Source organism: Cohaesibacter marisflavi (genome assembly GCF_900115225.1).
Classification (GTDB): Bacteria; Pseudomonadota; Alphaproteobacteria; order Rhizobiales; family Cohaesibacteraceae; genus Cohaesibacter; species Cohaesibacter marisflavi.
Genome location: NZ_FOVR01000007.1, coordinates 115,344 through 173,014, shown reverse-complemented (window position 1 = coordinate 173,014; position 57,671 = coordinate 115,344). Strand labels below are relative to the sequence as shown.

Genomic DNA, 57,671 nt, shown 5'->3' with positions numbered 1-57,671 from the left:
TTCAGCGCATAGGCCCGGAGGCCACGCCACATCTGGTTCTGTTTGGAGGCATTGCTGCCTTTGCGATCCTCTTTGTCACCGGTTGGGTTTGGCAGAAATTCGATCTCAATGTCGCCCAGCCCATCGAGCATATCTCCAAGGATGTACGCTCCCTCGTCCATGCTGGCGCCTCTCGTGGGATGGATCAGGAAACCGGCAAATATCTCGGCCTGCTCAATCCGGCCATCAGAGAAATCACCAACGCGCTGACCGAGGCCCGAGACGAGACAGAAAAGCAGATCGCAGACGCCACAGAGGAAACCCACAAGCAGACAGCACGGCTTGAAAGCGTCATCAGCAATCTTGAGCAGGGTGTGCTGATCTGCTCGCTGGATCACAAGATCACACTCTATAACAAGCGCGCCCTGAAGATCCTGCATGTATCAGGCGAAATCGGCCTTGGGCGCTCGTTATTTTCCATTGTCTCGGCGGCCCCTTTTCGCCATGCTCTGGAACGGCTGGGCCACCGCTTACAGGAAGGCCGCCACAAGCATCACAGGGAAGGGCTCAGCCAGCTTGTCATCTGCGCTACGGCCGATGGCAAACACACGCTGCAAGGCCGTGTCACGCTGTTACTTGACGATGCACAACAAAGCCCCACCGGCTTCATTGTGACCTTTGATGACATGACCCGCCAGCTTGCAGACAATGTCGAGCGCGACAGCCTTTTACAATCAGCCCTCAGTGATCTGCGTCATCCGGCCGCCAACCTTCTGGCCTCAGCCGAGATACTGGCCGGTGACTATGCGCTTGCGCCGGAAGCGCGTCTTACCCTTGAAAAAATGCTGGCAGAAGAAGCCAATAGCCTCTCAACGCGCCTTGAGCAATATGACAAGCGCTCCCATGACATGCTGACCAGCGCGTGGCCCATGAGTGATGTCTATTCCTCATCCCTGTTCAACTCGGTCCTGCGACGCAACAGTTCGGAAGACCTGCACCTGACTTGCGAGTTCATCGGCGATCCTGTCTGGCTGCATTGTGATTCCATCACCATTGTCGAACTCATCGAATATGCCCTGCGCAAGGTGGCCGAGATCACCGGACAAAGAGCCTTCCTGCTGCGGGCCAGCGAACAGGATCACAAGATCTATATCGATCTGCATTGGCATGGAGCACCGCTCAGCGTTGCCGCTATCAATGGCTGGCTCGATGATCCGCTTGATCCCGATCTGGGGGGCATCACCAGCCGCGACGTGCTCCAACGCCACAAATCCGATTTCTGGAGTGCACCGGCTCCCGATGGCACGGCCCATCTGCGCCTGCCGCTCAGTCTTCCCCGCGACCATCACACGAACCAGCCACAGGACGAGCAGATGCTTCTGCTGCCTGAGCGGTTGGAATTTTATGATTTTGAGCTGATGGAGCGCAAATATCTCGGCGCCCTCGAAGACCGCCCCTTGCGGGAGCTGGATTTCGTGGTCTTCGACACCGAGACAACCGGCCTTGATCCATCCGGTGGCGATGAGATCATTTCCATTGCGGGCGTACGCATCGTCAACGGGCGCATCATGCATGGCGAGATTTTTGACCAGTATGTTCATCCGGGCCGAAGCATTCCGCCCGCCTCAACCAAAATCCACCATATCAGCAACGAGATGGTGGCCGATGCACCACCAATTCAAACCATACTGCCTCGCTTTCATTCCTTTGTCAGCGATGCCGTACTCGTGGCGCATAATGCCGCCTTTGACATGAAGTTCCTGTCGCTGAAACAGGATGAAACCGGCATCCGCTTCACCAATCCGGTTCTGGATACCGTGCTGCTCGCCGCCCATCTCCAAGGCCAGACAGGCAGCCTGACGCTGGATGCGCTGGCCGAGCAATTCGACATCGAGATCCCTGCCCAAATGCGCCATACGGCGCTGGGCGACTCGCTGGCAACGGCCCAGCTCCTGCTCCGCCTGATCGATCTGTTGGAAGCATCCGGTGTCCAAACCCTGCGCGATGCAGTAGCTGCGGAGAAAAAAGCCGAGGCTATCCGCCGCCAACAGGCCCGCTATTAACTCAGTTTGGCCCGATCGCACGAAACTCTATTGATCTGGAGCGCCGAATCTGAAAAGTTCGCCGCCGATCTTTCTTTTTCCTCACAGGATAATTGTATCACGATGACCGTCAGCATTGATCTGGGGACCATGAAACTGGGCCAGCCGGCCCAAATGGATCTGGAAGAACTGCTGGCCACCCGCCTTCTGGTGCAGGGCAACTCCGGATCGGGTAAATCCCATCTGTTGCGCCGCATCCTCGAGCAGAGCGCCAAATGGGTTCAGCAGATCATCATTGACCCGGAAGGGGATTTCGTCACGCTGGCCGAGAAATACGGCCATGCGGTGGTGGATGCTGTCGGCACAGAAGCCGACCTGACCATGATCGCCGCCCGCGTGCGCCAACATCGCATTTCCGCCGTGCTCAATCTGGAAGGCCTTGATGCCGACCGCCAGATGCGCGCCGCTTCGGCCTTCCTCAATGGCCTGTTCGATATCGACCGGCAATATTGGTATCCGGCCATTGTCATCGTCGATGAAGCCCAGCTTTTTGCCCCCGCAGCTGGCGGTGAAGTCAGCGAAGAGGCCCGCCGGTCCTCTCTTGGTGCCATGACCAACCTCATGTGCCGTGGCCGAAAACGCGGTCTTGCCGGTATCATCGCCACGCAGCGTCTTGCCAAGCTGGCAAAGAACGTCGCCGCCGAAGCCTCCAACTTCCTGATGGGTCGAACCTTCCTTGATATCGACATGGCCCGCGCAGCCGATCTGCTTGGCCTTGAGCGCCGTCAGGCTGAGACCTTCCGCAATCTGGATCGCGGTCAATTCGTTGCCTTGGGCCCTGCGCTTTACCGCCGCTCGGAAACGGTCACCATCGGCGCAGTGGAAACCTCGGCACGCTCCTCAAGCCCCAAGCTAATGCCGCTGCCCGATGTGCCGCATGACAATATCGATGAGCTCCTGTTCAAGCCCGGTTCAGATGAAGACCCAAGACCCGCCATGGCTCCTCCGCCCCCGACCACGGCAGAGGTCATGCAGCAATTGGCCAATCTGAGGCTGGATCGCGAATTCGGTGGCGAAACCGAGCCGCAGCTTGATCTCGACCCGGGCCTTAGTGCCGAAGAGCGCGAAGCAATTCTGCATCAGATCCTTACCGATCTGCTGGATGATCCGGACGCAGCCTATCAGCCGGTATCCGTGCTCTATCAGGATTTTCAGGTGCGCTGCCGCATCGAAAAGACCCTCAAGACAACGCCAGACCTGCAGGAATTCCGCCAGCTTCTGGCCGTTGCCCGCGCTGGCGTTGACGCAAAGGAAGAGACACTCGACGAAGACCAGTGGAAACAGGCAGGCATCATAGCCGACCAGTTGCCCGAAGACATGCGCGGAGTGTATCTGCTGCTCGCCAAGGCTGCCCTTGGCAAGAAGCCCTGCCCCACCAATCTGGAACTGGCAACTGCCTATGGAACCCGCTCTCCCTCTCGCGCCCGCTTCCTGCTGACCTATATGGAAGAACGCGGCTATCTGGTCTGCGCCAACGATCTGCGCGGCAACCGTATCGTTACGCTCAAGGATCTGGGCGTCCAGACCGAGCCGGGAAATCCGGACTGATCTCTCCGGTTCCGTGGCACCGGGCACGGGACGCTCAAGGCTAGAGGATCACACCGGCCGTCTTCAAGCGCCCGATCTCGGTAGCCACCACCTCCGCAAAGGCCAGACCGATGCCGCTCAAGGGGCGATCCTTGGGCACGAATTGTGCGATATCCCAACGGATGGATGGCAGCAACGGACAATCAACGACCTTGTCCTCATCAAGCAGCAGACAGGCAACAGGGTCAACAATGGCCAACCCCCCCCCCATCTCCACCAAACGCACGACCCCGTGCAAGGTGCGCGTTTCGGCAACAATCGCCCGCTCCACTTCGATGGACTGCATCATATAGTCGATACGCGTGCGCAGTGGGCTGCCAGGCGCCAGATCCACAAAGGTTTCCCTTTTCAGATTCTGCAGGGACACTTCCGACAGATGCTGCAGCTTGTGCCCCTTGGGCATGAGACAGCGCGCTTCACAGATCGCCAGCGATGTCACATCAGCACCATAGGGGTCGGCATCCAGCGTGATTCCGAGAGCGAAATCGCAGCTGCGCTCAGCCACCATGCGCATGATTTCGCTCATGCCGGTATCACGCAGTCTGACGCTCACATGTGGATGTGTCTTCTGAAACTCGGCAATGGCATCAATGAGAAATGTGTCACAGAAAATGGGCTGCGCGGCGATGACCAGATGCCCGCGCTGGTTGTTGGCGATGGCGCTGGCTTCTTCGGAAAGGGCACTGATGCTTTCCAGCCCCCGAACCACCGTCTGATGAAACTGGAAAGCCTCCGGCGTAGGGATCAACTTGTTCCGCTTGCGCAAAAACAGGGCAAATCCCACCCGCGTTTCAAGCGCCATCAACAACCGGCTGATCATCGGCTGGCTCAACCCTAGCTCGTCTGCAGCACTGCGCATGCCGCCCAGTCGGATATAAGCATCAAACGCCTGCAATTCGCGGATTTTCATCATTTTGATCTGCCTCAGTATTACAAATATGCATACTGTCTTATTTTCTTGCAAAAAAGGGAATACTGTGAAAGAAAGTTTTTGTGGATTATCCAACACCTTCCAAAGGTCTTTTTCGGACCGCAGTCTAAGAGGTTCATTAAAACATGAAAAAAATTGTTTCCGCCCTCGCGATGGCGACCGCTCTTTTCACTGGCGCAGCTATGGCCGAAGACAGCTACCCGACCCAGGCTGTTACCCTCACCATTCCTTATGGCCCGGGTGGCGCATCCGACCTTGCCGGTCGCGCTCTTGCTGAAACCGCCAAAACCTATCTCGGACAGCCGATCACCGTGGTCAACAAACCCGGCGCAGGCGGCATGAACGGGGCCCGTTCTGTTTCAGAAGCAGAGCCAGATGGCTACACCCTGCTGCTGGCTCGCGTTGGCATGGCACTGACCCCAGCTGTCAACCCGCAGGCTTCTGTCAACTGGGACGCCTACACCTTCCTTGGTGCGCTTGAAGCAACCCCGATGATTCTCGCAGTGAAGGGCGATTCCCCTTACAACAGCGTTGAAGAGCTTCTCAAAGCCGTCAAAGACAGCAATGGTGCGATGACCTATGCCGCTTCCGGCGCGACGGCTATCGACGGTTTCACCTCTCAGGCCCTGTTGTCTGATGCTGGTATGGACCCACTGACCGCAGCCACTCTGGTGCCTTACAAAGGTGGCGGCGCACTGGCAACCGCCCTGCTCGGTGGCCATGTTGACTTCCTTGCCGTTTCTGCCGGGTCCCTCATCCCGCATATCGAAAGCGGCGACATGAAAGCCCTGATGGTCTTTGCTCCGGAGCGCATGGCAAAACTGCCAGATACTCCGACTGCAGCAGAGCTGGGCTATGAGCAGGCTGGTCAGGTCACCGGCTGGAGTGCTCTTTATGCGCCGAAGGGTCTGCCAGAAAACGTCATCGCCAAATGGGACGAAGTTCTTGGCAAAGTGGCTACCGATGAAACCTGGTTGAAGCTGGCTGGCCGTCGTGGCTCCATCTCCACCGTGGGCAAAATTGACATGACCAAATATGCCAAAGAACAGTATGACCTGTTCCATGGCCTTGCCAAGAAATTCGGCTACCTGCCGGAATAAGAAACGCTCTATCTGCTGAACAAGAAGAGTAAAAACTCTACATCATCTGACAGCAAGCGTGGCCCTTTCCATTAGGGCCACGCCCTTTGTTGGGGACTTCCCGCCATGCACACTTCCTTTCTTCGTAGCCCATGGTTCTGCGGGCTGCTGATTGCGGCCTTCTTCGCCTTTGTCATTTTTGCCCTCATCCCGGTGTACGTACCGCGCCCGGCCTTCATTCCAGGCTTTGCGCCACCGCCGGATATGTGGCCCCGCACCGTCTCCATAATCGGCTGTGCCCTTGGTCTGCTTCTCTTCGTTCTGGCTCTTCTCGGGCGTGCGGTAGAGAGCGAGGCACTTGAAACCGACCATGCCCCGAAAAGCGTTCTGATCACCCGCTTCATTGGCGCAATGGTCGTCTTTATCGCCTATGTTCTGCTGTTGCCCTATGTCGGTTTCCTGATTGCCTCGATGGCCCTGACCGGTGCGATGATCCTTCTGACCGGCGAAAAGAACTATCGCTATTGGGCCATTGGCCTGACGCTACTGGGGCCGATTGTGCTTCAGTTGGTGTTCCACTCGGCGCTCGGCACACAATTCCCTGTTGGCATTCTGACCAAACAATTTGGCTTCTGATCGGAGACACTCATGGCACACGACATTCTCTATGCCTTGCAGGCTGTAGCTACCTGGCAGAATCTCCTGATCATGGCCGCAGGCATCTGGGGCGGCGTGATCATTGGCGCCATTCCAGGCATGACCGGCACAATGGCAGTTACTCTCGCCTTGCCCTTTACCTTCTATATGGAACCGGTTCCCTCCATCCTGCTGCTGGTCGCCCTCTACAAGGGTTCGACCTATGGCGGCTCGGTATCCGCTATCCTGATCAAGACCCCCGGCACCGCTTCAGCTGCCTGCACCGCCCTTGATGGCTATCCCCTTGCCCGTCAGGGCAAGGCGGGCAAGGCGCTCAATATGGCGCTCTATTCCTCGGTTATCGGCGACTTCATCTCCAACCTGTCGCTGATCTTTCTGGCAGCCCCACTGGCCATTCTGGCTCTGCGCGTCGGACCGCCGGAATATTTCATGCTGATGCTGTTTGCCCTCACCACAGTTGCTGGCGTTTCGGGCAATTCTCTGCTGCTCGGCCTCATCTCGGCAACCTTCGGCCTGTTGCTCGCAACCGCAGGCGAAGACCTTTATGGCTCCTTCCGCTTTGCCTTCACGGATGACATGCAGGCTGGCCTCTCGGTTGCACCGGTTCTGATCGGCCTGTTTGCCCTGCCAGAACTGCTCAAACTCATCGTCTTCCGCGCCGCGCACAAGAATGAGGCCGCCAAGCTGGGCGACCAGAAAGTGAGCCGGAGCGAGTTCATCGGCTCGGTCAAATCCATTTTGCGCGGCTCCGTCATCGGTGCTGTACTGGGCGCAATCCCCGGCATCGGGCCTTCAGCTGCGGCTTTCTTCTCCTATGGCGAAGCGCAGCGTACCTCCAAGAATGGTGACAATTTCGGCAAGGGCGAGCTGGAAGGCATCGCCGCCTCCGAATCCGCCAACAATGGGGCTTGCGGTGCAACCATGATCCCGCTGCTTGCCTTGGGTGTGCCCGGCGATGTCATCACCGGCGTCATGCTCGGCGCCTTCATGATCCAGGGCCTCACTCCCGGGCCGCTGCTGTTCCAGACCAACATCCACGAAGTCTATATGCTGTTCATCGGCATGCTCTTCTCCTCGGTACTGTTGTTCTTTGCCGGGAAGGTCATCATGCGCGGCTTCTCCCATGTTGCCCGCGTTCCACAATCCCTGCTGGCTCCGGTGGTCCTGCTGCTCTGCCTGTTTGGCATCTACTCCATCGCCTCCAGCATGTTCGATGTTGCCATTCTGCTCATCATGGGCGTAACCGGCTTCATCATGTTCCTATTGAACATCCCTGCAGCACCCTTCCTCATCGCCTTCATCATCGGGCCGATGATCGAGGAAAACCTGCGCCGTGCACTGGCAATTTCCCGTGGAGATCCATCTGTCCTGATTTCCTCTCCGATCACGATGATTTTCGCCGCACTGATTATCCTCGTCGTCGGGCTCACTGTCCGACGTGAATTCCTTAAATCCCGAAATAGAAAGGCTTGAGACCAATGAGCCTCACCATCGAAGCCCCCGCGCTCCAGCATCCTGCCCTTGAACAGGCCAAGGCGCATCTGGGGGCTTTGATTGGATATGATTCCGTATCCAGTCGTTCAAACAGAGCGCTTATCGACTACGCAGCCGAAACTCTCGAGAAATTGGGCGCAGAGGTTACGATCCTGCCCAATGAAGAAGGAACCAAGGCCAATTTGGTTGCCCGGTTTGGCCCGGCCGATGTGCCCGGTGTGGTGCTGTCAGGCCATACAGATGTGGTTCCGGCCACAGAAGACAGCTGGGTGACCCCCCCCTTCTCAGCCGATGAGAGAGAAGGTCGCATCTATGGACGCGGCGCCTGCGACATGAAAGGCTTTGGCGCTTGCGTGCTGGCGGCGGCGGCTTCCTTTGCCACGGCTGACCTCAAACGCCCGATCTATATCTGCTTCTCCTATGATGAAGAAGTAGGGTGTCTGGGAGCCCCTGCCATCGCGCGCTGGTTGGCCGATCTGGATGTGCCTCCCGAGCTAGCCATCATCGGTGAGCCATCCGAAATGAAGCTCATCACCGGCCAGAAAGGCAAAATCGCCATGCGCGCCCATGTGAAGGGCACGTCGGGGCATTCTTCTTTCGCACCAGAACATGTGAATGCGGTGGAATATGCCTCACGTATGATCAGCACCATCGCAGAACGCGCAGACCGCTATCAGGTCGAAGGTCCGTTTGACAAGGATTTCACAGTGCCTCATGCCACCATGTTGACCACCATGATCACGGGGGGCGTGGCAACCAACGTGACGCCGAGCGACTGTAGCTTCACCTTCGAGCTGCGTTCGATCAGTGGTATGGATGCTGAAGGCGACATGAAGGCGCTGCTTGAAGGCATTGAAGCCGACATCGCGACCAAGATGACCTCCAAAGCGGCCAATAGCGGCGTGACGTGGGAAAGGATCTTTGCCTATCCCGCCATGGGCGATGCACGAGGCACCGATGCCTTTGAACGCCACGCTCATCTTATGCCCGAATGGGGCGGCAAGGTGTCGTATGGCTCCGAAGGCGGTGTGTTCGAGACCATTGGCAAGATCCCGTCGGTCATCGTTGGTCCAGGCTCCATCAAGCAGGCACACAAGCCGAATGAATTCGTTGATATCGATCAGCTGGATCTCTGCCTCGGCTTTCTTGACGAGCTGACACACGAGCTTGAAAAGCCTCATAAAGGCTGAACAACACAGTATGACACGACAAAAAGGCCGGTTTCCCGGCCTTTTTCTTTGGTCTGCTCCGATACCATTGATCGGTTTGACAGACGGGCAACGCATTGGTCTATCCTCCACGCTGCCCATCCAACTCATGGCGACCATCTCTTGCCGAATAGAGCTATGTGAAGAAGCTCCTCATCATGGCTGTCCAGCAGCCGGATACCGGCTTCATTTATAAGACGCCGCTGCCTCTGGTCCATGATCAGGGACTGTTCAAACAGCGCAAGGATCAACTCACAGCAATCATCAGCCGCTATGCGGTTGATATTCACCGTGCCACAGCCGGTGCACAGGTGAACGATCATGATATCGCCTCCCCGCTCCCGGCCATATTTGTCAAAGCCATTATGCTTGCAGGTCAAGCCAACCGGTTCCATGCGTGCCCGACATAAGGAGGCACGGTTGCCCGGTTTGGTGTCGACATGCAGGGAATGCAAACAATGGGGGCAATGGTTGCGATGAACCGTGCCCATGTCAGAGGTCAGAAAAACCATCTGCTTGCAGTGCGCGCATCGAAATTCCCTGTCCGAGTTCTGCCACCGTTTGGTCTTGTGTTGTCTTTTCTTGCGATAGGGGGTGTCATCGGTGCGGAAGCTGCTCCGCCCGTGGTTTTTTTTGTCGTAAAACATGAGGTCTTGCCAAACATCTTGGAATAGATGATTGGGCAGGACAAAATCTCGACCGAATGTTTGGAAGTTGGAGATTTTGCTGCCAGCCAGATCGACCTGGTATGACAGCAGCAAGCTTTAGGAGCGGCTGATCAACGCACAGGACGACCGTTCCGCATCTGCTTGATGAAAGCCGATGCGGCGCTGGTTACATTCTCTGATGCGGAATAGCGCGACAAAAAACACCCCTTTTTGGTTGGTTTCGCGGCTTCATACAGCCGGAGAGAGAAAAGAGCAACCATCCGCACTACCATGCCTGCCAGATCTTGTGGCTTGTTGCAAAAAAGGCGCATGCGAAATACCTCTATCAACACCCTACCCTCAGTGGACGCCTCATGGCAGGATGGCTCGCCGCGAAAACAGAACGCCCATCAGACCACCTATTGAAACCGGCCATACAGTGAATACCTTATGGAAGAAGTAAGGTTTCCCGTTGCCCTTTTCCTCCCGCAACGCCTTTCAAACCCCACAGACAGTTATGATACGATGACAGATATTGATACAAGCAGCCTGTTTCGCCCCTTCTCTATGGGCTCCCTCAATCTCAAAAACCGCATCGTCATGGCCCCCATGACCCGCAATTTTGCCCCAGAGGGCGTCCCCAACGAGAAGAATGCGGAATATTATCGCCGCCGAGCTGAAGGAGAAGTGGGCCTCATCCTTTCCGAAGGCACCGTGATCGACCGCCCGGCCTCTCGCAATCAGCCTCATATTCCTTTTTTCCACGGCAAAGACGCCCTGGCCGGTTGGCAGAAGGTGATAGACGCTGTTCATGATGCTGGCGGCGCGATGGGCCCGCAGATCTGGCACACGGGCTCTACCCGCAGTGGTGATTGGGATCCCGGTGCACCGGTGGAAAGCCCTTCAGGGCTGGTTGGCCCGGGAGATCCGCGCGGCAACACCATGAGCGATGCCGATATCGCCGACACCATTGCCGCTTATGCTGCCTCAGCCAAAAGTGCCAAGGATCTTGGCTTCGACGTGGCAGAGCTACACGGCGCCCACGGCTATCTCATTGACCAGTTCTTCTGGGAAGGCACCAACAAGCGCACCGATGCATGGGGTGGCGATAGCCTCTTGGATCGCTCCCGCTTCGCGCTAGAAGTCGTCAAAGCTTGTCGCGCGGCGATTGGCCCTGCTTTCCCGCTGATACTGCGTATCAGCCAGTGGAAGCAACAGGATTATACAGCCAAGCTGGCCAAAAGTCCGGCAGAGATGGAAAGCTGGCTGACCGCTTTGGCTGACGCTGGTGTCGACATATTCCATTGCTCTCAGCGCCGTTTCTGGGAACCGGAATTCCCCGATGCGGATGGCGAAGACGGTCTCAACTTTGCTGGCTGGGCCAAGAAGCTTACCGGAAAGCCAACCATCAGCGTCGGCTCAGTCGGCCTCAGCACTGACTTCCTGTCGTCCTTTGGCGGGGAAGATGCCACCATGACGGGCCTTGAAAAGCTGATCGGGCGCATGGAACGCGACGAATTCGACCTCATTGCCGTTGGACGGGCGCTCATCAGCGATGCCGCTTGGGCGGCGAAAGTGCGCACCAATCGCATCGACGCAATCAGCTCCTTCGAGCGCGCCCATCTGGCAACGTTGGCCTGAGGCAGGCACATTCCAAAGCAAGCAAACAAAAAGGCCGGTCCCATCAGGACCGGCCTTTTTTGATTTCAGATACCCAAAGCCCTACTCGGCGGCAGAAACGCCAATCGTTTCAGGAATGGCCAGCTCGGTTACGGTGCGATCAATCCAGCCGCCGCCCCAAAGCTGAGCTTCCTTGGCAAGGCCTTCATAGAAGACGCATGCCTGCCCCGGCGCAACCCCTTCTTCGCCATCGAGCAGTTCAACTTCGAACTCACCGTTGGGCAGAGCATAGAGCAAAGCTTCCTTGGGCGGACGGGTTGAGCGCACCTTGGCATAGATTTCAAGCCCGCTTTCGGGGAATTCGGCAAAGGTCTGTAGACCGAGCCAGTTGACATCGCGCAGCTTCAGCCGACGGGTAACCAGCGCTTCGCGCGGTCCGACAAGCACATGCTTCTGCTCCGGATCAAGCTTGACCACATAGAGCGGTCCGCCCCCATAGGAAACCCCAAGGCCGCGACGCTGACCGACGGTGTAATGAATGATCCCCTTGTGATCACCCAGCACCGTGCCATCGATATGCACGATCTTGCCTGGCTCGGCCGCCCCCGGATGCAGGCGTTCGATAATGTCGGTATATTTGCCCGTTGGCACGAAACAGATATCCTGACTGTCCTTCTTGTCCGCAACCACAAGCCCCAGCTCATGAGCGAGCTGGCGGGCTTCCGGCTTGGACATGCCGCCCAGCGGAAAGCGCAGGAAGTCGATCTGTTCCTGAGTGGTGGCAAACAGGAAATAGGTCTGGTCACGATCCTCATCGGAAGGGCGGAACAGCACCCGGCGGTTGCCCACCATCTTGGACGAAATATAGTGGCCGGTCGCCATGCAGTCGGCCCCGAACTCTTTGGCTGCTTCCAGAAGATCCTCGAATTTGACCGTCTGGTTGCAGGTCACGCACGGAACAGGCGTTTCGCCCGCCAGATAGCTTTCTGCAAAGCGATCAATCACCGCTTCCTTGAAGCGGCTTTCATAATCGAGCACATAATGGGGAATACCCAGATGTTCAGCCACGCGGCGCGCGTCCTGAATATCGGTTCCAGCGCAGCAGGCGCCAACACGGTGCATGGCCTTGCCATGATCATATAGCTGCATGGTCACGCCGATGACATCATAGCCCTGATGTTTCAAGAGCGCTGCAGTGACGGACGAGTCAACGCCGCCAGACATGGCAACAACAACACGGGTGTCTTCGGGGCGACCAGGCAAATCGAGACTGTTTAGCATCAATCGATCTTTCTCTTTTCCATTCGGCAGCAAGCTCTGGTCCTGCTTGTTGAGCTGCCGACACTAGTTTTAGCCCTTATATAGCGTCTTTTGGTCTGTTGAAAAGTATAAACTGGAAAAGACTGCAGATGCCACCCGGCATTTTTTGCCATAACCCGGCAAGTTTAGCCCCGATCTGTTGGGACACCCCCATCCAAAAAACCTTTCAGAATCGCACAAACAAGCCATTTTGGGCTCATTTCACCCCAGAAACAATTTGGCACAATTCTTGAATACATAGTTTCGTCAGTGTGTAGTGAGGTTGGTAATGGCTTCCCAGTATTCTTCAATTATGAACATGATTCCCGCTCCCAACGCCAAAAGTGCGTTCGGATCGCAAAGCAATTCGGGAAGCAAATCCAGCAGCACCTCAATCAGCTCTTCGGATGGCCTGTCTTCTTTTCAGAAACAGTTGAACGCAGAAAGAGCCAGAGGCGAGACCAGTACCCGACAAACGAACGATGCAGGCCAGAATGCCGCCTCCAAGGCTCCCGCCGCGACCGAGGCTCAAAACAAATCCAGTCAAAAAGCCGCTGCCAAGGCAGCTGCTGAAGAGAGCGCGGTTGCCAGCGCACAGCAAAAAGCCAACGGCAAGACAGCCAGCGATGATCGCACAGCTGCTGTAGATGAAACAGCCAGTGGCGGCAAAAGCTCAGACAAAAAGCCCGAAGCATCAGGCGATAGCAGCGCCGCTGCAAACTATGAGGTTCAATCTCCGCAGGACATCCTGCTGGCTGCCTCGGGCGCCCCTGCCGCAGCAGCTGGCGCGAGCAGCTCTGCTTCTGGGAATAGCACGGATGGAGTGGATGCCCTATCACGCCCCGCCGGTCCTTCAGCCACCCCGATGACGGGCGAAGCAGCTTCTGCCCAGCAGAATGTCGCGCAATCTGGCGGCCAAACGGCAAGCCAGTCGACAGGTCAGATGGCAGGTCAGATAGCCGGTCAGATGGCAGGTCAGGCAGCCGTATCAAATCAGACGCAAGGCGTAGCGGGATTGGCAGCAACCCCTGAAGCAGCAGGAACGACCGGACAGACGGCCGCGTCTGTGGCTGGCGAGACAGCATCGACAAGCAACAGCGCGGTCTCCAATGGAACACAAGCCGCTCGGACACCGTTGCTTGAGGGTGTGGAAGCAGGCGCGGCAAAGCCTGTAGATGGCCATGGCGCAAGCCCTGCAACGCAAACCACTTCCGGCTATGAAAGGGCCGTGAATGGCAATGGGCAGGTAGCCCAAACCAACTCTCAGTCTCAGGCAAATGCTCAAGCAGGACAGACCAACGCCGAGGCCAGTGCTGCGCAACAGGCCAGCGCTACAGCCTCTCAAGCTTCAGTGGCAGGAGGCATCCAAGGCTCTAACGCAGAAGATGCCGCCCAAAAGCCTGTATCACCCCAGCCTTCCGCTCAGTCCCAATCGACTGAAGCGCCAGATTCCGCTCGTCCAAATGCAAGTACCGGTCGCTCTGACGCAGCGACGCTGTCAGCACAGACAGTGAGCGGTAACGCCGCCGAAAGCCAGGCTGTGGCGAACAACGATAATCTTGCAACCTCAGGCGCAGCCAAAGACGCAGCCAACCAGTCAGCGAGCACCGCAGCAAATTCGGTAGCCGCCAAAGCCGATGGCACAAACGCAGCCAATCAGGCAGTGATCGATGGTACCCGAAGCAGCCAAGCCGCCGCATCGTCCCCTCAAACGGATGCCGAGCAGACATTGCCCGAGGTCGCTACGGCGATAAAGTCAGCGGATGGCAAGATCGTCACGGAAAAAGCCTCGCAAGACTCCCAGACAGCCCAGAATGCTTCTGGAGTACCCACCGAGACATTCAATGCTGATGGTAAAGACGCAAAAGCCGTCAACGCCCAATCTGCCGATCAGACCAAGGCAACCGCCAAGACTGCAGAAGCCGCAGCCCTTGCTGCAGAAGCCGCAGCCCTTGCTGCAGCAGCCAAGTCCGATGATGGGGCGCAGGACACGCAACAGAGCGCAAAACAAGCCGTTGCCGATCCGGCCAACACTCAGCAGCCCCAGATGGCAGCCACCTCTGAAGCTGGCCAGCAGGTCAACAAGGTTCAGGGCCGCGTTGAAGGAGCTCCACAACCAGCCAACGCCAATGCTGCTGCACCTGCCGCCAACCAGCCCAACAGTGTGGCAAGCACAGCCGACGCTCAGAACCAGACGGCCAATCAGGATGGCAACACATCTGAGGCCGATGCCAGCGCATCAAAATCCGAAGAGTCCAAGAATGCAGCCCGCAACGCGCCAAAGGGTGATGCCTTCTCAAAGATGATGGCTATGGCGGATGACAACTCCGTGCTGGCCAGCAACACGACCAACTCGTCAGATGTGGCCGGTTCATCAATCGCCGCAGCCAGTGCTTCGGTGCGCCTTACCGGCATGCACGGCATGATGACGGCAGGTCACACGCCGCAACAGATGAGCCTCGCCAACGCCAATGCGCTTGCCGTGGAAATCTCCAAATTCGTCAAGAAGGGAGAGACCCGCTTTGAAATCCGCCTCGATCCGGCAGATCTGGGCAAGATCGATGTGCGCATGACAATCGGCAATGATGGCAAAACCCATGCCCATCTGATCGTCGAACGGCCTGAGACACTGGACATGCTGTCCCGCGACCAGCGCTTTCTGGAACGCAGCCTGCAACAGAGCGGCCTGAACCTTCAGGATAAGGGTGGTCTGGAATATTCCCTGATGGATCAGGGCAATCAGGGGCAACAGGGCGGCCAGATGGCCGGGCAGGACCAGTCGGGGCAGGAGCCGAACTACTATTCCGACAGAGCCTCCTCGTCCGACCCTGTAGCGGACGGCGCTGCCTCTTCGCTTCAACAAGCCCAGCAACGCGCCGCACAGAATTATGCCGCGACGAGCGGCCTCAATTTGGTAATCTGACCCCGGTTTTGGAGTTTAGACGATGACCTCGATTGGATCGATCACATCGCAAGCCGTCACAAGCGCATCAGCGGACAGCTCGAGTCTCATTCAGAATTATGAGACTTTCCTGACTGTCCTGACGACGCAAATACAGCATCAAGACCCCATGGATCCGATGGATTCCAGCCAGTTCACCCAGCAGCTCGTGCAGTTTTCCGGCGTGGAACAGCAGATCAAGTCCAACGAACAGTTGGAAAATCTCGCCTCCATGATGACGTCGTCCAATGCGCTTGGTGTGCTCAATTTCGTCGGCACCACAGTCAAGGTCGATGGCTCCCAGAGCTATCTCAATGATTTTGGCAGCACGAGCTACAGCTTCAGCTCGGATGCAGCCGGAACGGCAGACATTTCCATCCGTACATTGGATGGCAACACCGTTTATACTACCAATGATGTGAACATTACCGAGGGCGAGCAAACCTTCACCTGGAACGGCACCGACAATTCCGGAAACCGTCTTCCCAAAGGCACCTATGTCATCCACTTCGATACCGCCAACGAAGACGGTGGCACCGAAGTGACGATTGATACGGATACGGTGGGCGTCGTCTCAGATGTCGATCTCTCATCCAGTGTGCCCATGTTGATGGTCAATGGACAGGCCATTCAGACATCGCAGATCAAGTCCGTTGGCATTGATCCCGACGCTTAAAAGACGCCAGACGAGCGCAATCTCCCCCTGTTTGACATGATTGCAATGTGCACGAAGCCGGGCCTTGGGCCCGGCGCGTTAACCATATTGCAACAAACTCGAATTCCGAAAAACACCGTCCAAAAGCCCGCGATCCCTGTCGTTTTGCAAGGACTGCTTCATATTGATAAAAACTATTACTAAAATCTATCCAGTGGCTTAGCTCTTTTTTAAAGGCATTGTCCTATTCTCAACTTCGATGAGGTCAGGTTGAGTGTGAGAGTACAATGACCGATCAAATACGTGCTAGAGTAAAATACGTCATCGGCCCTGATGGGAGTCCTTTGACTGTGGCTGATCTTCCTCCTGCCAATACCAGGCGTTGGGTTATCAGGCGCAAAGCGGAAGTTGTTGCTGCCGTTCGCGGTGGCCTGCTAAGCCTCGAAGAGGCTTGCCAGAAATATACCCTGACAGTTGAGGAATTCCTCAGTTGGCAGAGTTCCATCGATCAGCATGGACTGGCAGGTTTGAGAGCGACGCGGGTTCAACAGTATCGCTAGACATTTGCAGAGAGGGCTTCCTCTCTGTAGTGCATAAGAAAAGGTCGAGGGCTTTGTCCTCGGCCTTTTTTCTTTATTCTGCATCCTCGCCGCTTGACCAGGCTGCATTTGCCTTGAAATTCTAATCAGCACAATCACTTACAAGCACGACGCAAGCTGCTGCAACAGACGGCATCTATCAACATCCCACAGAAAATTCAGACATATACAGACAATTTCTCAGGAAATTTCCGTTAATTAACCCTTGCATAATGGGCCGTTAACCATTCGTTAACTAAACCCTTAACATGTTGTTAACTATCTCCTAGGAAAATATTGCCTAGTGATTTGGTACATCTCTGGAACGACAAGGCAACTGGTGTGAACGGTCTATTCGAATTTTTCAAAACGCTTGGCCCTGCCCGTCTGGCCGCTATGGGCGTGGTGACGGCTGTCTTGATCGGATTTTTCGCATTCATCATGATGCGGGTGACCGAACCTACGCTTTCCCCGCTTTATACAGACCTGTCCTTTGATGACTCCATTCAGATCACCAAACTGCTCGAAGCTCAAAATATCAAACATGAAATCCGCGACGAAGGCGCTGTCATCCTAGCACCAAAGGAAGACATCCTGAAGCTGCGCATGCAGTTGGCTGAGAGCGGTCTGCCAACGGGCGGCAATGTCGGCTATGAGATCTTTGACAAAAGCGAAACTCTGGGCACCACGAGTTTTGTGCAGAATGTCAACCATCTTCGGGCTCTTGAGGGCGAGCTTTCCCGCTCCATACGGACCATTCGCAACGTTCGTCAAGCGCGTGTTCATCTGGTCATTCCCAAAGACCAGCTTTTCAAACGCGACCAGAAGGAACCGACCGCATCCATCGCCGTCAAGCTGCAAGGCAATCTGAACACAGTACAGATTCAGGCCATCCAACATCTGGTTGGCTCGGCCGTTGAAGGTTTGAATCCGGAGAACGTGACCATCGTTGACGAGCGCGGCCGCCTTTTGGCATCCGGTCGCGGCAATGACGAAGGTTATCTTGCCGCTCATATGGAAGAACGTCAGGTGCAGATGGAAAGCCGTCTGCGCGATCAGGTGGATGACATCGTCTCCTCCGTCGTCGGCCAGGGCCGCGCCCGCATTGAAGTCTCCGCAGAGATGAACTTCAACAAGGTGACCGAAACCTCCGACATGTATGATCCGGACGGACAGGTCGTACGCTCCACCCAGACCCGCACAGAGAATGCCAATAGCCAGGATCGTGAAGTTGGTGGCGTGACAGTCGGCAATGAATTGCCAGATGCGAATGCCGATGAAAATCCCGCTGGCACACAAGAAAATTCAGCCACCACAGAAGAGCTGATCAACTACGAGATTTCGCGCAAGACGACCACTGAAGTCGTGCAGGGCGGACGCATCGAACGCCTGTCGGTCGCAGTGCTCGTGGACGGCACATACGAGAGAAACGAGAATGGTGAACTGGTCTATTCTCCAAGGAGCCCAGAACAGCTTGAACAGATCGCAACCCTCGTTCGTTCTGCCGTTGGCTATGACCAGACACGTGGTGACCGGGTTGAGGTGATCAACCTGCAATTCGCCGAAGGACCGCAAACGATCTTCGACGATACAGGCGATGAACTCTTTGCGTTTACCAAAGATGATTACATGCGCTTTACGGAACTCGGAGTCATGTTCATTATGACTCTACTCGTACTGCTCATGGTCGTCCGTCCGCTGATGAAACGCATGTTCGAAAAAGCAGACGAACAAAAAGACGACCTGGACGTCATCATCGGCCCGGATGGGGTAGCGATGATCCGAAGTGAAACAGGGGAATTGATCCCCGCGCCACTAAGAGAAGATGATCCGAAGCATCCGACCATGGAAGCCATCGAGCTGGCTCAGCTCCAGGGCGCTTTGCAGTCCGACACACTGGTCAAAGTTGGTGACCTCGTAAAAGAAAACCCAGAAGAAGCTGCCAAGATTATCCGTCTTTGGCTGCAAGACGCAGCGTGAGGTAAGCAATGCCGGCAACAGCCCTAACAAACATGGCAAACGCAAATGCGTCCGTGTCAACAGAACACGAAGAACGCGAGCTGAATGGCGCGGAAAAGGCTTCTATCATTCTGCTTGCGCTCGGAGATGAGCACGGCGGGCCGATCTGGAGTCGTCTTGATGATATCGAAATCAAACAGGTGTCCATTTCCATGTCGAAGCTGGGCGGCATTACGCCCAACATGCTGGACAATCTGATCATTGAATTCGTCTCGCGCCTATCCTCCAAGGGGGCCGTTACGGGCAACTTCGATTCAACCGAACGCCTGCTTGCGTCCTTCCTGCCTGAAGAGCGCGTGAACGCCATCATGGAAGAAATTCGCGGTCCAGCCGGTCGCAACATGTGGGAGAAATTGTCCAACGTTCAGGAGAATGTGCTCGCAAACTATCTCAAGAACGAATATCCGCAGACCGTCGCGGTGGTGCTGTCCAAAATCAAGTCCGATCATGCCGCAAAAGTGCTTTCCATCATGCCGGAAGATTTCGGCCTGGAAGTCATCAACCGCATGCTGTCAATGGAAGCTGTGCAGAAGGAAGTGCTGGAGAAAGTCGAACAGACCCTGCGCGTGGAATTCATGTCGAACCTGTCGACCACCCAACGCCGCGATGCACACGAAGTCATGGCCGACATCTTCAACAATTTCGACCGCCAGACCGAAGCACGCCTGTTGGCTGCTCTGGAAGAAGAAAACCGCGAGTCGGCGGAAAAGATCAAGCAGCTGATGTTCACCTTCGAAGATCTCAGCAAGCTGGATTCCACCGGCGTTCAGTCGCTGCTGCAGAATATCGAGAAGGACATTCTGGCCCTTGCCCTCAAGGGTGCCAACGAAACCATCAGAACCCTGTTCATGGACAACATGTCCCAGCGCGCTGGTGCCATGTTGCAGGAAGACATGGAAGGTATGGGTCCTGTTCGTCTGCGCGACGTCGACGAAGCGCAAGGCGCAATGGTCAACATGGCCAAGGATCTGGCCGCGCGCGGCGAAATCATGATCGCCAAAGGCAATGGTGAAGACGAGTTGGTCTACTAGGCCGTCCTTCTCGCTTAAAATAAAGCAAACCGGATCGGCATAGCGCCCCGCTTTGCAGAGAGACAACCGAAACCGCCGACAAATAGAAACGGCAAATTGGAACCAAAGAATGGCACAGGCAGCTCGTTATCTCTTCGATCTGGATTTTTCGGCCCCGCCGGAACCGGAAGTAGAGGAACAGATCGAGGAAATTCCGCCCGAACCGATGATCACGGTTGCCGAGCATGAGCGCCTGCTTGCCGAAGCGAAAGCCCAGGCCTTTGCCGAAGGGGAAGCCAAGGCCCGCGAAGATCGCGAGCAACTGGCAAGCGAGCAGAATCTGGCACTGGAAAAGCAGATCATCGAAGAAATTTCGATGGTCTACACCGAGGTCGGCCTGTTGATGCAACGTCTGGAGCGCGATGCGAGCAATCTGGCTTTCGCCTTCGCCTCCCGCTTTGCCGAACGGCTTGTTGCGCAGGAACCCAAAGGGGAAATCATGGGGCTTTTGAACCAGATTCTAGCCCCCTTGCGCAAAACGCCGCACATCTCGATCCGGCTTAATGATGCTGTTGCCGACGACATCAAGGTGGCGGTTGATGAGCAGATGGCCGAACTCGGCTTCACCGGCAAGCTGACCATTCTGCCCGATCCGGTTGTCATGCCCGGTGACTGCGAAGTTGAATGGGTCGATGGTGGCATTGGCAGAAACCTGCGTGCTGCCGTGCGTCAGGTCGAGCAACTGCTCGAAGACCATTTCTCTCATGTGTCCGAAGACCCGGAGCAGGATGAGGACGAAGACGACACGCCCGCAGAGGACGCCACGGCAAGCGACACTGAAGAGGCTGAAGAGAAGAACGAAGCATCGGCAGATGCAGAAGACCAAGAGACTGCGACAGCGGCGAACCCGACAGACAGCGAACAATCAGGCGCCCCTGTCAGCGAACTGGACCCGAATAGCCAGGAGTTGACACAACCCGCCGACGCCATGTCGGGTTCGCCAGCTGAAAGCACAGAGGCTGCACTCGATCAAGAGGTCATCAACATTGACACTGACACCGATGCAGCTCCCCCCACCGCAAAGGGAGAAAATGAATGAGCGATAATGAAGAAAATGAAGGCCTCACTTTGCAGGAACAAAACGCCAAGGCAATCGCCGATGCTGGCGCCGCAGAGGATGCAAACCAGAAGAACGCAGCCGATTTGGAAGCGGTCTTCGATGTTCCCGTGCAGGTTTCCGCCATTCTGGGGCGCGCCAAAATGCCCGTGAGCGACCTGCTCGAACTTGATGTCGGCAATGTGCTTGAGCTCGACCGCAAGGTCGGTGAAGCCGTCGATATTTATGTCAATTCACGCCTCGTTGCCCGTGGCGAAGTCGTACTCGTCGAGGAGAAGCTCGGCGTGACCATGACTGAAATCATCAAATCTGAAAAATAGGTTGGAAGAAAACGATGCGCCTGCTTATTACCGGTACCCTGAATGGCCAGCTTTCCCAGGCAACCAAAATTGCTCTGGACCGTGGAGCTCAGGTTTCCCACGCTGAAACCGCGCAAATGGCCGTAAGCCACCTGCGCGCTGGACGCGGTGCGGATTTGATGATGATCGACGTGAAACTCGACATCGCCAGCCTGATCCGGTCTCTGGAAGAGGAGCATATTACCATTCCGGTGATTGCCTGCGGCGTTGAAAATGATGCCCGCGCGGCAGTCAGCGCCATTCGGGCCGGTGCAAAGGAATATATTCCTCTTCCACCAGATCCGGAAATCATCGCTGCTGTTCTGGAAGCTGTTTCCAAGGATCAGGGCGATCTGATCCATCGTGATCCGGCCATGAACAATGTGGTACAGCTGGCCAACCAGATTGCCCCAAGCGACGCATCGGTCCTCATCACTGGTGAGAGCGGCACAGGTAAGGAAGTTCTTGCCCGCCACCTGCACCAGCATTCCCGCCGGGCAACAAAACCTTTTGTCTCTGTCAACTGTGCGGCCATTCCGGACAACCTCCTGGAATCCGAACTGTTCGGCCATGAAAAGGGCGCCTTCACCGGCGCAGTTGCCCGTCGTATCGGTAAGTTTGAAGAAGCAAATGGCGGCACCCTGCTGCTGGACGAGATTTCAGAAATGGATATCCGCCTGCAGGCAAAATTGCTGCGTGCCATTCAGGAACGTGTCATTGACCGGGTCGGCGGCACCAAGCCTGTACCGGTCGACATCCGCATTCTGGCGACCTCGAACCGCAATCTGTCAGACGAAGTACGTGCGGGCACCTTCCGCGAAGACCTTCTCTTCCGCCTCAACGTGATCAATCTGCAGATCCCGCCGCTGCGCGAACGCCCGCAGGATATCGATCTGCTGGCCGCTCATTTCGCGGACAAATATGCGCAAGCCAACGGCCTGCCCCAGCGCAAGCTGAGCACCGAATGCCACCGCCATTTGCACGCCAACAATTGGCCGGGCAACGTGCGTGAGCTGGAAAACACCATCCATCGCGCCGTGCTTCTGGCAACGGGCGTGGAAATCGGAGCCGAAGCCCTGCGCATGCCGGACGGCAGCCGCATGGATGACACCATCATCGGCATGGCCAGCGGACCGGCAGCACAAGCCGTTATCGCAGCAGAAGGGGTGACCCGCACGCTTGTTGGCCGCACCGTTGCTGAAGTAGAGCAGGACCTCATTCTGGATACGCTGGATCATTGCATTGGCAACCGCACCCATGCGGCCAACATTTTGGGCATCTCCATCCGCACCCTGCGCAACAAGCTCAAGCAATATTCCGACGAGGGTGTCGACATCCCTCAGCCGGGCGAAGCCAGACAAGCGGGATAAGTATCAAACTCCCGTTTGGAATTGCCGAGAATCAAGAGATAAATGCATAGACTATCCTTCGTGTGATGGACCCTCAAAATGAGTGATGCAGACGCAACAATGACGGCGGAACCAGCGAGCGCCACAGAAGCTCCGGCAGCCGACGGCCCTCGGGGACCGTCTCCGCTCGACCAGTTGGGCAATGTCATTACCTTCCTCAGGCAAGGTGATCTAGGGCTCGCCATCGGCGTCATGACCATTCTCGTGGTCATGATCCTGCCGTTGCCGTCTGCCTTCATGGATATGTTTCTGGCAATCTCCATCATCTTTTCCGTGCTCATTCTAATGACCTCGCTGTTCATCCGGGCCCCGCTGGAATTCTCGTCTTTCCCGACGATCCTGCTGGTCTCCACGATGTTGCGACTGGCGCTGAACCTTGCGTCCACCCGCCTCATTCTGGCCTATGGCCATGAAGGCCCCGGCGCGGCGGGCAATGTCATTCAGGCCTTCGGCAGTTTCGTGACCCGCGGCAACTTTGTCATCGGTGTCATCGTCTTTGCCATTCTGGTGACGGTGAACTTCGTGGTTATCACCAAGGGTTCTGGCCGTATCGCAGAGGTCGCCGCCCGTTTCACCCTCGATGCCATGCCCGGCAAGCAGATGGCCATTGATGCGGACCTTTCCGCAGGGCTCATCAATGAGGAAGAAGCCAAGACGCGCCGTAAGGACCTGTCTGACGAAAGCACCTTCTTCGGCGCCATGGACGGTGCCAGCAAGTTCGTGCGTGGTGACGCCATCGCCGGTCTCATCATCACCTTCATCAACGTGCTCGGCGGCATCATCATCGGCGTTGCTCAGATGGACATGGCCTTCACCGATGCGGCCCAGTCCTACACCCTGCTGACCATCGGCGACGGACTGGTTTCCCAGATTCCGGCGCTGATTGTCTCCACTGCGGCCGGTATTCTGGTCTCCAAGGCCGGTGTAAGTGGGTCTGCAGACAAGGCACTGGTCAATCAGCTTTCGGGCTATCCCAAAGCGCTGGGCATGTCATCGGCAGTGATGGTCGTCATGGCCTTCCTGCCCGGCATGCCGATCATCCCCTTCCTCACCCTTGGCGTTGGTGCAGGCTACCTTTCCTACAAGGCCAGCCAGAAGCACAAGCAACAGGCCCTCAAGGAAGTGATCGAGAAGAAGCAGCAAGAACTGAAGGAAGCCGAGCCTCCAAAGGAAGAGCCGATCAGTGAAGTGCTGAAAATGGACGAATTACGCCTCGAGCTCGGCTATGGCCTGATCAGCATGGCCAATGGCAATGCGTCTCAGGCACTCACTGACCAGATCAAAGCCCTGCGTCGACAGCTGGCCTCCGAAATGGGCTTCATCATGCCTGCGGTACGCATCATGGACAATGTCCAGCTGCAGGCCAATGATTATGTCCTCAAGGTCAAGGAAGTCGAAGTCGGGCGCGGCGTCGTCTATCCGAACCAGTTCATGACCATGGACCCGACCGGTGCCGATATCTCCCTGCCGGGCATCAAGACGCAGGAACCGACCTTCGGCCTGCCTGCAGTCTGGATTGACGGCTCCTTGCGTGAAGAGGCTGCGATTCTCGGCTTGACGGTAGTCGATCCGGCCACGGTCATTTCCACCCATCTGACAGAGATCATCAAGGCCAACATGGGCGAGCTGCTCTCCTATGCGGTCGTACAAGGTCTGCTGGACGAATTGCCTGCCGAGCAGAAAAAGCTTATCGACGACATCGTTCCCGGTCAGATCACCATCTCCGGCATTCAGCGCGTGCTTCAGTCCCTGCTGGCCGAGCGGATTTCCATCCGCGATCTGTCGGCAATTCTGGAAGGCGTCGCCGATGCCTCGGGCTTCACCCGCTCTATCCAGACCATGACCGAACATGTGCGTCGCCGTTTGTCTTTGCAGATTTGCGCTGCCAACCAAGCCCCCGGAGGCTATTTGCCCATCCTGACCCTTTCCCCCAAATGGGAACGGGAATTCAGCAACGCGCTCATTGGTGAAGGCGATGAGAAGCAGCTGGCAATGGCGCCTAGCAAATTGCAAGAGTTCGTAGGCCTCGTGCGCGATGGCTATGAAGATGCAGCACAGGTAGGGGAAATTCCGGTGCTGTTAACCTCTCCAGCCATCCGGCCCTATGTCCGCTCCATCATCGAACGCTTCCGGGCTCACACCACGGTTCTGAGCCAGAATGAGGTCCATACGCGGGTCCGTCTTAAGACTGTTGGGTCAATTTGACACAGCGGGCTAAAATGGATAATCAAGGCTGCGGCTTTTTGCGAAAGGGCCACTTAACAAAAGGCCGCAAAAAGTAACCATTGGGGCCTTTTGACGGCTATTTCCGGACCATCACAGAGGCGATCACAGAGGCCAGCGTGGCCGCACCATAGAACCAGATTCCGGGCATCGCCGAGGCCGTTGCAAGGCCACTGGTCTTGGCTGAAAAGATGACCAGGGCCACGAGCAGCACGTCCATCATGGACCATTTGCTCACCACGGAAAGCACGGCCAGCGAACGGGATCTTTTGCCCCTGTAAACGGCAACATGCAGCAGCAAGATCTTGGTTGCGGGCAGAAGCACCGAAAAGGCCAGAATCACCAGTGCCAGAATCCGCTCGTCCTGCTCCCAGAGCCCTGCAATGATGGTTCTGAGCGATGGGGTTTCTGTAAAGAAAAGCAGCTTGTCGAGAGAAACCAGCGGCAATGTGAGGCCCAAGCCGAAAGAAAAGGCAGCGATCGCCAGCAGGATTGGCAGAAGGAAAGATCTCACAAACAGGCTCCCGACATCAAGAAACTGAACACATGAAGCTTTAAACGCGCGAAATGCACCCGAGGCTCCTGCACTCAAATTCCCTTATACAAGCTGGGAGATCTCTTCGGCCAGCTCTTTTACCTGATCCCAGTCTGTAAACTCGACCGTCACGCTCGGATCGGTCGGCCCCTTGGTGATCCGCATAATCAGCTGGATCATGAAGCGATCAAAAAAGCGATAGCTGGGATAATCAAGTTTTCCGGCGATGGCCCGCACGATTCGCGGTTCAAGCGGATGGCGCTTGAGCCATTTCTGCAAATAGACGCTATGCTCAATGGTCCGCTTATGTGGTTTGCGGGCCGTAAGATTGACCGACAGCATGACAAGCGGTTTCTTGCACAGCTTATCCCCATATGTCGAAAGAAAGCGCTCCGCAGGCTTGAGATGGAAGCCATAACGGATTGCTGCAAGCACAATCACCAGATCAGCCTCCTCGATATCAGAGGCTGACACAGCAGTGTCCCTGAGATCAAACAGAGTGACCCGATGGGCTGAACTGGTAAGATGACTGGAAAGCGTGTGGGCGATTTTGTTCGTCTGGCCATCCTGGCTAACGAAGAAAAGAGCGATTTTTGCCATTAGAAAACTGCTGCTTATGTGATCAATGCAGCAACAGCTTTACCCGATATCCCGGCAAGAGACCACCGCTCGAAAGGCCCATATGTGACAAAGTCACAAATAGGGTTCGGATTTGCCAATGGATGGTGGCAAATCCGAAAAGGAGTATACAAGAGCGCACGAGCCCGACAGAAAGCGGGCCCAAAGCTCCTGAAACCAGATTCGTCAGGACTAGTGCCCGCGGCGATGGCCAATCATCGCAAAATCATCAAGTTCATCCTGCTCGGCCTGATCTCTGGCGGCCTGCTCACGATGATGATCGCGCTCTTCAAGCATTTCGACCTTTTTCATCTCAGCGACAGCTTCACGCAGTTGGTCCTGCGCCCGTTCCAGCTGTTCGTTGAGGTCATCGATCGAAACCTGAAGGTTTTCCTTGCGTTGAATAGCAGCTTTCGCGAAGGTTGGATAAGCAAAGTGAGCGATATCACTGATGCCGGCCTTTTCCTCCTCGAACGCAATTTGCGCATCGAGATCACGGATCATGCCTTCGAACTCAGTGACCATCAGTTCAATCTGCCCGACCTGACGACGTTTCTCATCGACTTGAAACCGTTTCAGGCGAATAAGACTTTCACGCGACTTCATTACTCAATACTCCTTAAAGCCCCGAATTACCCGTTGCGGTCTGCGTTCCCAAAATGGACTGTAACGCTTGGTATCCCTCTTCGATGCTGGTGGCCTCCCCCTTGTTTTGCGTCAGGAAGGTTTCCAGTGGTTCATGAAGAGCGATAGCCAAATCCACATTTGGATCGCTTCCCTGTTTATAGGCTCCCAACCGGATCAACTCTTCCATATCCGAATAGGTCGCCATAAATTGCCGAGCCTTGAGCACATCAGGCCAGAAGGCCGGATCGGCAGCCTTGGGGAGAGTACGCGAAACAGATTTCAAAATGTTTATCGCCGGGTACCTTCCCCTCTCAGCAATGGCCCTTTCCATAACGATATGTCCATCCAGAATACCACGAACAGCATCCGCTACGGGCTCATTGTGATTATCACCTTCCACCAAAACAGTAAAAAGACCTGTAACGGCACCCTCATTTTTTTCGCCCGGCCCCGCTCTTTCCAACAATTTAGGCAATTCTGCGAAAACTGTGGGGGTATATCCCTTGGAAGTCGGAGGTTCACCGGCCGCCAGACCGATTTCGCGCTGTGCCTGGGCAAAGCGTGTCACCGAATCCATCATGCAGAGAACCTGTTTGCCCTGTTTGCGGAAAAACTCGGAAAGAGCCAGCGTCAGATAGGCCGCTTGTCTGCGCATCAACGCCATTTCATCTGACGTGGCAACCACAACGATCGAGCGTTTGAGGCCCTCTTCGCCCAGATCATCCTCGACAAATTCCTGCACCTCACGTCCACGTTCACCGATCAGGCCGATAATATTGACCTCGGAACTGGCATTGCGTGCCAACATCGAGAGCAAAACCGACTTACCAACACCCGAGCCGGCAAAGATACCCATGCGCTGGCCCTCACAAAGCGTGACAAAGGTGTTGAGTGCCCGCACCCCAAGATCCATAGGGCCACCTACGCGCATGCGCTTGTGCGCAGCTGGAGGCTTTCCGCGCAGGGATACGGTGTCATGCCCGCGCCCCAAAGGCCCCTTGCCATCAATCGGCTCGCCAAAGGCATTGATCATGCGCCCCAGCCAGCCTTTCGTCGGACGCACGACCGCTGGCCCATGCAACTCTGCCCGGCTACCCAGGCGAATCCCATCCAACTCCGAATAGGGCAGACAGAGAGCCCGATCTGAGGAAAACCCCACCACTTCACATTTGATCGGCTCGCGTCCATCCACATGGATATGCAACATGGAGCCCACGCTCATTTCGAAGAGCGGCCCCACCACTTCCACCAGATGGCCCTGAATCGACGCAACCCGGCCAAAGGAATGCCGCGGGTTTATGTCCTCCAGTTTACTGATCAGTTCCTGTACCATTGCCAAGCCTTTAATAATTCTTTTCCATGGTAATGATTCGTTTACCCGATTGGTTAATTATTATCTCTAGTGGGTTTGCTAGGGAAATTCTTCCTAGTAGGTCAAAACCGACAACGCCAGATACAGAGTATCACTTAATAATTTTTCTTAATGTGAAACTTTACGTCTGGTACTGGGAACAATTTTCCTAGGATTCAATGGGATATCACTTTTCTTTGTGAAGTTCCAACGTCAGGCTTGCGCAGTGGAATCAGTATTTGTTAACCATTATGTACTAGCCTCGGAATCTGGGTTAAAAATTTGGTTCTTGTCGGCTGCGACCCTGCAGATTGCTCCGAGCCCAGAATAGGCAAACAAAGAGGATTGGCATGCGCGTTTTGCTAATTGAAGACGACGGCGCCACAGCACAGAGCATCGAGTTGATGCTTAAGTCTGAAAGCTTCAATGTCTACACAACCGATCTCGGTGAAGAAGGCATTGACCTTGGTAAGCTGTACGACTACGACATTATTCTACTGGACTTGAACCTGCCGGATATGAGCGGTTACGAGGTACTTCGTACTCTGCGCGTTTCCAAGGTGAAAACTCCGATTCTTATCCTTTCCGGTCTGGCCGGCATTGAGGACAAGGTTCGTGGGCTAGGCTTCGGTGCAGATGACTATATGACCAAGCCATTCCACAAGGATGAGCTGGTAGCCCGTATTCATGCGATCGTAAGACGCTCGAAGGGCCATGCACAGTCTGTTATCACGACTGGCGAGTTGACCGTAAACCTCGACACCAAGACTGTCGAAGTGGAAGGCCAGCGCGTTCATCTGACAGGCAAAGAATACCAGATGCTTGAGCTTCTCAGCTTGCGCAAGGGAACGACCCTCACCAAAGAGATGTTCCTGAACCATCTATATGGTGGCATGGATGAACCAGAGTTGAAAATTATCGACGTGTTCATCTGTAAACTGCGCAAAAAGCTCGCAACAGCGACCGGCGGGCGCAACTATATCGAAACCGTATGGGGCCGTGGCTATGTGCTGCGCGAACCTGACGAAGAGGGTATGAGAGAAAGCGCCTGAAAAGACACTGATGACTGATTAGGCCCGGCCGCCAAATGCCGGGTTATCGATCAGTATTGCAATCCACATCCTCTTTAGAAAAAGCCGCCTCTTACGGGCGGCTTTTTCTTTGGCACAATCGTCCCTATTCACTTTGGTTCTTTTCCGGTTTCTTTGGCTTAAGCTAGGGGCCCCTGCCAATAAAGCCAGGAAGCCACTTGGATCACACAAAGAAAAACCGCCCTGATGCCTATCAGAGCGGTTTCTTTTTCTATAGCGAAGGGAATTTTCCGCTGCGTCTGGTTATTTGCGTCCACCGGGTATGCTGGACAGTCTCGAGGACGAAAACACGGAAGGCTTCGCAACGGTTTGCCCCGCTCCCAAGGCACGAGACCCAAAATTGCTTTGGGCACTCTGTCCAACGGCAATCTTTGGTTGCGTCGGGCTGGCGGTTTTCCCTGCTGCACCACGAGCGTTGCAATAGAGCCCTCGTTTGCCGGGCACTGCCTGAAAGGCGTCTGTCAGGCCAACTACGGTTTCGGCAGCCCCCAGAAGCAAGTAGCCATCATCAGGCATTTGCTTGGCCAGCCGCTGCATGATGTCTGTCTTTGTTGCCTGATCAAAATAGATCAGCACATTTCGGCAAAAGATGACATCGAATTGCCCCATGGCGGAGAAACTCTCCAGCAAATTGAAAGGCTTGTACGTAACCATAGACCGGATTTCCGGTGCAATCTGCCACATTTCCCCATGCTGTGTGAAATATTTCAACAGCAGCTGTACAGGCAGACCGCGTTGCACTTCAAACTGGCTGTAAAATCCGGCCTTCGCCTTTTCCAACACCTCGTGAGAAATGTCGGTTGCGATGATTTCAAAGCTCAGCCCACCCAATTTCGACGCATTTTCCTTGAGGCTCATGGCCAGAGAATAGGGTTCCTGCCCTGTGGAAGCGGCAGCACACCAAATGCGCACACGGCCCCGTTTACGGGTTTCAACCAGATGCGGAACAATCGTATCAACGAAATGCTCGAAGGGTGTTTTATCACGAAAGAAGAAGGACTCATTGGTGGTCATCGCTTCGACGACAGCCGTCTGCAATGTGCGATCGCCAAACCCTTTCAGCTTGCCAATCAGTTCGCTGATGGTTTGCAATCCGGCCTTGCGTGCGATCGGCATCAAGCGGCTCTCAATGAGATACTGCTTGTCATTCGAGAGCACCAACCCTGATTTTTCCTTCAAGAAGCCCTGCAAGAAAGAATATTCCTGTGGCGTCATGTCCGCTCCCCCCTAAATACACGCATTACTTTGGAGCCAATCTGATTGAGCGGTATGACGGCAGCGCAGACACCAGCCTGTGCGGCGGCTCCTGGCATGCCCCAAACAACACTGCTTGCTTCATCTTGAGCTAATATACTGCCACCGGCATCAACAATGTGGCGAGCGCCTGCAGCGCCATCATGGCCCATACCGGTCAGAATGACACCGAGAGCGGCTGCACCATAGACCTGAGCAGCACTTTCGAAAAATGGATCAACTGCTGGCTTGCAGAAATTCACCGGCGGCCCATCGGTGAGCCTGATAACAGCCTGGCCGGCCTGTTTGGTCAATTCCATATGCTTGCCACCAGGGGCAACATAGATATGCCCGTTCTGCACCACCTCTCCATCCTGCGCTTCCGCTGAAGGCATTCCGGAAGCCCGGGCCAAATGATCGGCTAGAATGGCCGTAAAGGTCGCCGGCATGTGCTGGGTGATCAGAATTGGCGCCGAACGCATTTGTGGCCCGATTTCCTGAAGCAGCTTTTCAAGAGCCTGTGGCCCACCAGTAGAGCTGCCAATCAACAACGCACGAGGGCGAGCAGACCCCATCTTGCGCAGCATGATCCCGTTTGGACCCGCAACAGTCCCTACTGGAGCCGAAGCAGCCGTTGCAGTCGCAGGCTTGCGTCCAGCGGCAGTATCGGCAGCAAGGGCCTGTCGGCTTTGCTGTGCGCGTGCGGTCGGTGCTGCGCCTAGACGGCCAGCCGTAGCACGCGATGCACGAAACTGCGCAGGGCCATCCTCAACAGCGCCGCCAATAGCCTTGATCTTGGCCAGCAGCTCTGTGCGGAATTCACGGGATGTGGTGATCTGGCTGTTCGATTCCGGCTTGGGCACGTAATCGGTAGCGCCCAGCGAAAGCGCACGCAAACTGATTTCGGCGTTACGACGGGTTAGCGTCGAAGCCATCAGAATTCTCGCTTTTGAGTAGTTTTTCAAAAGCAGAGGCAGCGCAGTGAGCCCGTCCATGTCGGGCATTTCGATGTCCAGAACAACGATATCAGGTTTTGACTTGGCGATATCCTCAACAGCCAAACGGCCATTGCGATGCGATCCAACCAGTTCAAGCGCCGGATCCTCGCTGACCCACCGACTAATCAAACCACGAATGACAACAGAGTCATCGACTACCATCACTTTCACTTGTCGTGAAGGAGATTTCGCAACAGTAGCCTCAGCGGACATCAGACCCATATTAAAAACTCACACAAGAGGAAAACTGACTTAAATCAGACCGACTTCTTGAAGCTTGGCTTCCACGATGTCGCGGTCAAACGGTTTCATAATATACTCGTTTGCCCCAGCACGGATCGCCTTTGCTATGTGCGCAACATCATTTTCAGTGGTACAGAAGATAACCTTCGGATTTGCTCCGCCTTCCAGTTTGCGAAGCTCCATAAGAAAATCCAGACCGTCCATGACAGGCATATTCCAGTCAAGCAGCACGGCATCAGGCATTTGAGCCGCACAGCTCTCAAGAGCTTCCTTGCCATCTTCCGCCTCGAAGATCTCGAAGTCGAGATCTTCAAGAATGCGACGAGCAACTTTTCTGATCACACTGGAGTCATCAACTACCAGACACGTTTTCATATTCTTTGTCTCCAAAGGTACCGCCGAGCGGGATCAACTAGGCAGCAACGCCCGTTGTAACCATATCGCCCAGAACACGATCAACATCGAGAATAACCATGAGTTCCCTGTCCAAGCGATGCACGCCAGCTGCAATGTCAGCCCAGCGGGAATCAAGATTGCTTGGCACGGCCTCACGGCTCGTCTCGCTCAAATCCAGAACCTCCCCAACGCTATCGATAATCAGGCCGTAGGATTCCTCCTTGAACTCGATTCCGATAGCCATCATGCTTCCCTCATGTTCATGAGGGGGCAGACCAAGACGCTTGCGCATATCAATTGCCGTCACGATCCGTCCACGGAGGTTCAGCACACCGGCAATTTCCACCTGAGACAGAGGAACGCGGGTAACAGATTCGGGAACGAAAACGTCGTGAACGCGGTTGATTGGCAAGCCAAACAGCTGGCCGGAGATGAAGATCGTCACATACTGGATAGTTTCATTGACGCTGTCATCTTCCAGCTCTGGTGTCATATGATGGTTGCTCATGCTGCAACTCCCAATTCAATGCGTTGTTCCTTCAGAGAGGCAATGAGGCCAGGACGGTCAAACTTGGCAACATAGTCATTGAAGCCAGCCTGACGACCGCGCTCGATAGCAGCCGGCGTGCACAGCGATGACAGGGCGATAATTGGAATATCGCGGGTCGCTGGCTGACGGCGGATTGCCTCGCAAAGCTCGAAGCCGTTCATTTCGGGCATTTCGATATCCGATACGACGATCTCGTAGCTCGGGTCTCTCTCAAGAACAGACAGAGCCTCTGAACCGGACGAACAAATCGTCACTTCATAACCGGCCGCTTTCAACACTGGGCCGAGCATGTTACGGAAGAAGCTGGAGTCATCAACAAACAGCAGTTTCTTGGTCAGAAGATCCTCGTCACTCATTTCCTTGCGATGGAACCAGTCCTCGAAAGCCTGTGGCAAGAAGTGCCCCACATCGATGATCTCGGTTGCCTTGCCCTTGATCACTGCCGTACCAAGAATGCCCGGAACTTCTGAGGACACCTCGATATTGAGCTGTTCGTCGACAATATCGACGATTTCATCTACCACCAGACCCATGGAGCGCCCTGCATCAGAGAAGACCAGCATCGGCTGGGATCCTTCGGTGCGACGCTGCACGAAGTCGTTGACCTGAACCAGCGGCATCAGGCTGCCTCGATACTGAACCATGTCGCGACCATTGGAGAATTCGATCTGTTCGATTTCGAATTCTTCCAGACGCGTGACCAGTGAAAGCGGCACAGCTTTCGGTTCTGGCGAACCGGCGCGGAAGATGAGCAGCGAAACAGTATTCTGTTCCTCTGGCAGCGCTTCTTTTTCTGCAGCTTCAGTGCTGGCTTCCACATCGGTGCCAACATGGCTACCGAAGGCCTGAGCCACACCATTGGGATCAAGGATCATGATCACGGAACCATCACCCAGAATGGTGTTACCGGAGAACATGGTCAGGTGGCGCAGCATGGTCGCCATAGGTTTGACCACGATTTCCTCAGTATGGAAGACAGCATCCACAACAACGCCGAAGGTCTGGGCACCAACCTGCATGACGACAATAAAGCCATTGTCATCCAGTTCGATATCGTTGGTCTCGCCCTTGTTATCAATGCCAAGCAGGTTGCTCAAATGGATGAGCGGCAGCAGCTTGTTGCGCAAGCGCAGCACCGGCGTATCCTTGATCCGTTCGATCTTGTGCTCGGAATTATTCTGGACACGAACCAGCTCTACAACGGAGAGCTGCGGGATCGCAAAACGATCACCCGATGCCTCGACCAGCAATGTGGAAACGATGGCCAGCGTCAGTGGGATCTTGATGGAGAAGGTCGACCCCTTGCCCGGAATGGACTTCAGATCAACGGACCCACCGATCAGTTCGATGTTGTTGCGAACAACGTCCATGCCGACACCGCGACCGGACACGTTGGTCACTTTCTCGGCAGTAGAGAAGCCAGCCGCAAAGATGAACTTGTTGATCTGCTGTTCGGACATTTTGTCCAGCTCAGCTTCAGTCGCAAGCTCATTCTTGAGGATCTTTTCCTTGACCTTCTCGGTGTTGATACCGCGCCCGTCATCGGAAATGTCGATGATGATATGCCCGCCTTCATGATAAGCGGAAAGGGTCACAGTGCCCTTGGCCGGCTTGCCCATGGCAACACGTTCTTCACCATTCTCCAGACCATGGTCGGCAGAGTTGCGGACCATGTGGGTCAGGGGATCTTTGATCAGTTCTAGAACCTGGCGGTCAAGTTCAGTATCCTGACCGATCATGACCAGATCGATTTCCTTGTGCAGGTCGTTGGCCAGATCGCGAACGATACGTGGCAGTTTCTGCCAGGCGTTACCGATTGGCTGCATACGGGTCTTCATGACCCCTTCCTGCAGTTCAACGGTGACGTTGGAGAGACGCTGCAACGGAACCTTGAATTCGGAATCTTCATGACGGCGCACGATTTCGAGCAACTGGTTGCGGGTCAGCACCAGCTCGGAAACCATGGTCATGAGATGTTCGAGCGTTTCGACATTCACGCGGATGGACTGATGTGCCCCGCCGCCCGATTTCTGCTCTTTCTCGGCTTTGGGCTCTTCTTTTTTCTTTTTGGCCACAGGCGCCTTTTCGGCAGGAGCCTTGGTCGTTGGCACCTTGCCTAGACGTTTCTGCGCAGCAGCATCGGCAACGGCAGCTTCGGCAGCTTCCTTTGCGCTCTGGGCTACGTCGAAATCTTCTGGACCGTCGGCCTCGCGGAAAGCGCGTTCCAACTCATCCAGAGAAACCTCACCGGCCTTGAGCTCACGCTCCAGAACCTGATAAACTTCGTGAGCGGGTTCGCCTTCGGATGGCGCTTCTGCTGCCGGGGTTTCTTCAGCAACGTCTGCTGCGGGCGCTTCAGCGCCGCCGCCACTGGCCTGATCCACCACAGAGGTTCCCTGCCCGGCCCACTTTCCTACGCCAGACAAGCGATCCAACTGATCAATGAGATCATCATCAGAGCCTTCTGGTTCCGCCTCATTCGCCTCCAGCTCTCCGACGATCTCCTTAATTCGATCAAGCGAGACAAGAATGATGGAAACAGCTTCTCCTGTCACAGGAGCCCCGTCTCGGAACTTGCCCATCAAGGTCTCGGCGGCATGCGCAAGGCTTTCTAGTCTTGGAAGCCCCAAGAAACCGCAAGTCCCTTTGATAGTATGTACGAGACGAAAGATGTTATCGAGGATCTGAGCATTATTTGGCTCTTGCTCAAATTTGACAAGCTCAACGTCTACAACGTCAAGGCTTTCATTCGTTTCCTCGATAAATTCACGTAAAAGATCATCCATGGCCTAAAACCCTGATTCTTGGCGGAAACCGGTCCGAATAGACAGTTATTCCGCTTCAGTCTCGGGCCAAAGCGTTAATTTAAGCTGAAGCAAAGCACACAAACATTCAAACTTGATGCAATTCTCGGGGCATCTGTTTATAAAAGTTTCGCGACTTTGGTATGAATGACTATACTTGATTAATGTAGAATAAATTCAATAGTCTGGATACAGTTCTGTCCAGAATATTATCCGTTTACGATAAGTAACTCTACGGATCACCTCAAGCTTCGGAAGGCTCCTCGCTCGGGATCGCCTGACCGATCATTTCATCGGCACTTGGAATGTGAACCGGCTTGGCCTGAATGGTGATGGTGTCATCAACCCAATCAAACGCGAGGTCCATTTTGGCTTCCCGCGCAAGCAGGCCGGTATAATAAGGCTGGATTGAGTTGGCAGTGAATCCCTGTTCGTCAGCCGGACGACCGCGCAGCAGCCGATCAAGGCTTGCCGGGATGCGGGCATTCTTGCCTTCGGAAACCAGTTTGAAGGTCGGATATTTGGGATCGCCCTCATGAGATACCTTGATGGTCCCCCCGCGAGGAATGGTTGAAATGCTGATCATGATCAGGTTGAGCAGCAGCTTGACCAGATTTTTCGGCATCAATACGCGGGTGCCTTCCCACTCTATTTCAGCCTTCTCGGAGTTCATATAGCCACGCGCAACACTTTCTGCATCCCCGGTATCGATCTCCGCCCCGGCAGAGCCTGCTGCACCGAATGCGAGGCGTGCGAACTGAAGTTTGGCAGATGCCGTGCTGGCGCTCTTGGTAATAAGCTCCATGGCGAAGGTCTGCATCTCCTCGCCATTATCTTCTTCAAGAACTTCCAGACCGTTGATGACGGCCCCGACAGGACTGATGATATCGTGACAAACACGGCTGCAAAGCAGCGCGGCCAAATCCATCGAAGACAGTGTATCAATACCAGACATTGCACCCTCTAAAAGCAGCGGCATAGCTTTGGGCTCGGTTCAACACCAGCTCTGGTTCCTGATACTCAACGGACCCCAAAGGTTAGCAGATTTATTAGAATACGAATCAACCTTTCGCACAATTGGAAGCATTACCTTTTAGCCCCCCCGCTGCCAAGGCCAGAAGCCGCACAATCGACCTGTTTCACAGACGCTTGCGCATTTTCACGCAGCCAGCAACGCAGATTGAAAAGATTAGACACGCTTTTACACAATTCAGCGCGACAAGGTGCCCTCGATCGCGGGCCATTCGCCATCGGCACGTTCCACATGCAGGTCAACCGCCTCAGCCCAGGCCGCACGCGCAGTATAGGAATAGAAAAGAAACAGCCGGTTCCTGTAAATCGCCCAGACATTGGGGTTGCTGTCCGATGCATAGCCCCGGGCCATCGCCAACGCACCGTGCCCGCCATATTGAGGCGCGTAAACATCCGGGTTCTGCATGAATACGGCTTTGTTGGCTCTGGTAGAGAAGATCCACGAGACCCCGTTCCAGACATATTCATGCTCTCTAAGGCCTAAGACGGCCGAATGCTCCGTGAAATAGGCAACCGGGTCATACCCGTAGATGGCATAGCCCGAACGGGAATCAGTCACAATCCTGCGTGACTGCGCTGACGCCTCTGCAGTCGAACTCATGCCCGTTGCTGAAAAGACAAGAGCAAGCAGAATAAGGAGAAGACGCATACAGAGAAATCCTTGTCGACCAACCATGGAGCGCCCGCATCGTATTACTCGTTTCTGAAGCAATGCATCCGCCTTTTTATCACAAAAAAGGGGCAACAGTGGATGAGATGCAATGGCAATCACTTTTTTGCTCTTATTTCGAGTTAAAATCAGATTGTGAGTCTTTCCGTTAAATAAAAGTGTCATCCAACGATCAATGTAAACAAAAGCTTTTCATTTTCACTTGCAAGTGAGGCCACTCCTGTAAAAAATGGCAAGCAGAATGAAGGATGATCGGTGGAAAAGCTGCCACAGCATTACAAGGATATTCATGATGGCAAATCTGGCCTGGTCAAACGAACTGAGAAACAAAGGCAAGGAATTGCTTTTGCTTGCGTTCACCATCGCGGCCCTGACGGTCTTCGCATCAACAGCACGCGCACAGACAAACCAGCATTACACGACGAACGAAATCGTGGCCACTGGCCACAAATTCTTTGGAACTGTCACCGGCGGCCTGGCATCTGCGGTTGAAAAAGCCGTCTCGAAATATGGCCTGCCAAACGGCTACATTCTTGGCCAGGAAGGTAGCGGAGCTTTCGTTGCCGGCGCACGTTATGGCGAAGGCGATCTCTACACCAAGAATATGGGTACACACAAAGTCTTCTGGCAGGGGCCTTCGATCGGCTGGGATTTTGGCGGTGATGGCAACCGCACCATGATGCTGGTCTATCATCTACCCAGCGTTGACTATCTCTATCGCCGCTGGGTCGGGGTCAATGGCTCAGCATATCTGGTTGGCGGCTTCGGTGTTACCGTTCTGAGCCTTGACCAGCAATATTACATTGTTCCCATTCGCTCCGGCGTAGGCGCAAGGCTGGGCGTGAATATCGGCTATTTGAAATTCACACGCAAAGCCACCTGGAACCCGTTTTGATTGTGATTGCATAGACACTGTATAGACACTGCTCTTTCCAACCGGCATTTCCGGTCAGAAAGCGCAGTGTCACGCTATTTTTTAATTCCGCTAAGCAAGATTGGCTGCTATCTAGGCGATAACAGCCTTTCTTTTCATGAAAGGCAGATTGTCTGCCTATATGAGATTATGTTTGAATGTCGAGGTTTCGGCTGCACACCGTTTGGCCGGTCTGTATCTGGAAAGCTGACAAGACCATCTGATGGGCGCATAGATTTCAAGTTTGCCAAGGCACGCCAGCAAGGAAGAAAAACACCGTGATCGCAATCATCATGTACATATTGCTCGGGGTATTTGTCACTCTGCTGCTGATGCTGCTTGTGGTTCCGATGATCTGGCGCCGGGCCGTCCGCTTGACCCAAAAAAGGCTCGTGGCGGAAATTCCCATAAGCTACAACGAGCTTCAGGCCGAGAAGGACCATATCCGCGCCGAGATGGCCGTCGACATGCGCCGACTAGAGGTCATATCCAACCGCCGGCAAGATGAACTGACCAATCAGACCATCAAGATCGACCGCCTCAACGCCACTCTCGAGAAGCGCGATACCACCATCGAGCAGCATGAAGAGGAAATCGAAAGCCTCAAGAGCACGCTGGCCGATCAAAAGGCAGAAACCGACCAGATCTCTGACCTACTGCAGGACACGAAAGCCCTGCTGGCTGAAGCCCGACAGGCGATCGCAAATCTGGAAACGGACAAGGTCGACCTCAATAAGGAAATCTACTATCTGGAAACCAATGTCGACGAACAAAAGGTCGAGTTGGCCGCCCAGATGGCCCGCATAGAAAATCTCAGGGACGAGATTTCAAGCCTCTCCAGCCAGCTGACATCACAGACCAATGAGCGCAGCAAGACAGAATCCCTGCTTGGGCAGCGCACCAATGAGCTGGACCGCACCAAGGAACGCCTCGCGGCTCTGCAGGACAAAGTCGATGGCTTGCAAGCCGACCTTGCCGACAGAGACAGCAAAATCGACACGCTGTCCATTCAGCTTGATCGCGCCAGTCAGCAAACGTCAGAAAGAGGCAGCGACAGCGACACCCTTCTGGCAGAAGCAGAAACCCGTCGTCTGGAGGCAGAAGCCAAGATCGCCAATCTGGCCATGCAGCTGGAAACCCAACAGAAACTGCAAGACGGAGAAAATCTGTCTAACGTCATCAATGGCCTCGAAAAGGAAAAGCAGGTGCTACAGGACGAACTGGATAAAGCGCTCGCCAACAACGAGGATCTTGCAACACGTCTTGATGCTCTCGAAAAACAGCTCCAAGACAACAAGGGAGAGGAAATACCCAGTGGCCCTCTCACCACGCGTGAGCAGATACTTCGTGACGAAATCAAACAGATCGCAAGCCGCCTGTCCGAGTTCACCACTCCCAAGGCAGACGCCAACGATGACAGTGAAGATACCGCCTCGGTAAAGGCCGAAGCGATCAAGGCAACAGTGATCCGGGCATCCCAGATCAGCGAAAGGGTCGAGAGAACGGCAGCCAACCTGCAGAATGCGTCTGAGGCGTCAAATTCTGAAGCCTCAAACACCGACGACGACAGCTCCGACGAAAATTCGGATGATGCGTCTGACCAACGCCCGGACCCCAAAAGCGCAAAACAGGACCCGTGGTCGCAAGTTTTCTCTCTTGCTGATCAGGTGCGGGAGCTGGAAAAAAGCTCCAACTAGCACCTCATTGACCGGATGAAAGGCAAGCGCGCAATCCACCGCAGGCCTTGCCAACAGCTCCGGCTTTGTTTAAAGCCAAGGACGAGCAATCGCTTGGCTATTCCTGCAAGCTTTCCAACCCATTTTCGGACAGACTTTTCATGGCACCACCGCTCCTTCACCTTCAGGATATTCATCTGGCAATTGGCGGACAGGCTCTTCTGGCTGGCGCCGAACTGGCCGTGCATGAAGGGGATTCCATCGCGTTGGTCGGCCGGAACGGGTCTGGCAAATCCACGCTTCTGAAAATCGCAGCAGCTATAGTCGAACCCGATGGAGGGGACCGCTTCTTCCAGCCGGGCACCACATTGCGCTACCTGCCGCAGGAGCCGGATCTTACCGCCTTTGATACGGTGCTGGATTATGTCGAGGAAGGCCTCGCCCCCGGCGACGCCCACTATCGGGCGCAATATCTGCTCGAAGAGCTGGGCCTTACTGGCAAGGAAAACCCAAGTGACATCTCCGGCGGCGAAGCCCGCAGGGCCGCTATCGCCCGTGTTCTGGCACCGGAACCTGATATCCTGCTGCTGGATGAGCCAACGAACCATCTCGATCTACCCGCCATCGAATGGCTGGAAAGCGAACTCAAGCTGATCCGCTCGGCCAAGGTGATCATCAGCCATGACCGTCGCTTCCTGGAGAATCTGACACGCAACGTGGTCTGGATCGATCGCGGCACCGCACGCAGGTCCAACCGAGGCTTCGCGAATTTCGAAGCCTGGCGCGATGAAGTTTTCGAGCAAGAGCAGATTGAAGAGCAAAAGCTCAAGCAGAAGATTCTGGCCGAAGAGGACTGGATTCGCTATGGCGTCACAGCCCGACGCAAACGCAACGTGCGCCGCCTTGGCGAGCTGGGTGCCCTGCGCGAGAAGAAGCAGCATATGGCCCAGAACCGCCCGCAGGGCGATGTGAAGATGAGCGCGACAGAAGGGGAAAATTCCGGCAAGTCGGTCATCAAGGCCAGAAATATTTCCAAGAGCTTTGACGGGCGCACCATCGTCAAGGATTTCTCCATGGAAATCCTGCGCGGTGATCGCATTGGCATTGTCGGCCCCAACGGCGCAGGCAAATCGACCCTCATCAACCTGCTCACCGATGGCCTTGTGCCTGATAGCGGCTCGGTCAAGCTGGGTACGAACCTGCAGATGGTGACCCTCGACCAGAAGCGCGAAAGCCTCAATCCCGATTGGACGCTGAAGGAAGCCCTCACCACCCATGACGGTGACATGGTACAGGTGGGCGACAGCTCCCGCCACGTGGTCGGCTATATGAAGGACTTCCTCTTCCGCCCTGAACAGGCCCGAAGCCCGATATCAGTGCTTTCCGGCGGCGAACGCGGTCGGCTGATGCTGGCCCGCGCCCTTGCCAAGCCGTCCAACTTCCTTGTCTTGGACGAACCGACCAACGACCTCGATCTGGAGACGCTTGATCTGTTGCAGGAAGTCATCGACGACTATTCAGGCACAGTGCTGCTCGTCAGTCATGATCGTGATTTCCTTGACCGTCTGTGTACCACCACCCTCTATGCGGAAGGCGATGGCCGCTGGACCGAATATGCTGGTGGCTACACCGACATGATTGCCCAGCGTGGCTCGGGCGTCACCGCACGCAAAGCCGCCAAGAAGGAAAAGGCATCAAAAGCCCAATCCACCTCCACGGAGGAGACATCGGCGCCCAGACAGCAAAAGGGCCTCACCTTCAAGGACAAGCATCTGCTCGAGACGCTGCCGGCCAAGATGGACGATATTCAAGGCAAAATCGATCGCCTGCGCGCCCGTCTGGAAGACCCCGACCTGTTCAGCAAGGATCCCGAGACCTTCAACAAGGCCGCCAAGGCACTGGAAGCGCAGGAAGAACTGCTGGCAAAAGCCGAAGAAAAATGGCTGGAGCTGGAAATCCTGCAGGAAGAACTGGGAGAAAGCTGATCTGGCTGAGCCCGGTTACAAACAGAGACCATCTGCGCCCATCTGCCTTGCATCATTCTTCCAGCTTGTGGCTATCAGCTGCGGTCAGCTCAAGCCCGTAGGCTTTGCGTAAGGTCTCGATGAAGTCCAGCGTCTCTGGACTGAAGGGCGCCTTGCCTTCAAAACTATGCAGCACAATCCCCTCGATCAGGTCTCCCAGACCGATTTCCAGATGCGCCGCCAGAGCCTTCATCACCTTCAGGACATTCTTTTCCAGACGAACGCCAGTCTGTACTCGCTCAATTTTTTTCGCCACGGCCGCGCCTCTCTCCCATCATTCTGATTCGCATTCAAGATGCCACTCTCTCACCACCTGTGACAACAAGGCACTTTACTTATCTTTATTTTGGTACCATGGTACCATTTTACTAAGAATACGGGTAGAGTGTCATGACCAGCAATCAAAAAGCCGTCCTCCTCGCTTTGTGTTCAACTGCCCTGATGACGGCAACAGCAAGCTTGGCGAAGCTGGCCGCGCATGACTATCACGTGCTCCAGATCCTGTTCTTCCGACAGATCGTCATTCTTCTTTCAACCCTGCCGCTCCTCGTCAAAGATTTCCCAAACGCGCTCAAGACCAGCCATCCGGGGCTTCACTCCTTACGCCTTTCCGGCGCTTTCGCTGCCTTATCTCTTGGCATTCTGGCTGTGAGCGGTCTGCCATTGACCACCGCAACCACCCTTGGCTTTGCCAATATCTTCTTTGTTTCTTTGCTCGCGCACCAGTTTCTTGGCGAAAGGCTTGGCCCATTCCGTCTGGTCGCCATTGTTTCAGGGTTTATCGGCGTCTTTATCGCCATCAAACCGACGCCAGAAAGCTTTCTGGACGGCTTCAGCCTGATTGCCCTTGCAGCTGCCTTTGGCGCCTCTCTGGCAGCGCTTTCGGTAAGAAAGCTGTCCCAGACCGAATCCACCACCACCCTGCTCTCCTATCAGGCTCTTTTCATTGGCCTTTTATCGGGCATTCCCATGATCTGGCTCTGGCGGCAACCAGACCTGACAGACCTCATCCTTCTTCTGGGTATGGGGTGCTTATCGGCAGCGGGCAACTGGATCGGCATTCGAGCATTGCGACTTGGTGAAGCGGGGCTGGTCAAGAGCGTCGACTATATCTCGCTGATCTATGCCGCCCTGTTCGGCTATTTCATTTTCGGCGAATATCCCGATAGCAGCACTCTTTTGGGGGCAGGTATCATCATTCTGGCGGCCTTTGCCATCGTGCAGCAACGCCCTATCGAGAAGCTGCTTTTCGCAGCCAACCGCAAAATGCGACGCACTGATCGCTGCTATAAAGGTTGACTGCTTTTTCTATGGAAATTTTCCCTTGTATCCCCTATGGTCCGGCCCAAATCGGATCCCTTGTTTATGGTAGATCGCGCCTGCCCTGATGCATACGCGCTGAGCACCGAATAAAAAGCAGCCAGAGCACTGGCCAGAAAGACAAGATATCAATGCCATCATCTCATGAAACCCGCCGCACCTTCGCGATCATCTCGCACCCTGATGCCGGTAAGACCACTCTTACTGAAAAGCTTCTCTATTTTGGCGGCGCCATCCGCATGGCCGGTCAGGTCAAGGCGCGTGGCGAGAAACGTCGCGCCAAATCGGACTGGATGAAGATCGAGCAGGAGCGCGGCATCTCGGTCACTTCATCGGTGATGACCTTCGAGCATAAGGATCTGATCTTCAACCTGCTCGACACCCCGGGCCATGAAGACTTTTCCGAAGATACCTACCGCACGCTGACCGCCGTCGACAGCGCCATCATGGTCATCGATGCCTCCAAGGGTATCGAGGCCCAGACGCTGAAACTATTCGAGGTTTGTCGCCTGCGCGACATTCCCATCATTACGCTGGTCAACAAATGCGACCGTGAGGCCAAAGACCCGTTCGAGCTGATGGATGAAATTCAGGAGACGCTCGCCTTGGATGTCTCCCCCATGGTTCTGCCCATCGGCTCCGGCTCCACCTTCCATGGTTGCTATAACGTGACCAATGGCGACTATTACACCGCCAAGACCAAAGGGGATGCCTTCGACACGATCGTTGAAACCTCCGGCATCGATGATGCCAAGCTCGATGATCTGGTCGACAGCCAGTTGCTGGAAGAAAGCCGTGAGATGATCGAATTGGCGTCTGTTGGCTATTCCGATTTCGATCTGGAAAGCTATCGCGAGGGCCATCTCTCGCCGGTCATCTTCGGTTCGGCGCTGAAAGATTTTGGACCAACCGCCCTGCTTGATCTCATCGCGGATATCGCGCCCATGCCACGCCCGTCCCCGACAACCGAACGCACGGTCTCACCAGAAGAGAAAAAGGTTTCCGGCTTCGTCTTCAAAGTGCAGGCCAATATGGATTCCCACCATCGCGACCGCGTGGCCTTCATGCGTATCTGCTCGGGCGACTTCAAACGCGGCATGAAGCTACGTCAGGTCCGCACCGGCAAGGACATCATGGTGCACAGCCCCATCATGTTCTTCGCACAGGATCGCGAGATCGCGCAGGAAGCCGGCCCCGGCGACGTGATCGGCATTCCCAACCATGGCACCATTCGCGTTGGCGATACCTTCACGGAAGGCGAGCAAATGCAGTTCACCGGCCTACCCGCTTTTGCGCCGGAAGTGTTGCGCCGTGTGCGCCTGCCCGATGGCACCAAGGTTAAACAGCTGCGTCGTGCCCTTGAAGACTTGGCTGAAGAGGGCCTCACACAGGTCTTCAAGCCAAACATCGGCTCCAACTGGATCATCGGTCTGGTGGGTATCTTGCAGCTCGACGTTCTCAAATCCCGCGCCAAAGCCGAATATGGCGTCGAAATCGACTTCGAACCCATTACCTACAATATGGCGGTTTGGGTCAAATGCGATGACGAGGCCAAGATGAAAACCTTCCTGTCGGCCAACGTCAACAATATCGTGCATGACCGCGAAGGCAGCCCGGTCTTTCTGGCAAAAAGCCAGTGGGAAATCGACTTCACCAAGGAGCGGCATCCGGACATCACCTTCATGAAGACACGCGAACTGGTGCAGGCTGAAGCCTGAGCCAGACAATCCGCGCATAGCAACAAAGCAAAGAAAAACCCGGGGCTCAGCCAGCTCCGGGTTTTCTTTTGAATATTGCGACGGCTCAAAGCCTGATCAATCAGAACTTCAAAGCACTATTGACCTTGTCGATATTTTTTTGTCCAAATCTGGCAACTTCATTGTCCAAGTAACTGCCATCAAACAGAATGACTCTCACCCGATACTGCTCGCCGTCGTGATTAACATTGAGCTTGTAGAAGCTGTGGCAAACCTCGAGAGATTTCTCAAGCCATTCATTTACCGACTTCTCTTGTTGACGAAGCTGGTCCAAAGCATTCACGAAGCCATCAATATTGTTCAGATCACTCATATAGGCTGCGCACTCAGCACTGTTGCTTAGAATATGATGGGGAGCAGCAGCTATTTCTGGATAGGCTTCAGCGATTTTTGCATCAATGACAGACTGGTCAACATCAACCTTCAATAGGGTCGTTCTGTCCATTAGGTAAACAGGAACATCAGCCTGCTCCAATCCGCGTGCGATACGTATGGTTTCAGTCACGCCTGTTTTCTGAGCAGAGCAGGTAATGAATTCTTCCTGCCCAGCGCAATTCTGATATCCATTTTCTTCCAGTTTACTCAAACCGCTCTTGAAGGATTCGCCCAATTCAATTCCAAGAATAGATGGTTGTCCTGAAGCAAAACTCAGATCGGTATTGGCAGTACTGACGGCAGCCCCATCATCAAGCGCAGCCTCGTTCATGTTTGAGACAGCAGGCATGCCAGTCACAGCAGCCGCAGTTCCAGTTCCCGCCGCTGCGCCAGCCATCGGCTTTCCAAAGGAAGCCGCCGGCGTACCAAAACTTGGCATCGCATTGTCAAACTGCCCCCCAGAGGGCGTACCAATCTGCATCTGATTGACATTGCCGCCACCGATGTCAGGGAAAGCGGGACCATTGAGTGTACCGCCATTGTTCATACCGTTATTGATAGATGGGAAAGCGGGACCGGCGGCCCCAGGGATGGCAGGAGCCTGCATGCCCATGCCACCATTCATCCCCATAGCCTGCCCCTCGGACAGTTGATAAAGCAAGGCGGTCTGCTCATTGGATAGTTTACCCGTAGGCGGCAAACCATTGTCTCGCTGAAAAGCGGAAATCGCGGCCTTTGACCTACGCCCCAAGACCCCATCAGGCGTGCCGGCATCATAGCCTAGCTCGTTCAATCGGCGTTGCAAATCCCGGTTATTTTCCCGTTGCGTAGGGTCGATCCTAGACCGTGAGGACGTGCCCTTATGGCTGCGATTACTCTTTGCCCTTGCCTTATTGGCACCTCCGGCAATAAGACCAACAGCACCACCAACAAGCGCACCAGCAAAAAAGTCACCACTCCCCGCATAGACAGGTGCGGTCATTTGTGTACTTCCGAGTGTGTAGGCAATGGCAAGCACCATAAGTTTCTTCATAAAACGCTCCTATCAAAACTCTTGGTTAGCGCTGCTGCTGGAAAGTCAGAAGCCACTGGGCTGTTTCAACATCCCCTTTGGCAGCAAACTCGGAAACCATCGTTTCCAGATGAGGATGGCTCCGCGCCAACGCTGAAACCAACTGTACGCAAGCATTAGGAAATGCCCTGAAGTAAATTCGACTATGAGGATCTGGCTGCGCTCTCAAGTTCTCTGCGCGAAATGATTGACGCATATCCATCAAGTAACGAAGATAGTCAAAGCTTGGAGCAAACTTTTGCGCAGAATGTGAGATGAACGAACACATGAGTTCGTCCCGCCGACTAAGCTGTAGCTCACTCATGCCAAACCGGTTATAAACACCCTGATGCTGTTCATCTACGTTACCCAGAGAAATGGTTAGCATATCCATGAAATGGAATGAGGTCACGGCCCCTGTATCAAGAGGCAGCACGACCCGATTCAAACCAGAATCCTGCATCAGGCTAGGGTCATAGAGTTCATCACCAAAGACCATTCCCATAGCAGTAAGCTGGTTGATATTGGCAAGGCTGTAATAATTCGTCCCCAATCGGTTTATAATTAGGAACGGCGCCGGAATCGCGTCCGCGAACACAGCATTGAGATTGAGACCACGCTCCGCATAGAATTGAAATTTGTCGACCGATTGTCCTCGAGCGAGCAGATTCACCATGTAGCAGGGCTTCTCGTATTTATTGCTTCCGGAAGACTTGCAAAGAAACTGCCGATTGAGATCAATCGTCTTAAGTGCGTTCAGATAGTGATAGACCTGCGGCAGAACCTCAACATCACTTTCATCATGTGCGACTGCAATGCGAAAATAGATTTGCGATGTATCCAGGTCCTCTTGCTTCAGATATCCCTGCCGCAAATAGAAGTTTGCCTGCGTAAAATTCTTCGTTTTCACGAAATTCACAAATGCTGCCAAATGTTGAGAAGACGCATTCGCCGTAAAAGACAGGCAGAACAATCCTACAAAAACAAGCAAGCCAAAACTAAAACGTTGAGGTCGATGCATTCGAACACTCCGGACCAATAAATAAAAGGAAAGAACTAAAACCCATTTATACCAAGAAATATGAAGAAAGCACCAAAAAAAATCCGGAAGCATTGCTTCCGGATTTCGGGATTGATTAGATCAACAAATATAGAAGTTATTGATGACTAATCATCAAAGCGTCTTAATCCTGTCAGGTCCCGCACGGCGCCTTTGTCAGCAGATGTTGCCATCAGGGCATAGGCCTGAAGGGAGCGGGAAACAATGCGTTCACGCTTTTCAGCCGGTTGCCAGGCATCAGCCCCCTTGGCATCCATGGCCGCACGGCGCTCAGCCAGAACGGCATCGGAAACAGCGACATTCATCGAACGGTTCGGGATATCGATCTCGATGGCATCCCCTTCTTCGATGAGGCCAATGGCGCCACCGGCGGCAGCTTCCGGAGACGCATGACCGATGGAAAGCCCCGAGGTACCGCCCGAGAAACGACCATCGGTGATCAACGCACATTCCTTGCCCAGCCCCATGGATTTGAGGTAGGAGGTCGGATAGAGCATTTCCTGCATGCCCGGACCACCGCGTGGCCCTTCATAGCGAATGATGACCACGTCACCAGACTGGATCTTGCCACCGATGATGCCTTTCACAGCAGCTTCCTGACTTTCGAAGATGCGAGCCGGACCGGAGAATTTGAGGATACTTTCATCCACGCCGGCGGTTTTCACGATGCAGCCATCCAGCGCGATATTGCCAAACAGCACCGCAAGACCACCATCCTGACTATAGGCGTGCTCCTTGGCGCGGATGCAGCCTTCTGCGCGGTCCTTATCCAGTTCCTTGTAACGACTTGCCTGAGAGAAAGCCTCGGTGGTGCGCACCCCACCCGGAGCGGCTTTGTAGAGATTTTCCACCTCTGCGCTCGGCGCGCCCATGATATCATAGGTATCGATCGCTTCCCCGAGGGTCTTGCAATGCACGGTGCCGCAATCACGATGGATAAGACCGGCACGATCCAGCTCGGCCAAAATACCGAAGATGCCACCGGCGCGGTTGCAATCCTCAACATGATATTTCTGGGTCATCGGTGCCAGTTTGCAAACGTTTGGAACGATGCGCGACAAGCGGTCGATATCACCCATGGTGAAGTCCACTTCGCCTTCCTGCGCAATTGCCAGCAGATGCAGCACCGTGTTGGTGGAGCCGCCCATGGCGATATCAAGCGTCATGGCATTCTCGAACGCTTTGAAGTTGGCGATGTTACGCGGCAGAACGCTTTCGTCTTCTTCTTTGTAATAGCGTTTGCACAGTTCCACCGCCTTGCGGCCTGCTGCAAGGAACAGCTCTTTGCGATCAGCATGGGTTGCCACGATGGTCCCGTTGCCCGGCAAGGCAAAGCCCAGAGATTCAGCCAGACAGTTCATGGAGTTGGCCGTAAACATGCCCGAGCAAGAGCCACAAGTCGGGCAGGCGAATTCTTCCACTTTCTGCACCTGCTCATCGGAGACCTGAGGGTCAGCGCCCATGATCATGGCATCGATGAGGTCGAGCTTGTGATCGACGCCTTCCGCCTTGCCAGCTTCCATAGGGCCACCAGAGACAAAGACAGCCGGAATATTGAGGCGCATGGCCGCCATCATCATGCCCGGGGTGATCTTGTCGCAGTTGGAAATACAAACCATGGCGTCAACGCAATGGGCATTGACCATATATTCGACGCTGTCTGCGATGATCTCGCGAGAGGGCAGCGAATAGAGCATGCCGTCATGGCCCATAGCGATGCCATCATCCACAGCAATGGTGTTCATTTCCTTGGCGATGCCACCGGCAGCCTCGATCTCGCGTGCCACCATCTGCCCCAGATCCTTCAGATGAACATGCCCCGGCACGAACTGGGTGAAGGAGTTGACCACCGCGATGATCGGCTTGCCAAAATCTCCATTTTCAACGCCGGTCGCACGCCAAAGCGCGCGGGCACCAGCCATATTGCGGCCATGGGTCGAAGTCTTGGAACGATAGTCAGGCATTATAAAGTCCTTCAGAGGAAAGGGTGACACTCGTCAGTCAAGCGAGAGTTGTCAGAATGTGCAGATCCTTGCGTCGCGCGATATCGGACGCAATCAGTTGCCCCCTGTTTAAACCAAACCAGAAAGGGCTGACAATAGCATTTCTTTCAAAAACTGTATCATATGCGCACAATTCGAAAAGAAAATGAGACGAATTCCGACAATCTATAGAGATCACCGGAATTCCATTTCTGGATCAAATGATTGATCCTAAAGCGAGAAGTCTTCGCCAAAGCCGAAATTCTCGGTCACATAGTCAATGTCCTTGTCGCCACGACCGGACAGGTTGACCAGAATGCTTTCTCCCGGATGCGCCGGAGCCATCTTCATGGCATAAGCCACCGCATGAGAGCTCTCCAGCGCCGGAATGATGCCTTCATATTTGCTGAGCGCATAGAAGGCCTTCAAGGTCTCTTCATCGCTGGCAGAGCCGTAATTCACCTTGCCAATAGTGTGCAGATAGGAATGTTCCGGTCCGACACCGGGATAGTCAAGGCCAGAAGCAATGGAGTGCACCGGCGCCGGTTCGCCCTTGTCATCGGTCAGCACCAAACATTTGAAACCGTGGATCTCGCCCGGATGCCCATAGGTGATCGTCGCGGCATGCTGGCCGAGTTCGGAGCCCTTGCCATGCGGCTCAACACCATAGAGCTTTACATCTTCATTGTCGAGAAAGCCGGAAAACAGCCCCATGGCATTGGAGCCACCACCGACGCACGCCACCACATGATCCGGGTCCAGCCCCGTCATGGCCTGAAACTGGTCTCTGGCCTCGAAGCCGACCACAGACTGGAAGTCGCGCACCATCTTCGGGAAAGGATGAGGCCCGACAACAGATCCGATGGCATAGATGGCCTCGTCAGCTTGCTCAAGATAGGCCATAAAAGCACTGTCGACCGCTTCCTTGAGGGTCTTGCCACCAAAGGACACCGGCACAACCTCAGCCCCGAGTAATTTCATGCGGATCACGTTGGGGTGTTCCTTGGCGATATCCACTTCGCCCATATGAATCTCGCATTCCATGCCGAAATAGGCCGCGGCCGTAGCAAGCGCCACACCATGCTGTCCAGCACCGGTTTCGGCGATCAGCTTCTTCTTGCCCATGAATTTGGCCAGAAGCGCTTCACCCATGCAGTGATTGAGCTTGTGCGCTCCGGAATGGTTCAGATCTTCCCTCTTGAGATAGATCTGCGCTCCCCCCATCTTTTCCGACAGATTCTTGGCATGCTGGACAGGCGTCGGGCGGCCTTGAAAATGCTCGCGAATATAGCGTAGCTCCGCTATGAAGGAGCTGTCCACGGCAATGCGTTCATAGGCTTCGCCGATTTCCTTGAAATGGGGCACCAGCTGTGGCGGCAGAAAAGCGCCACCGAAATCACCAAAATAGCCTTCCTTATTTGGAAATTGCTTCAAATATCCCATAATTCTTCTCCGACTGTTTTATGGTATTTGCTTTTTTGTACACCCACACTAGCCAAACAATTGCGCCCTGAACAGCACCAACCCGCAAGGGATTGCCAACAAATAGGCCCCCTGTACACGGGCAGCGAATATGATATGTGTTATACGCGAATTATCGCTTGCACTGGTCATGGCTTTCAGCCATATGCAGGCCAACGCAAGCACATGTTGACGCAATAGAAACAGAAGCCCGGTAACGGGCTGTTTTTTCATCAAGAGGACGGGCGATTGAGCACTACGGAACAGGAGGCTCCCTGCGCAATCTATGGCATTGAGCGCTGGGGCAATGATCGGTTCGAAGTTCTGGACAATGGCAACATTGGCCTCATCACAGATCACGCAGAAGGGCCCGTCACAACGGACCTGACTTCTATCTTGCATTCACTGGAAGAGCGCGGCATCGCCTCCCCCATTTTGTTGCGCGTGGCCAACAGCCTGAAAAACCAGATTGATCGCATCAATATGAGTTTCGCCAACGCGATGAAAGAGCTTGACTATAAAGCCAGCTATCGCGGCGTGTTCCCCATCAAGGTCAACCAGCAGGCCCATGTGATCGAAAAGATCGTCGAATATGGTGCGCCGCATAATTTTGGACTTGAAGTCGGTTCAAAACCGGAATTGATCATTGCTCTGGGCCAGCGCCTTTCCAAAGATGCGCTGCTCATCTGCAATGGCATCAAGGATAGTGAGTTCATCAATCTGGCCCTGCTCTCCAGCAAACTCGGCTTCAACACGATCATCGTGCTGGAAAGCAAGGCTGAGCTGGATCTGGTGCTTGAAGAATCCAAGAAGCTCAACATCCGCCCGCAACTTGGCATCCGCATCAAGCTGAACAACCGCATCACCGGCAACTGGGCTTCCTCCTCGGGGGATCGGTCAGCCTTTGGCCTGTCGTCACCGGACGTGCTGTATGTGATCGACCGTCTGCGCGATGAAGGCTATCTGGATTGCCTGCAACTGCAGCATTTTCATCTGGGCAGCCAGGTCCCGGATATCATTGACGTACGCCGTTCGGCGGCTGAGGCCTGTCGCTTCTTTGTTGAACTGCGCAAGGAAGGGGCTCCGCTCAACTATATCGATCTGGGCGGCGGTCTGGGTATTGACTATACAGGCGAGCACAAATCCACCGAGAACTCCATCAACTATTCCACCGACGAATACTGCTATTCCATCGTCGAGGCCGTGAAAAACACGATGGACGATGCGGAGCAGAAACACCCCACCATCGTGACCGAAAGCGGGCGCGCAACAGTGGCCTACAGCTCCATGTTGCTGTTCAACATCATCAATGTGACCCATTATGAAGAAGACAATATTGTCGAGGTCTCCGAGGATGATGATCGTTCCATTCGCGATATGCGCGATGTCGAGACTTACCTGACGCCGAGCCGCTTGCAGGAATGCCTTAACGACGTCACCTTCTACCGCGATGAAGTGCGCCGCAACTTCGGACGCGGCGAAGTGGGCTTGCGCGATCTCGCCAAGGCCGAGAAACTCTATCTCAACCTGATCGCCAAGATGCGCAAGGCAACAGAGGCCGATGAATGGGTCTCCGATGACGTGCTAAGCGCCCTTGAATCGGCGGCTGACATCTATCACGCCAACTTCTCGCTGTTCCAGTCTCTGCCCGATGTCTGGGCCATTGACCAGTTGCATCCGATCATCCCGATCCAGCGTCTGAATGAAACGCCAACCCGACGCGCGATCCTGTCCGACATCACCTGCGACAGTGATGGCAAGGTGGATCAGTTCGTGCTCGCCGATGGCATTTCCTCGTCTCTTCCAGTGCATGCTCTGGAAGAAGATGAGCATTATTGCATGGCCGTCTTCTTTGTCGGCGCGTATCAGGAAACGCTGGGCGATTTGCATAATCTGTTTGGCGACACCAACGTGGCAACCATCGAGATCAAGCCGAACGGCGACTTCAACCTCATCCACGAAGTGGAAGGGGATACCATTGCCGAAGTGCTCAGCTACGTGGAATATAACACGACAGCATTGTCCAACAACTTTAAGCAGATGGTTGAAGAAGCGGTCTCCAATAAAAAGCTGACGGTGAAGGAACGCAAGGCCATGATGAATGCTTTCAAGGAAAGCATGAACGGCTATACTTATTTCGAGCATTAAGCAACCGCCATCAAGAGCGATCCCTTATAACATAAACATCACGCTCCCAATCGACAAAGGTGCCATGGTTTCGGCATCTTTGCCGGTGCATTATGGGAGACAGGCAGGTCTGTCAGGCTGGCAGATATCCCTCTGAAAAGAAGGACATTGATATGAACAAAGTTCTGGTCATCGGCGCAGGTGGCGTCGGCTCCGTCGTCATTCATAAAATGGTGCAGCTTTCCGATATCTTCGCAGACATCACGCTGGCCTCGCGCCGCATTTTCAAATGCGACGAGATTGCCGCTTCCGTGAAAGAGCGCACCGGCGTAACCATCAAGACCGCAGAAGTGGATGCCGATGATGTGGAAGCCCTTTCGGCTCTCATCGACAAGCTTGGTGTGTCTCTGGTGGTCAACGTGGCCCTGCCATATCAGGACCTCAACATCATGGATGCCTGCCTGAAGTCCGGCGTCAACTATCTCGACACAGCCAACTATGAGCCGCGGGATGTGGCCAAGTTCGAATATAGCTGGCAGTGGGCCTATCAGCAGCGCTTCGAAGAAGCAGGCCTGATGGCGCTACTCGGCTCTGGCTTCGACCCGGGCGTTACCAACATCTACACCGCTTATGCCAAGAAGCATCTGCTCGACCGTATCGACACACTCGACATTCTCGATTGCAACGGCGGCGACCATGGCCAGCATTTTGCCACCAACTTCAACCCGGAAATCAACATCCGCGAAGTGACCGCACCCGTGCATCACTGGGAGAAAGGCGAATGGGTCACCACCCCGGCCATGTCCAACAAGCAGCCGTTTGACTTCCCCGCCGTGGGTGAGAAAAACATGTATCAGATGTATCACGAAGAGCTGGAAAGCCTTGTGAAGCATCTGCCGGAAATCAAGCGCGCCCGCTTCTGGATGACCTTCGGTGATGCTTATATCAAGCATCTGGAAGTACTGCAGAATGTCGGCATGACCCGCATCGATCCTGTCATGTATGAGGGTAAGGAAATCATCCCGCTGCAGTTCCTCAAGGCCGTGCTGCCAAACCCGGGTGATCTGGGCAAGACAACCAAGGGCAAGACCTGTATCGGCAACATCATGACCGGCGAGAAAGATGGCAAGGAAAAGACCGTCTATGTCTACAATATCTGCGACCATGAAGAATGCTTCGCAGAGGTCGGCTCTCAGGCCGTGTCCTACACCACTGGTGTGCCCGCCATGATCGGCGCAGCCCTGATGCTCTCCGGTCAATGGTCTGGCAAGGGCGTGTTCAACATGGAACAGCTCGACCCGGATCCTTTCATGGACATGCTCAACAAGCATGGCCTGCCATGGGAAGCGCATGAGCTGGACAAACCGCTGGATTTCTAATCCGGTTTGAATGAAGGAGCCCGGCCCCGCCGGGCTCACTTACCTCTATTCCCTTTGGCCAAGTGATGTGGCCACCAGTCCCTTTTTGGAGAAACCGACATGACCGATGCGCCAGTAATGGAAACGCAGGCAGGCGATGCCGGAGCCTTTGCTACCTTCGATCTCGCGCGTGTGCCTTCGCCCTGCTTTGTTATCGACAAGGCAGCCATTCGGCGCAACCTGCGCATTCTCTCTCAAGTCGGAGAAGCGGCCGACGTCAAGGTTCTGCTGGCGCTCAAGGCCTTTTCCTGCTGGGCGCTGGGCGACCTCATCGGCAACTATCTTGACGGCACCTGCGCTTCCGGTCTTTGGGAAGCCAAGCTGGCCAAGGAGCAATTCTCTGGCGAACTGGCCACCTATTCCGCAGGCTTCAAGGCCGAGGAAATACCCGAAATTCTGGAGCTGTCCGATCACCTGATCTTTAACAGCCCGGCGCAGTTCCACCGCTTCGCGCCGCAGATCAACGCTGCGCGCAAATGGGGCTATGCGCCTGATTTCGGCCTCCGGATCAATCCCGAACACTCAGAAGGGCATATCGCCAAATATGACCCCTGCGCCATTGGGTCACGCCTTGGCACCCCCATCAGCCAATTGAGCGACGAAGATCTCGCCCCCTTCTCCGGCATCCATATGCATACCCTGTGCGAACAGGATTTCACGCCCCTCAAGCGTACCTTTGAGGCGGTAGAAGAGCGCCTTGCGCCTTGGCTGCATAAGCTTAAATGGCTCAATTTCGGTGGTGGTCACCATATCACCCGCGATGATTATCAGCGTGATGAACTGGTCGACTTCCTCAAGACCATCAAGGCCAAATATGATGTCGAAATCTACCTCGAACCCGGCGAAGCCGTAGCGCTGGACGCAGGCATTCTGGTAGGCGAAGTGCTGGATGTGACGCGCAATGGCGACGTCAACATCGCCATCATGGATATCTCGGCCACATGCCACATGCCCGACGTGATTGAGGCCCCCTATCGCCCTGCTCTGCTGGGCGAGCAGAAGGGCGGCACATCCTATCGTCTGGGGGGACCGTCCTGTCTTGCGGGCGACGTCATCGGCGACTATGCCTTTGCTTCTGAACTGGAGCTTGGCCAACGCATCGCCTTTCTCGATCAGGCTCATTACTCGATGGTCAAGACAAACACCTTCAACGGCGTGCGCCTGCCATCCATCGCTATCTGGGATTCAGAAACAGACCAGCTCGACGTCATCCGCGAGTTCACCTATGCTGAATTCCGCGACCGCCTGTCGTAAGTCAGACAACACGGGACATCCATCATGCTTGATTTGACCTATCCTGCTTTTCTGGCTTCGGAACTCTCCGACGCTGAAAGCGACCCGCAAACAGCCCTGTTTGAAGTTATTCCTTGCCCGCTGGAAAAGACGGTTTCCTATGGCGCAGGCACTGCTGCCGGACCGCTGGCGCTGCTGGAAGCAAGTCAGGAACTGGAGCGTTTTGACGGCAAGGGCTTCCCGATCAAAAAGGGCATCATCACCTCTGACGTGATCAATTGCGATCAACCGATCGAGCAGGTCATGAAGGATCTACGCGCCCGCACGGCAGCCAGCGTGGAAGCAGGACGCATTCCCGTCACTCTTGGCGGAGAGCACAGCCTCTCCTATGGTGCCATCATGGGCGTCGTGGACGCGCTGGATGAGCCGGTTGGCATCATTCAGATTGACGCGCATGCAGACTTGCGCAACGCCTATCAAGGCCACAAGCATTCCCACGCCTCGGTCATGCATCTGTGCGCCGTGGAACGCCGCCTGCCTCTCATGCAGTTCGGTATCCGCGCTCTTTGCAGCGAGGAGCAGGATTCACGCATGAATGAGGCGCATATTCAGTTTGTTGATGCGGAAAAGCTTGTCACGGAAGGGATTTCTGCAGTTGACCTGCCTGAGGACTTCCCCGAACAGGTCTATATCACCTTTGACGTCGACGGGCTGGACCCATCCATCATGCCAGCAACGGGAACGCCTGTGCCCGGGGGCCTCAGCTACTATCAAAGCCTTCAGCTCATCGCACACGCCCTCAAGGGCCGCAAATGCGTTGGTCTGGATGTGGTGGAACTGGCGCCCATCGAAGGGCAATGGGCCTGGGACTTCACCGCAGCCAACCTCACCTATCGTCTGATGGGGCTGGTCGGCGGCCACTAGGCAATTATGAAGCTAGCAAGCAGACACAAGCCTGCTGCCTGTGATCGGTTGGCGTAAATCTGGCGAGTGCCAACCGGCTTCTACAGCCTCACCAATCGGTGATCTGGTCGATCACCTTCTCGCTTTTTTTGACAAGCCGCGAGAAATAGCCACCCTCTTCAGGGCTGCGCCTTGTAGTGCCCGTCCCTTCAGGAGCATCCAGAGGGGTGAGCGGCGCACGTTCCACGGCGCCCTCTTTGGCAGCTTCCTGCTTGCCTATCGTTGCACCATCGGAATTGGTGGACGCGCCGGCCAGAGGCAGAGCTTTTGGGGAAGCAGCATCCGTTGTTGACGCCTCCGGAGCGGGGTCATCTGACAAGGAAATGGCACCAGATCCGCTATCCAGATCCTCCGGCAACATCTTCGGAGCAGTGGCCCCATATCCTGCATTGGCCAGTTGTGTCTGCATGCCATCAAGGCGCTTGGTCAGACGGTCAACTTTTGCAGCCAGACTGGCATTTTCCTTGCGCTGCTCTTCCAGTTGGGTTGCCAAACGGGTTAATTCGCTGAGCAAAGCCTTGGTGCTGACCTCATTGTGCCAGTCTTCATCCATCGGAGCCTGTTCGACTTGCGGAACGGCTTTGTCATTGGAAGATTGCGCCAATGAAAGCTGACCGGACGACATCAGAAACAGCGACGCGAATAACACACGGCACGAAAACAGGCGCTTCATTCCCAAATCACTTTGACTAACCATTCTCTATGCCCCCTTGCGACACATTCTGTTCGAGCCGTCCAAAGCGGCCAACATGCCTTCAACAACACCGGATCTGTGGCAACATTATGGGCATAGCGATCAGTTTCACCCGCACGGGCTTTCCCAAACCGCATGCTTGTCATAAAAGTCAGACAAAGACATCCGGAGACAATTCTGCAAATGGGCAGATATTTGAAGCACATGAAAAGGGTCGACTTATGGATCAGCCTAACTATCGCATTGAGCCCCAAACCCCGCCTCTGGGAGATTTTCTGCGTTTGAGAAAGATCACCGGCCTCACAGTCTATTCAGAGGAAGCAGCCCAAGAAGGCCTCAAGGGCACGATTGCCGCCGCCACCGTTTATTATGGCGAACAGGTGGTCGGCATCGGTCGCCTTGTTGGCGATGGCGGTTGCGTTTTTGTCATTTGCGATATCGCCGTTGATCCCGTCCATCAAGGCAACGGGCTAGGAAAGGCCATCATGGCCAGCCTAATGGACTATGTGCAAAATAATTTGAAATCAAAGGCTTATGTAATGATCATCGCCGACCTGCCTGCGAATAAGCTCTATG

General features: G+C 54.8%; 47 protein-coding genes (2 of these 47 cut by a window edge). 27 read left to right on the top strand and 20 right to left on the bottom strand.

Annotation, left to right across the window (positions count from 1 at the left end; translation table 11 throughout):
• Together BM258_RS14380 and BM258_RS14375 are read left to right on the top strand one after the other, a co-directional pair.
• On the top strand, positions 1-2,042 hold the 3' portion of the coding sequence (locus tag BM258_RS14380) for a 3'-5' exonuclease (RefSeq protein WP_090073417.1). 118 nt of this gene lie to the left of the window's left edge; the window shows 2,042 of its 2,160 coding nt (coding positions 119-2,160); its start codon lies off the left edge, out of view; its stop codon occupies positions 2,040-2,042.
• A 102-nt stretch (positions 2,043-2,144) separates the two neighbouring features.
• Complete coding sequence (locus tag BM258_RS14375) at positions 2,145-3,629, top strand: helicase HerA domain-containing protein (RefSeq protein WP_090073517.1); 1,485 nt, start codon at positions 2,145-2,147, stop codon at positions 3,627-3,629.
• 40 nt (positions 3,630-3,669) lie between these two features.
• Here BM258_RS14375 and BM258_RS14370 read toward each other — a convergent pair whose 3' ends face one another.
• A complete protein-coding gene (locus BM258_RS14370) occupies positions 3,670-4,581 on the bottom strand; it encodes a LysR family transcriptional regulator (protein ID WP_090073415.1) in 912 nt (303 codons plus the stop codon).
• Between the two features lie 143 nt (positions 4,582-4,724).
• On the opposite strand from BM258_RS14370, the gene BM258_RS14365 reads away from it, so the two are divergent.
• From BM258_RS14365 to argE, 4 genes are all read left to right on the top strand, one after another.
• Positions 4,725-5,699 carry a Bug family tripartite tricarboxylate transporter substrate binding protein gene (locus BM258_RS14365; protein WP_090073413.1) on the top strand — a complete coding sequence of 325 codons (975 nt, stop codon included), beginning with the start codon at positions 4,725-4,727 and terminating at the stop codon, positions 5,697-5,699.
• Between the two features lie 105 nt (positions 5,700-5,804).
• Entirely contained in the window at positions 5,805-6,314 is a 510-nt protein-coding gene (locus tag BM258_RS14360) for a tripartite tricarboxylate transporter TctB family protein (protein ID WP_090073410.1), read from the top strand.
• Between the two features lie 12 nt (positions 6,315-6,326).
• Positions 6,327-7,808 (top strand): tripartite tricarboxylate transporter permease, encoded by a 1,482-nt coding sequence (locus tag BM258_RS14355; protein WP_090073408.1) that lies wholly within the window; start codon positions 6,327-6,329, stop codon positions 7,806-7,808.
• A gap of 5 nt (positions 7,809-7,813) precedes the next feature.
• Positions 7,814-9,019, top strand: coding sequence for an acetylornithine deacetylase (argE, locus tag BM258_RS14350; protein WP_090073406.1), 1,206 nt, complete (start codon positions 7,814-7,816; stop codon positions 9,017-9,019).
• Between the two features lie 125 nt (positions 9,020-9,144).
• On the opposite strand, the gene BM258_RS14345 is transcribed toward argE, so the two are convergent.
• Entirely contained in the window at positions 9,145-9,684 is a 540-nt protein-coding gene (locus BM258_RS14345) for an RNHCP domain-containing protein (protein WP_139229283.1), read from the bottom strand.
• 525 nt (positions 9,685-10,209) lie between these two features.
• Here BM258_RS14345 and BM258_RS14335 point away from each other — a divergent pair.
• Positions 10,210-11,325 carry an NADH:flavin oxidoreductase gene (locus BM258_RS14335; protein WP_090073515.1) on the top strand — a complete coding sequence of 372 codons (1,116 nt, stop codon included), beginning with the start codon at positions 10,210-10,212 and terminating at the stop codon, positions 11,323-11,325.
• A gap of 81 nt (positions 11,326-11,406) precedes the next feature.
• Here BM258_RS14335 and mnmA read toward each other — a convergent pair whose 3' ends face one another.
• On the bottom strand, positions 11,407-12,585 hold the full coding sequence (mnmA, locus tag BM258_RS14330) for a tRNA 2-thiouridine(34) synthase MnmA (protein WP_090073400.1): 1,179 nt from the start codon (positions 12,583-12,585) through the stop codon (positions 11,407-11,409).
• Between the two features lie 307 nt (positions 12,586-12,892).
• On the opposite strand from mnmA, the gene BM258_RS14325 reads away from it, so the two are divergent.
• The 9 genes from BM258_RS14325 to flhA all read left to right on the top strand — a co-directional run bounded on the left by BM258_RS14325 (position 12,893) and on the right by flhA (position 24,875).
• Complete coding sequence (locus BM258_RS14325; protein ID WP_090073398.1) at positions 12,893-15,526, top strand: flagellar hook-length control protein FliK; 2,634 nt, start codon at positions 12,893-12,895, stop codon at positions 15,524-15,526.
• A 22-nt stretch (positions 15,527-15,548) separates the two neighbouring features.
• Positions 15,549-16,220 (top strand): flagellar hook assembly protein FlgD, encoded by a 672-nt coding sequence (locus tag BM258_RS14320; RefSeq protein WP_090073397.1) that lies wholly within the window; start codon positions 15,549-15,551, stop codon positions 16,218-16,220.
• A 266-nt stretch (positions 16,221-16,486) separates the two neighbouring features.
• Positions 16,487-16,759: a CtrA inhibitor SciP gene (sciP, locus tag BM258_RS14315; protein ID WP_090073395.1), complete on the top strand. Its 273-nt coding sequence runs from the start codon at positions 16,487-16,489 to the stop codon at positions 16,757-16,759.
• Between the two features lie 315 nt (positions 16,760-17,074).
• Positions 17,075-18,757 carry a flagellar basal-body MS-ring/collar protein FliF gene (gene fliF, locus BM258_RS14310; RefSeq protein ID WP_319567988.1) on the top strand — a complete coding sequence of 561 codons (1,683 nt, stop codon included), beginning with the start codon at positions 17,075-17,077 and terminating at the stop codon, positions 18,755-18,757.
• Positions 18,758-18,765: 8 nt separating this feature from the next.
• Complete coding sequence (gene fliG / locus BM258_RS14305) at positions 18,766-19,827, top strand: flagellar motor switch protein FliG (protein WP_090073393.1); 1,062 nt, start codon at positions 18,766-18,768, stop codon at positions 19,825-19,827.
• A 109-nt stretch (positions 19,828-19,936) separates the two neighbouring features.
• Positions 19,937-20,905, top strand: a complete 969-nt coding sequence (locus BM258_RS14300; protein WP_090073391.1) for a FliH/SctL family protein — start codon at positions 19,937-19,939, stop codon at positions 20,903-20,905.
• The gene (gene fliN, locus BM258_RS14295) at positions 20,902-21,243 is read left to right on the top strand and encodes a flagellar motor switch protein FliN (RefSeq protein WP_090073389.1); all 342 of its coding nucleotides are present in this window, start codon (positions 20,902-20,904) and stop codon (positions 21,241-21,243) included. The genes BM258_RS14300 and fliN overlap by 4 nt, the downstream gene beginning before the upstream one ends.
• A 14-nt stretch (positions 21,244-21,257) precedes the next feature.
• Positions 21,258-22,631 carry a sigma-54-dependent transcriptional regulator FlbD gene (gene flbD, locus BM258_RS14290; RefSeq protein ID WP_090073387.1) on the top strand — a complete coding sequence of 458 codons (1,374 nt, stop codon included), beginning with the start codon at positions 21,258-21,260 and terminating at the stop codon, positions 22,629-22,631.
• 78 nt (positions 22,632-22,709) lie between these two features.
• Positions 22,710-24,875, top strand: a complete 2,166-nt coding sequence (flhA, locus tag BM258_RS14285; protein ID WP_280141773.1) for a flagellar biosynthesis protein FlhA — start codon at positions 22,710-22,712, stop codon at positions 24,873-24,875.
• Positions 24,876-24,972: 97 nt separating this feature from the next.
• Here the strand turns inward: flhA and BM258_RS14280 are convergent, their stop codons facing one another.
• The 4 genes from BM258_RS14280 to fliI form a co-directional block, all read right to left on the bottom strand.
• Entirely contained in the window at positions 24,973-25,407 is a 435-nt protein-coding gene (locus BM258_RS14280) for a paraquat-inducible protein A (RefSeq protein WP_090073383.1), read from the bottom strand.
• 84 nt (positions 25,408-25,491) lie between these two features.
• The gene (gene hemG / locus BM258_RS14275; RefSeq protein ID WP_090073381.1) at positions 25,492-26,028 is read right to left on the bottom strand and encodes a menaquinone-dependent protoporphyrinogen IX dehydrogenase; all 537 of its coding nucleotides are present in this window, start codon (positions 26,026-26,028) and stop codon (positions 25,492-25,494) included.
• 210 nt (positions 26,029-26,238) lie between these two features.
• Positions 26,239-26,652, bottom strand: a complete 414-nt coding sequence (gene fliJ / locus BM258_RS14270) for a flagellar export protein FliJ (RefSeq protein ID WP_090073380.1) — start codon at positions 26,650-26,652, stop codon at positions 26,239-26,241.
• Positions 26,653-26,665: 13 nt separating this feature from the next.
• Positions 26,666-28,006, bottom strand: a complete 1,341-nt coding sequence (gene fliI / locus BM258_RS14265) for a flagellar protein export ATPase FliI (protein WP_090073377.1) — start codon at positions 28,004-28,006, stop codon at positions 26,666-26,668.
• Between the two features lie 368 nt (positions 28,007-28,374).
• Here fliI and ctrA point away from each other — a divergent pair, with 368 nt between their 5' ends.
• Positions 28,375-29,076, top strand: coding sequence for a response regulator transcription factor CtrA (ctrA, locus tag BM258_RS14260; RefSeq protein WP_090073375.1), 702 nt, complete (start codon positions 28,375-28,377; stop codon positions 29,074-29,076).
• 282 nt (positions 29,077-29,358) lie between these two features.
• Here the strand turns inward: ctrA and BM258_RS14255 are convergent, their stop codons facing one another.
• From BM258_RS14255 to BM258_RS14225, 7 genes are all read right to left on the bottom strand, one after another.
• Positions 29,359-30,330 (bottom strand): CheR family methyltransferase, encoded by a 972-nt coding sequence (locus BM258_RS14255; RefSeq protein WP_090073373.1) that lies wholly within the window; start codon positions 30,328-30,330, stop codon positions 29,359-29,361.
• On the bottom strand, positions 30,327-31,568 hold the full coding sequence (locus BM258_RS14250) for a protein-glutamate methylesterase/protein-glutamine glutaminase (RefSeq protein WP_175528078.1): 1,242 nt from the start codon (positions 31,566-31,568) through the stop codon (positions 30,327-30,329). Before BM258_RS14250 ends, BM258_RS14255 begins: the two co-directional genes overlap by 4 nt.
• A gap of 30 nt (positions 31,569-31,598) precedes the next feature.
• A complete protein-coding gene (locus tag BM258_RS14245) occupies positions 31,599-31,964 on the bottom strand; it encodes a response regulator (RefSeq protein ID WP_090073369.1) in 366 nt (121 codons plus the stop codon).
• A gap of 37 nt (positions 31,965-32,001) precedes the next feature.
• On the bottom strand, positions 32,002-32,493 hold the full coding sequence (locus tag BM258_RS14240; RefSeq protein ID WP_090073368.1) for a chemotaxis protein CheW: 492 nt from the start codon (positions 32,491-32,493) through the stop codon (positions 32,002-32,004).
• The gene (locus BM258_RS14235) at positions 32,490-35,321 is read right to left on the bottom strand and encodes a hybrid sensor histidine kinase/response regulator (RefSeq protein WP_090073366.1); all 2,832 of its coding nucleotides are present in this window, start codon (positions 35,319-35,321) and stop codon (positions 32,490-32,492) included. Before BM258_RS14235 ends, BM258_RS14240 begins: the two co-directional genes overlap by 4 nt.
• 262 nt (positions 35,322-35,583) lie before the next feature.
• Positions 35,584-36,294 carry a histidine phosphotransferase ChpT gene (gene chpT / locus BM258_RS14230; protein WP_090073511.1) on the bottom strand — a complete coding sequence of 237 codons (711 nt, stop codon included), beginning with the start codon at positions 36,292-36,294 and terminating at the stop codon, positions 35,584-35,586.
• 255 nt (positions 36,295-36,549) lie between these two features.
• Positions 36,550-37,020, bottom strand: coding sequence for a YHS domain-containing (seleno)protein (locus BM258_RS14225; RefSeq protein WP_090073364.1), 471 nt, complete (start codon positions 37,018-37,020; stop codon positions 36,550-36,552).
• A gap of 310 nt (positions 37,021-37,330) precedes the next feature.
• On the opposite strand from BM258_RS14225, the gene BM258_RS14220 reads away from it, so the two are divergent.
• The 3 genes from BM258_RS14220 (at position 37,331) to BM258_RS14210 (ending at position 41,615) form a co-directional block, all read left to right on the top strand.
• The gene (locus BM258_RS14220) at positions 37,331-37,936 is read left to right on the top strand and encodes a DUF1134 domain-containing protein (protein ID WP_090073363.1); all 606 of its coding nucleotides are present in this window, start codon (positions 37,331-37,333) and stop codon (positions 37,934-37,936) included.
• A 296-nt stretch (positions 37,937-38,232) separates the two neighbouring features.
• Positions 38,233-39,651: a coiled-coil domain-containing protein gene (locus BM258_RS14215; protein WP_090073361.1), complete on the top strand. Its 1,419-nt coding sequence runs from the start codon at positions 38,233-38,235 to the stop codon at positions 39,649-39,651.
• A 140-nt stretch (positions 39,652-39,791) separates the two neighbouring features.
• Positions 39,792-41,615, top strand: a complete 1,824-nt coding sequence (locus BM258_RS14210; protein WP_090073509.1) for an ABC-F family ATP-binding cassette domain-containing protein — start codon at positions 39,792-39,794, stop codon at positions 41,613-41,615.
• Positions 41,616-41,667: 52 nt separating this feature from the next.
• Here BM258_RS14210 and BM258_RS14205 read toward each other — a convergent pair whose 3' ends face one another.
• Positions 41,668-41,910 carry a hypothetical protein gene (locus BM258_RS14205; RefSeq protein ID WP_090073359.1) on the bottom strand — a complete coding sequence of 81 codons (243 nt, stop codon included), beginning with the start codon at positions 41,908-41,910 and terminating at the stop codon, positions 41,668-41,670.
• A gap of 134 nt (positions 41,911-42,044) precedes the next feature.
• Here BM258_RS14205 and BM258_RS14200 point away from each other — a divergent pair, with 134 nt between their 5' ends.
• Both BM258_RS14200 and BM258_RS14195 read left to right on the top strand, forming a co-directional pair.
• Positions 42,045-42,953, top strand: a complete 909-nt coding sequence (locus BM258_RS14200; RefSeq protein WP_090073358.1) for a DMT family transporter — start codon at positions 42,045-42,047, stop codon at positions 42,951-42,953.
• A 152-nt stretch (positions 42,954-43,105) separates the two neighbouring features.
• A complete protein-coding gene (locus BM258_RS14195) occupies positions 43,106-44,692 on the top strand; it encodes a peptide chain release factor 3 (RefSeq protein WP_090073357.1) in 1,587 nt (528 codons plus the stop codon).
• 100 nt (positions 44,693-44,792) lie between these two features.
• Here the strand turns inward: BM258_RS14195 and BM258_RS14190 are convergent, their stop codons facing one another.
• The 4 genes from BM258_RS14190 to trpB form a co-directional block, all read right to left on the bottom strand.
• Positions 44,793-46,139 carry a peptidoglycan-binding domain-containing protein gene (locus BM258_RS14190; RefSeq protein ID WP_090073355.1) on the bottom strand — a complete coding sequence of 449 codons (1,347 nt, stop codon included), beginning with the start codon at positions 46,137-46,139 and terminating at the stop codon, positions 44,793-44,795.
• A gap of 25 nt (positions 46,140-46,164) precedes the next feature.
• Positions 46,165-47,178 (bottom strand): hypothetical protein, encoded by a 1,014-nt coding sequence (locus tag BM258_RS14185; protein ID WP_090073353.1) that lies wholly within the window; start codon positions 47,176-47,178, stop codon positions 46,165-46,167.
• A 146-nt stretch (positions 47,179-47,324) separates the two neighbouring features.
• The gene (gene ilvD / locus BM258_RS14180; RefSeq protein WP_090073351.1) at positions 47,325-49,181 is read right to left on the bottom strand and encodes a dihydroxy-acid dehydratase; all 1,857 of its coding nucleotides are present in this window, start codon (positions 49,179-49,181) and stop codon (positions 47,325-47,327) included.
• A 249-nt stretch (positions 49,182-49,430) separates the two neighbouring features.
• Positions 49,431-50,642: a tryptophan synthase subunit beta gene (gene trpB, locus BM258_RS14175; protein WP_090073349.1), complete on the bottom strand. Its 1,212-nt coding sequence runs from the start codon at positions 50,640-50,642 to the stop codon at positions 49,431-49,433.
• Positions 50,643-50,909: 267 nt separating this feature from the next.
• Here trpB and speA point away from each other — a divergent pair, with 267 nt between their 5' ends.
• The 4 genes from speA (at position 50,910) to speB (ending at position 56,362) form a co-directional block, all read left to right on the top strand.
• The gene (gene speA, locus BM258_RS14170; protein WP_090073347.1) at positions 50,910-52,808 is read left to right on the top strand and encodes a biosynthetic arginine decarboxylase; all 1,899 of its coding nucleotides are present in this window, start codon (positions 50,910-50,912) and stop codon (positions 52,806-52,808) included.
• A 152-nt stretch (positions 52,809-52,960) separates the two neighbouring features.
• Positions 52,961-54,166: a saccharopine dehydrogenase family protein gene (locus BM258_RS14165; RefSeq protein WP_090073507.1), complete on the top strand. Its 1,206-nt coding sequence runs from the start codon at positions 52,961-52,963 to the stop codon at positions 54,164-54,166.
• A 99-nt stretch (positions 54,167-54,265) separates the two neighbouring features.
• Positions 54,266-55,459 (top strand): carboxynorspermidine decarboxylase, encoded by a 1,194-nt coding sequence (nspC, locus tag BM258_RS14160; protein WP_175528077.1) that lies wholly within the window; start codon positions 54,266-54,268, stop codon positions 55,457-55,459.
• Positions 55,460-55,483: 24 nt separating this feature from the next.
• Positions 55,484-56,362, top strand: a complete 879-nt coding sequence (gene speB, locus BM258_RS14155; protein ID WP_090073344.1) for an agmatinase — start codon at positions 55,484-55,486, stop codon at positions 56,360-56,362.
• Positions 56,363-56,450: 88 nt separating this feature from the next.
• On the opposite strand, the gene BM258_RS14150 is transcribed toward speB, so the two are convergent.
• Complete coding sequence (locus tag BM258_RS14150; RefSeq protein ID WP_139229282.1) at positions 56,451-57,098, bottom strand: hypothetical protein; 648 nt, start codon at positions 57,096-57,098, stop codon at positions 56,451-56,453.
• Between the two features lie 218 nt (positions 57,099-57,316).
• Here BM258_RS14150 and BM258_RS14145 point away from each other — a divergent pair, with 218 nt between their 5' ends.
• Positions 57,317-57,671 carry the 5' portion of a GNAT family N-acetyltransferase gene (locus BM258_RS14145; RefSeq protein ID WP_090073340.1) on the top strand. 62 nt of this gene lie beyond the right edge of the window, so the window shows 355 of its 417 coding nt (coding positions 1-355); its start codon is at positions 57,317-57,319; its stop codon lies beyond the right edge, outside the window.

Coding starts and splice junctions, on each gene's coding strand:
- ilvD (WP_090073351.1), bottom strand. CDS start 49,181: ATGCCTGACTATCGTTCCAAGACTTCGACCCATGGCCGCAATATGGCT.
- fliJ (WP_090073380.1), bottom strand. CDS start 26,652: ATGAAGTCGCGTGAAAGTCTTATTCGCCTGAAACGGTTTCAAGTCGAT.
- BM258_RS14325 (WP_090073398.1), top strand. CDS start 12,893: ATGGCTTCCCAGTATTCTTCAATTATGAACATGATTCCCGCTCCCAAC.
- BM258_RS14245 (WP_090073369.1), bottom strand. CDS start 31,964: ATGAAAACGTGTCTGGTAGTTGATGACTCCAGTGTGATCAGAAAAGTT.
- hemG (WP_090073381.1), bottom strand. CDS start 26,028: ATGGCAAAAATCGCTCTTTTCTTCGTTAGCCAGGATGGCCAGACGAAC.
- BM258_RS14250 (WP_175528078.1), bottom strand. CDS start 31,568: ATGGGTCTGATGTCCGCTGAGGCTACTGTTGCGAAATCTCCTTCACGA.
- BM258_RS14320 (WP_090073397.1), top strand. CDS start 15,549: ATGACCTCGATTGGATCGATCACATCGCAAGCCGTCACAAGCGCATCA.
- BM258_RS14150 (WP_139229282.1), bottom strand. CDS start 57,098: ATGGTTAGTCAAAGTGATTTGGGAATGAAGCGCCTGTTTTCGTGCCGT.
- BM258_RS14165 (WP_090073507.1), top strand. CDS start 52,961: ATGAACAAAGTTCTGGTCATCGGCGCAGGTGGCGTCGGCTCCGTCGTC.
- BM258_RS14195 (WP_090073357.1), top strand. CDS start 43,106: ATGCCATCATCTCATGAAACCCGCCGCACCTTCGCGATCATCTCGCAC.
- BM258_RS14235 (WP_090073366.1), bottom strand. CDS start 35,321: ATGGATGATCTTTTACGTGAATTTATCGAGGAAACGAATGAAAGCCTT.
- ctrA (WP_090073375.1), top strand. CDS start 28,375: ATGCGCGTTTTGCTAATTGAAGACGACGGCGCCACAGCACAGAGCATC.
- sciP (WP_090073395.1), top strand. CDS start 16,487: ATGACCGATCAAATACGTGCTAGAGTAAAATACGTCATCGGCCCTGAT.
- trpB (WP_090073349.1), bottom strand. CDS start 50,642: ATGGGATATTTGAAGCAATTTCCAAATAAGGAAGGCTATTTTGGTGAT.
- chpT (WP_090073511.1), bottom strand. CDS start 36,294: ATGTCTGGTATTGATACACTGTCTTCGATGGATTTGGCCGCGCTGCTT.
- mnmA (WP_090073400.1), bottom strand. CDS start 12,585: ATGCTAAACAGTCTCGATTTGCCTGGTCGCCCCGAAGACACCCGTGTT.
- BM258_RS14220 (WP_090073363.1), top strand. CDS start 37,331: ATGATGGCAAATCTGGCCTGGTCAAACGAACTGAGAAACAAAGGCAAG.
- BM258_RS14355 (WP_090073408.1), top strand. CDS start 6,327: ATGGCACACGACATTCTCTATGCCTTGCAGGCTGTAGCTACCTGGCAG.
- fliI (WP_090073377.1), bottom strand. CDS start 28,006: ATGGTACAGGAACTGATCAGTAAACTGGAGGACATAAACCCGCGGCAT.
- fliG (WP_090073393.1), top strand. CDS start 18,766: ATGCCGGCAACAGCCCTAACAAACATGGCAAACGCAAATGCGTCCGTG.
- BM258_RS14210 (WP_090073509.1), top strand. CDS start 39,792: ATGGCACCACCGCTCCTTCACCTTCAGGATATTCATCTGGCAATTGGC.
- nspC (WP_175528077.1), top strand. CDS start 54,266: ATGACCGATGCGCCAGTAATGGAAACGCAGGCAGGCGATGCCGGAGCC.
- flhA (WP_280141773.1), top strand. CDS start 22,710: ATGAGTGATGCAGACGCAACAATGACGGCGGAACCAGCGAGCGCCACA.
- flbD (WP_090073387.1), top strand. CDS start 21,258: ATGCGCCTGCTTATTACCGGTACCCTGAATGGCCAGCTTTCCCAGGCA.
- BM258_RS14255 (WP_090073373.1), bottom strand. CDS start 30,330: ATGACGCCACAGGAATATTCTTTCTTGCAGGGCTTCTTGAAGGAAAAA.
- BM258_RS14375 (WP_090073517.1), top strand. CDS start 2,145: ATGACCGTCAGCATTGATCTGGGGACCATGAAACTGGGCCAGCCGGCC.
- BM258_RS14200 (WP_090073358.1), top strand. CDS start 42,045: ATGACCAGCAATCAAAAAGCCGTCCTCCTCGCTTTGTGTTCAACTGCC.
- BM258_RS14370 (WP_090073415.1), bottom strand. CDS start 4,581: ATGATGAAAATCCGCGAATTGCAGGCGTTTGATGCTTATATCCGACTG.
- speB (WP_090073344.1), top strand. CDS start 55,484: ATGCTTGATTTGACCTATCCTGCTTTTCTGGCTTCGGAACTCTCCGAC.
- BM258_RS14335 (WP_090073515.1), top strand. CDS start 10,210: ATGACAGATATTGATACAAGCAGCCTGTTTCGCCCCTTCTCTATGGGC.
- BM258_RS14240 (WP_090073368.1), bottom strand. CDS start 32,493: ATGAGCAACCATCATATGACACCAGAGCTGGAAGATGACAGCGTCAAT.
- fliN (WP_090073389.1), top strand. CDS start 20,902: ATGAGCGATAATGAAGAAAATGAAGGCCTCACTTTGCAGGAACAAAAC.
- BM258_RS14300 (WP_090073391.1), top strand. CDS start 19,937: ATGGCACAGGCAGCTCGTTATCTCTTCGATCTGGATTTTTCGGCCCCG.
- BM258_RS14345 (WP_139229283.1), bottom strand. CDS start 9,684: ATGTTTTACGACAAAAAAAACCACGGGCGGAGCAGCTTCCGCACCGAT.
- BM258_RS14360 (WP_090073410.1), top strand. CDS start 5,805: ATGCACACTTCCTTTCTTCGTAGCCCATGGTTCTGCGGGCTGCTGATT.
- BM258_RS14185 (WP_090073353.1), bottom strand. CDS start 47,178: ATGCATCGACCTCAACGTTTTAGTTTTGGCTTGCTTGTTTTTGTAGGA.
- argE (WP_090073406.1), top strand. CDS start 7,814: ATGAGCCTCACCATCGAAGCCCCCGCGCTCCAGCATCCTGCCCTTGAA.
- BM258_RS14190 (WP_090073355.1), bottom strand. CDS start 46,139: ATGAAGAAACTTATGGTGCTTGCCATTGCCTACACACTCGGAAGTACA.
- BM258_RS14365 (WP_090073413.1), top strand. CDS start 4,725: ATGAAAAAAATTGTTTCCGCCCTCGCGATGGCGACCGCTCTTTTCACT.
- BM258_RS14225 (WP_090073364.1), bottom strand. CDS start 37,020: ATGCGTCTTCTCCTTATTCTGCTTGCTCTTGTCTTTTCAGCAACGGGC.